We start from the raw sequence: 41054 nt of genomic DNA on the forward strand, positions 1-41054 counted from the left end.
CGGTGATCCTGTCCAGTCGGATTCGAAAGATCGCTCTGGGTCTTGCCGTGGCAGAAGCGTTGTCGGACTGGTACAACCATCGTGAGCTAGGTGGTCTGGATCCGGTTCGGTACGCGTTCTTCAAGCGCATCGACGATGTCGCCTACGGTGCCGGACTGTGGTCCGGAGCAGTGCACGCGCGAAGCGTGAAGGCATTGACGCCACGAATGGACACATGAGCACAGCCCGTGCCGTGGACGTGATCGTCGTCGGTGGCGGGTCATGCGGATCGGTTGTGGCGGCGCGGCTGAGCGAGGACCCGTCGTGTTCGGTGATGTTGCTCGAGGCGGGATCGGGGTTCGGTTCCCTCGGCGACGTACCGCAGGACATTCTGGATGCACGCATTCTGCCCATCGGGCCGCAGAGCGCCTGGGTCGATACCTACCGTGCCGAGTTGACGCCGTCGCTGACGCGGACCGTGGCGCGGGGCCGCGTACTCGGAGGGTCGGGGGCCGTGAACGGTGGCTACTTCATCCGAGCGCGCCCCTCGGACTTCGACGCGTGGCCGAAGTCGTGGTCCTTCGACGACGTCCTCCCGTACTACTGCAAGCTCGAGAACGACATGGACTTCTCCGGGAGCTTCCACGGCGACGCGGGGCCGATGCCCGTCTCGCGTGTCACCGAGGACTCGATGTCTCTTCTCAGCGAGATGTTCGTCGACGCGGCCCGTCGCGCCGGATTCGCGGACGACCCGGACAAGAATGCACCCGACCCCGCTGGTGGCATCGGGCCGGTGCCACGCAACATCTTTCGCGGCGTTCGTACCAATGCTGCTGTTGCATATCTACTTCCGGCATCGAGTCGGGCCAACTTGACGGTCGTCGATAGTGCGCGTGTCCTCGCCGTGACGTTCGACGGGATGAGAGCGAACGGAGTCACCGTCGCGACGGCTCGGTCTGTCGAGCATCTGCGGGCAGACCGAGTGATCCTGTGCGCGGGGGCGGTGCGTACACCGCAGTTGCTGATGTTGTCCGGTGTCGGACCGGCGAGAGGCATTGTCGAGAAAGGTATTTCGGTGAAACTCGACCATCCTCGTGTGGGTCGAGGGTTCAGTGACCATCCGGAAGTCGGTGTGTACTACGAAGTTTCGGACTCGGCTATCGGTCGATCACCGATCGAGGCCGTCCTTCACGTCGACGATCTGGAAATACGTCCGTATTCGGTACCGTTCGACCGGATGATTCCAGGGCTCGCAATCGGCGACCCGATGATAGGCGTCGGATTGATGCGCCCGGAGAGTCGAGGCGACATCACTCTACGGACCGATGATCCCGCCGATACACCCCTCGTTCGCTATCGTTATCTGGAGACCGAATCGGATCGATCGGCGTTGTCCGCCGGCCTCGACATGGTCGGCGAGATGATGGGTGGCGTTGCGCCGTTGGCAACCGTCGTCGGCGATCCGTTGCTCGGGCGGCTCGGGACCTCGCTTCATCTGTCGGGTAGCTGCGCGATGGGCGACGACGGCTCGGTGCTCGACGATTCGTGCCGGGTCCGGGGGATCGACGGACTGTACGTTCTCGACACCTCGGCATTTCCTGTCGTACCGACGAGAGGGCCACACGCGACGGCGATCATGCTCGCCGAACGCGGAGCGGACCTCGTTCGAGGCACGGTGGCGTAGGTTCATGGTCCGTGGGCCGTTCACGGGTCGCACAGCGGTGCGAACCGACGTCCGACAATCTCCTCGCAATTCCGTGATCAAGCAGTCCGGAAAGTCGTTGAAGGAGAAGCGCGCGGACAAGAAGACGGAGGCGTCCGCCGACTCGAGCATAGACATTTCCGCGACAAGCAAGAAGCGCTGACCGAGTGCGGGTCCTTCGGCCTCGGCGGACAACCGTCGGGGATGAAGGGGCTGTATTCTGCGTGTGTGAGCTGCGTTACAGTAGGGTGACCGCGCCAGAAGAGGTAGCAAACTGATGACTGGAAACATCCGGGGGCAGGGCAACCCGTGGGTCGCTGTTCGCCCTGGTGAGGACCTCGATGTCCTTGCTCGACGGATGACGACCGCGCATCGGTCGTTCGTCGAGGACAGGTCTCCATCCGACAGTGTCCGCTCCGTGGTCCTCGATTCGTGGCTGCGTAGCAGAACACAAGGCGTCGATCCGGACGGCCGCGACGACTCGGTAGTCCTCTCTGGCGCCGAACTCGATCGATACCGCGACGGCCATCCGATGTCGATCATCAGGCCGGTCATCCGCAAGTTGCTCGTCGAGGATGCAGCCGACACCGGTCTGCTCGTCGCGATTTCCGACGCCGAAGGCCGCCTCTTGTGGGTCGAGGGCGATTCCGCAGCGAAGGACCGTGCCAGTTCGATGAGTTTTGCGGAGGGCGTCGACTGGAGCGAGGAGAGCAAAGGGACCAATGCTCCCGGAACCGCTCTCGCCGTCGATCACTGTGTGCAGATATTCGCTGCGGAGCACTTCAGCAGATCCGTCCACGAATGGAGCTGCTCTGCTGCACCTGTCCACCATCCGACCAGTGGTCGCATCCTGGGCGCCATCGATATCACGGGCGGACCGCGGGTGGCGGTTCCCGAGGTGCTCTCGCTCATTCGTGCCACTGTCGCAGCGGCGGAATCGGAGCTGCGCGTACATCTGATGAATTCACCGAAGTCGCTGGGGGACACCGCCCCTCGCTTGGAGGTGCTCGGGTCGGGTAAGCCGGGGGTGGTGCGGAGTTCCGGTCGCGTGTCGTTGTCGCAGCGTCACGCGGAGATACTCCTTCTTCTTGCCGACCACCCCGAGGGTCTGAGTTCGGATCACCTCGCGGTGTTGCTCGACGAGCACGAGCTGGACTCGGTCACCATTCGTGCGGAGATGTCACGGCTGCGGAAGGCTTTCGGTTCGGCCGGTCTCGCGTCACGTCCCTATCGCCTGGTGGGGGAGCTGAACTCCGATGTCGGTGATATCCGCCGCGCTCTGGACCGCGGTGACGTGGAAGCAGCGCTCCGGATCTACACCGGTCCGGTGCTGCCGGGATCCTCGGCGCCCGGCATCGAGGAGATTCGCGAGGAACTCCGCTCGCGCGTTCAGGCGGCACTGCTACGAGCGGGTGACCCCGTCCTGCTCGCGCAGTGGACGTCGTCGATTCACGGAAGGACCGACGTCATCGCCTGGGAAGCCTATCGGGCCACCCTCAGCTCCGATTCCGCTCTGTACGACCAGGTCAGCGCGCGTTTGAGTCATCTCGACCGTCAGCTGGGCGTCTAGTCTTCCCTGGCCTCGGGCAGACCGGTCGTAGTTGCACGCAGTGCAGCAACCTAGTTGCAACGTTGCAGACTCTAGTGTTCTGAATCACATCAGTTCTGTGATCAGAAGGAGTCCTAGATGTCTGTTTACGCCCGTCCCGGTACCGAGAATTCGGTCATGTCGTTTCAGCCGCGCTACGAGAACTGGATCGGCGGCGAATGGGTACCACCGGTCAAGGGTCAGTACTTCGAGAACCCGACTCCCGTCACCGGTGAGAACTTCTGCGAGGTAGCTCGCTCCACGTCGGAGGACATCGAGCTCGCGCTCGACGCTGCACACGCCGCCGCACCTGCGTGGGGCAAGACTTCCGCCGCAGAGCGCGCCGTGATCCTCAACAAGATCGCCGATCGCATCGCCGAGAACCTCGAGTCGATCGCGCTCGCCGAGTCCTGGGACAACGGCAAGCCGATTCGCGAGACTCTCAACGCCGATATCCCGTTGGCGGTCGATCACTTCCGCTACTTCGCCGGATGCATCCGTGCGCAGGAAGGCTCGCTCTCCGAAATCGACTCCGACACAGTTGCGTACCACTTCCACGAGCCCCTCGGCGTTGTCGGCCAGATCATTCCGTGGAACTTTCCGATCCTCATGGCGGTGTGGAAGCTCGCTCCCGCGCTGGCAGCAGGAAACGCCGTCGTCCTCAAGCCGGCCGAGCAGACGCCGGCGTCGATTCTGCACCTGATCTCGATCATCGGCGATCTGCTTCCCGCCGGGGTCCTCAACGTCGTCAACGGGTTCGGTACCGAGGCGGGCAAGCCCCTCGCATCCAGCCCGCGTATCGCCAAGATCGCGTTCACCGGCGAGACCACTACCGGGCGACTGATCATGCAGTACGCATCGCAGAACCTGATTCCGGTCACGCTCGAGCTCGGCGGCAAGAGCCCGAACGTCTTCTTCTCCGATGTTCTTTCGGCCAACGACGACTACCAGGACAAAGCCCTCGAAGGCTTCACGATGTTCGCCCTCAATCAGGGTGAAGTGTGCACCTGCCCGTCGCGTTCGCTCATCCAGGCAGACATCTACGACGAGTTCCTCGCACTCGCCGCGATCCGCACCAAGGCTGTTCGACAGGGCGATCCGCTCGATACCGACACCATGATCGGTGCACAGGCATCGAACGATCAGCTCGAGAAGATCCTGTCCTACATCGAGATCGGCAAGGGTGAGGGTGCTCAGGTCGTCACCGGTGGTGAGCGTGCTCAGCTCGGCGGAGACCTCAACGGCGGCTACTACGTTCAGCCGACGATCTTCACCGGCAAGAACGACATGCGTATCTTCCAGGAGGAGATCTTCGGGCCGGTCGTCTCGGTGACGTCTTTCAAGGACTACGACGAGGCCATCTCCATCGCCAACGACACCCTGTACGGACTCGGTGCAGGCGTGTGGTCGCGGGACGGCGGCGTCGCGTACCGCGCGGGTCGAGACATCAAGGCCGGTCGAGTGTGGACCAACACGTACCACCAGTACCCGGCGCACGCTGCCTTCGGCGGCTACAAGCAGTCGGGCATCGGCCGCGAGAATCACAAGATGATGCTGGATCACTACCAGCAGACGAAGAACCTTCTGGTCAGTTACGCACAGAAGGCCCAGGGCTTCTTCTGATGCCTGACGGGTCGGGTCCAGCTTCGGCTGCGCCCGCGCGTCTTCGAGCCACCGCCGGGGCGATGGAGCTTCTCCGTCGCCTCGGCGGTATCCACGGCGCACTGATGATGCATCAGTCCGGCGGATGCTGTGACGGCTCGTCGCCGATGTGTTATCCCGCAGGCGAATTCATCGTCGGTGACCGGGACGTTCTTCTCGGATTGCTCGATCTTCGTCTCGGCGTCGACGACATCCCGGACGATCTCCCCGACGGTGACGACGCTGTTCCGGTGTGGATTTCGGGTTCGCAGTTCGAGGCGTGGAAGCACACGCAGATGGTCCTCGACGTCGTGCCCGGGCGTGGATCCGGCTTCTCCCTCGAGACACCTGAGGGCCTTCGGTTCCTCAGTCGGGGGCGCGCGTTCACCCCGGAGGAGAACGACGCGCTGAAAGGCACGGCGCCGCTGGTCGGCGTCGACTGGGAAGAGGGGCGCCGGCCACCGGTTCCGCACGATGTTCTCGTCGTCGCGGAAGCGGAGGATGCGTGTCCCGTTCCGGGACTGCTTCAGGGGTAGGCGCTCCGCCCCAGTGGCGCGGTCAAGTGCATTGGAGTGCACTCAACCGCGCCACTGCGCCGGAGGCGCATCGGTAGCACCAACTGGTAGCTCCGTAATTCTCTCGTCATATGTCGATCACTCCGCGCTTACACCGCGGGCATATCTTGATTCGATTCGCTTCCCCCGGCGATAACGAGCTCACTGCTTCGAGAGAGGCCGCACATGTCCGTCAGCAAACCAACAGGCGCCCATCACGACGGGACCGAGTCCCACGTCGAAGGAAGCGATTATCTGGCGAAGCGTCAGTTGAAGAAGGGAACCGCGGGTTGGGTCCTCCTCGCCGGGCTCGGCGTCAGCTATGTCATCTCGGGTGACTACTCGGGCTGGAACTTCGGATTGGAACAGGGCGGCTTCGGCGGCCTGCTGATCGCCGGCATCATCATCGCCGGCATGTATCTGGCGATGGTGCTCGGCATGGCCGAGATGTCCTCGGCACTGCCCGCGGCGGGCGGTGGCTACACGTTCGCGCGTCGCGCGCTCGGACCGTGGGGTGGTTTTGCAACCGGGACAGCGATTCTCATCGAGTACGCAATCGCGCCTGCAGCTATCGCGACCTTCATCGGTGCGTACGTCGAGTCTCTCGGGCTGTTCGGAATCACCGACGGGTGGTGGGTCTATCTCGCCGTGTATGCCATCTTCATCGGGATCCATCTCGGCGGAGCGGGTGAAGCTCTCAAGATCATGTTCGTCATCACCGGGATCGCACTTGTCGGCCTGGTGATCTTCGCGGTGTCGGCGGTGGGCCAATTCGATTCGGCCAACCTGACCGACATCGCTCCGACCGATGCCGCCGGTGCGTCGAGCTTCCTGCCGTTCGGATACATCGGAATCTGGGCAGCCGTCCCGTTCGCGATCTGGTTCTTTCTGGCCATCGAAGGTGTGCCGCTGGCTGCCGAAGAAGCGAAGGATCCGACCAAGAACGTGCCGCGAGGAATCATCGCGGCCATGGCTGTTCTCCTCGTTACCGGCGCAGGCGTGCTCTTCCTCGTGACCGGAGCCGGCGGTGCGGACGCGATGCAGGCGTCGGGCAATCCGCTCGTCGAGGCGCTCGGTGACAGCTCGGCCGCGAAGGTCGTCAACTACATCGGGCTCGCAGGACTGGTCGCGAGCTTCTTCTCGATCATGTACGCGTACTCGAGGCAGCTGTTCGCGCTGTCCCGTGCCGGCTATCTACCGAATTCGCTGTCGGTGACCAACTCTCGCAAGGCTCCGACCCTCGCACTGATCGTCCCAGGCGTCATCGGGTTCCTGCTTTCGCTCACCGGTCAGGGCGCGATGCTGCTGAACATGGCCGTGTTCGGCGCTGCGCTGAGTTACGTTCTGATGATGATCAGCCACATCGTGCTGCGTCGCAAGGAACCGCACATGGAGCGTCCGTACCGCACCCCAGGCGGCATTGCCACCACCGGATTCGCCCTCGTCATCGCGGCTCTCGCAGTGGTCGCGACCTTCCTCGTGGACAGCACCGCTGCGCTGTGGTGCCTCGCGGTGTTCGCGGCGTTCATGGTGTACTTCGGCCTCTACAGTCGTCATCATCTCGTCGCGAATTCACCGGACGAAGAATTCGCCGCACTCGCGGAAGCAGAAGCCGAACTCGAATGAGCATCTATACGCAGTCGGTGTCCGGCACGACCTATCAGTTCGACGGCCTCGTCGAACTGATGGCGAAGGCAACGCCCTTGCGCTCCGGCGACGAACTGGCCGGCTGCGCGGCGCAGTCCGATGCAGAACGAGCCGCAGCACAATGGGCACTGTCGGAGGTGTCTCTCGATGTGTTCCTGCATGATCTGCTCGTTCCGTACGAGACCGACGAGGTCACCCGGCTCATCATCGACTCACACGATCGGTCCGCGTTCGGCGCCATCTCGCATCTGACCGTCGGCGGGCTGCGGGATTGGCTGCTCGACGCCGCAGCGTCGCCGGATTCGGCGTCGATTCTGCGGTCCGTGGCAGCGGGGTTGACACCCGAGATGGTCGCAGCTGTCAGCAAGATCATGCGCAATCAAGATCTGATCTCGGTTGCGCGGGCTGCCGAGGTGACGTCCGCCTTCCGAACGACCGTCGGGATGCCGGGGACACTCAGCACACGGCTGCAGCCGAACCATCCGACCGACGACCCACGTGGAATCGCGGCCGCAACGCTCGACGGCCTTCTACTCGGGTCCGGCGACGCGGTCATCGGAATCAATCCCGCTACCGATTCTCCGCATGCCACATCGGATCTGCTCTACCTGCTCGACGACATCCGGCAGCGATTCGAGATCCCGACGCAGTCGTGCGTGCTCTCGCACGTGACGACGACGATGGAGCTGATCGGCAAGGGAGTCCCGGTCGATCTCGTCTTCCAATCCGTTGCCGGCACCGAGGGTGCGAATTCCGGTTTCGGAGTGCATGTTTCCCTGCTTCGCGAGGCCAATGAAGCAGGACGTTCGCTGCATCGAGGAACCGTCGGAGACAACGTCATGTATCTCGAGACGGGGCAGGGATCGGCGCTGAGTGCAGGCGCGCATCTGGGCACGGACGGCAAACCCGTCGACCAGCAGACGTTGGAGACTCGTGCGTATGCGGTGTGCCGCGATCTCGAGCCGTTGTTGGTCAACACGGTCGTCGGGTTCATCGGCCCGGAGTATCTGTACGACGGTAAACAGATCATTCGTGCAGGCCTCGAAGATCACTTCTGCGGAAAGCTTCTCGGACTGCCGATGGGCGTCGACGTCTGCTACACCAACCATGCCGAAGCCGACCAGGACGACATGGACACCCTTCTCACGCTCTTGGGAGCGGCAGGGGTTGCCTTCGTCATCGCAGTACCCGGCGCCGACGATGTGATGCTCGGGTACCAGAGCCTGAGCTTCCACGACGTTCTGTACGTGCGGCAGGTATTGGGATTGAAGCCGGCACCCGAGTTCGCTGCGTGGCTCGATCGTCTCGGGATGGTCGATTCCACCGGAAGAATCCTCGACATCGACGCTGTGGGCTCCCCTCTTCGAGCGTTGACCGGTGCGCGATGAGTGAACTCGAACCAGAACGTGCGGACAGCGCACTGTGGGATGAGCTCCGGCTGAGCACTCAGGCTCGGATCGGGCTCGGGCGCACCGGTGACTCGCTGCCGACCCGTCGGGTGCTGGAATTCAGGTCCGCGCACGCGGCAGCACGAGACGCGGTCCACATGCCGCTCGAGGTCGACAAGTTCGCGGTGGACGTGGAGAAGGTGGGCGTCGGAGCGCCCGTTGTCGTGACATCGAAGGCGACGTCGAGGGCCGAGTATCTGCGGAGGCCGGATCTGGGACGCTCGCCGGACGACCTGTCGTCGATCGACAAGGGCGACTTCGATGTCGGCTTCGTCCTGAGTGACGGTTTGTCTCCGAGGGCGCTGATGGATCACGGCTCGTCGATGCTGGAAGCGCTCGTGAAGGAACTGTCGGACACGTATTCGATTGCGCCACCGGTGATTGCGACAGAGGCGCGAGTCGCGCTCGGTGACCATATCGCCGAGGCGATGGGCGTGCGTACCGTTGTCGTGCTGATCGGGGAGCGACCCGGTCTTTCGGTGGCGGACAGCCTCGGGATCTATCTCACGCACCTACCCGCGCCCGGAAAGTCCGATGCCGATCGGAACTGCATCTCGAACATCCATCCTCCGGAAGGCCTTGGATATCAGCAGTCGGCGAAGATCGTGGCGAGCTTGATCTCCGGAGCGCGCAAGCTGGGTAGATCCGGTGTCGCTCTCAAAGACACCTCGCGTGCCGAAGCCCTCGAGTCCTCGGAGGCGTTGACCATCGAGTAGCACCCCTGTCCGGGGGTAGATGGCCGTGACTCAGGTCACTATCCTGGCTCGTATGGAGAGTCTCAGTTTTTCGTCGGGAAGTTCGTCGACACCGCTTCTCGAGGACACTATCGGTGCAAATCTCGACCGGACCGCCGCTGAGCACGCTGGACGCGACGCACTGATCGACGTGCCGTCGGGGCGACGGTGGACCTACTCGGAATTTCTCGCGGACGTCGAATTGTTGGCGGCCGGCCTTCTCGTGAAAGGGGTAGGGCGGGGCGACCGCGTCGGGATGTGGGCCCCGAACTGTCCCGAATGGGTTCTGGCCCAGTACGCGACGGCGAAGATCGGTGCGATTCTGGTCAACATCAATCCGGCGTACCGGACGCACGAGTTGCGTTTCGTGCTGAAGCAAGCCGGTGTGTCGGTGCTGCTGTCGGCCCAGGAATTCAAGGGTTCGGATTACACCGCGATGATCGACGAAGCGCGCGCCGAGGCACCCGACCTTCGCGAAGTCGTGTACATCGGCAGCTTCGGCTGGGAACTGATGACCGACAGAGGGCACCGCGCGCTCACCGAAGAACCGTCCATGGTGGCAGACGCGCAATCGACGTTGACCGCACACGATCCGATCAATATTCAGTACACCTCCGGGACAACAGGTTTCCCCAAGGGTGCCACGCTGAGTCACCGGAACATCCTGAACAACGGCTATTTCGTCGGCGAGTTGTGCCATTACACCGCAGCCGATCGTGTGTGCATTCCGGTGCCGTTCTATCACTGCTTCGGCATGGTGATGGGCAATCTAGCGTGCACCAGCCACGGTGCTGCGATCGTCATTGCCGGCCAGGCATTCGACGCGGCGGCGACGCTGACAGCCGTCCAGCAGGAACGATGCACCTCGCTGTACGGGGTGCCGACGATGTTCATCGCCGAACTTGCACTGGCCGAGTTCGATTCGTTCGATCTGAGCAGTTTGCGTACCGGAATCATGGCCGGCTCGCCGTGCCCGACCGAGGTGATGAAGCAGGTCATCGAGCGGATGGGAATGTCCGAGGTCTCGATCTGCTACGGGATGACCGAGACGTCGCCGGTGTCGCTGCAGACTCGGAGCGACGACACCATCGATCAGCGAGTGTCGACGGTGGGTGCGGTCGGACCGCATCTCGAGGTGAAGATCGTCGATCCGGTCGACGGCAGGACACTGCCTCGCGGAGAGTCCGGGGAACTGTGCACCCGTGGGTATTCGGTCATGCTCGGTTACTGGGAACAGCCCGAGAAGACTGCGGAGGCGATCGACACCGAGGGGTGGATGCATACCGGCGACATCGGCGTCATGGATGACCTCGGCTACGTGTCCATCACCGGACGGATCAAGGATATGGTCATCCGCGGGGGCGAGAACGTGTATCCGCGCGAGATCGAAGAGTTCCTGTACACCCATCCGGACATCCTCGACGCCCAGGTTGTCGGCGTCCCCGACGCCAAGTACGGGGAGGAACTGATGGTTTGGATACGGATGAGGGACGGCGCGGTGCCGCTCGACGCCGAGGCCGTCAAGGCGTTCTCCGCAGGCAAGCTGGCGCACTACAAGATCCCGCGATACGTCCACGTCGTCGACGAATTCCCCATGACGGTCACCGGGAAGGTGCGCAAGGTGGAAATGCGCGAACGGTCGCTCGACCTGATCTGACTCTCACAACCGCTTCGGCGGTCTACAACCGTCATTCGTGTTGTGAACGCGGATTCAGTGTGTGAGAGCGCGAGCCTTCGCTCGCTCGAATCGCATGTATACGTCATGGAAGCTCCACAAGTCCTTCCACGTCCACCGGAATACTTCGTACCCCTCGTCACGGAGGGCGTCTTCCCTTTCCTTCTCGCGCGCAAGTGTCTCCGCCCTCCCGCCGTATTTGGCCATTCCATCGAATTCGCCGATGATCCGAAATTGTGGCCAGAAGAAGTCGACCCGGAAATTCAGACCCGGCACCCGATATTGCAGCGACGGGGCAGGCATGTCGTGGTCGATCATCCGGAGACGGCTGAGTGTCTCGCCTGCGCTTTCGCTGAGACCGTTCATTCGTGCAACTGCCCGACGGGCCGCGGCGATGTTGTGCAGTCTGGAGCTCTGCTCGAGAATCTCCGTCAGCTCGTCCGTCGTGATCGCATACTTGCGGAGCGTAGAATCGCCGATCACCACCGCGTGATCCATATCGACGATGCGGGCGGTGTCGATGACCGTGCGAGCAGGGGAGGTGACCGGTACCGAATCGATATCTACGACGGTCGCGGTGGTGAGTGCTGCGGTGTGTACGTGAACGCTCGACGTCTTTCGGCCGCCGGTCGACCGATCGACAGTGAGGTGGACTCGGTCGAGTTCGGTGTTCCACATCGTGAGGCCGTGCATCACGGCCGCCGAGATGTGACTGACGGCATGATCGGTTCGGCCTCGGACCGCGGCGAGCGCCCTGAGTCGGTGAACAGCGGTCGGCGTCAAGCCGTCGTACCCACGTGCGGGGTAGTAGATGCCTGTGGCAATCTTTCTGATCTCGCCTGCTTCGACCAGTCGGCGAAATTCGGCGTCGGTGTATCCAGCTGCCGACGCTGCTGCGCGCGTGAGGAATCCGTCCGGATCGGGGTGCATGCGACGATCGTGCAGCCGACCTAGTCGCGCTACCACCACCCGACCCGGGATTGTGGATGAACCAGGCAGCTGTGGATGGATTCTGGTTCGTTCGTACCACTCGATACTTGTCGGTTCCTTCTACAACGTTCCTGTTCGTTTACAACGTCGATCCGCGTTGTACACGCACATCTCGGTTGTGACGAGCGGGCTCGAGGAATACTCTCCCCATGACCGAGCCACAGTGGACACCGTCGTCGGAGGACATCGAGAACGCTCGCATCACCGAGTTCACGAAGCGGGTCGAGAAGACCTACGACGTGTCGTTGGAGGGCTACGACGCACTGTGGACCTGGTCGACCGACAACCTCGAGCAGTTCTGGCAGGCGGTGTGGGACTACTTCGACATCATCTCGAGCGAGGATCCGACCGCAGTGCTCGGGAGCGCCGAGATGCCGGGAGCACAGTGGTTTCCCGGGGCGATGCTCAATTACGTCGAACAGGTCAAGCGACAGGTGGATCGCGGTGGGATCGCGATCCAGTACGTGGCCGAGGATGGCACCGAGCGAGCGTTGAGTTGGGACGAACTGGCGCGACAGGTCGGCGCCCTCGCCGTGACGCTGACCTCCGTCGGAGTGGGCATGGGCGATCGGGTCGTCGGTTACCTCCCCAATATTCCGGAGACCGTGGTGGCGTTTCTCGCGACGGCAACCATCGGTGCGATCTGGTCCGCATGCGGGCAGGACTACTCTGCATCTGCTGCCCTCGACCGATTGGGTCAACTGGACCCCAAGGTGCTCGTCACTGCCGACGGATACTCCTACGGCGGCAAATATCATGACAGGACAGCCGATGTGACGTCGCTGCATGCCGGCCTCGCGACGGTGGAGTCGGTGATCCAGGTGGGCGAGCACGTCACCGAGGGATCGATGAGCTGGACAGACGCAACTGCCGGTGTGCACGAATGGGTGTCGACGCCGGTGCCGTTCGATCATCCGCTGTGGGTGGTCTTCTCCTCGGGTACGACGGGCCTGCCGAAGGGGATCGTGCACGGGCATGGTGGAGTACTGCTGGAACATCTGAAGTCGGTTGCCCTGCAGTCCGACATCGGTCCCGAGGACACATTCTTCTGGTACACCAGCCCGAGCTGGATGATGTGGAACTTCCAAGTCGCAGGCCTTCTCGTCGGCGCCACCATCGTGTGTTTCGCCGGCAGTCCTGGATTTCCGGCACCCGACGCGTTGTGGTCGATCGCGGCGCGCGAGCGGGTCACGTTCCTCGGGACGAGCCCCGGCTACGTGTTGGCCTGCATCAAAGCTGGTGTGCACCCGTCGGGTGAGCACGACCTGAGTGCACTTCGCGCTGTGGGCATCACCGGTTCCTCGCTGCCCGCGTCATCGTCGATCTGGTTGGCGGACAACGTCGGTGCACATGTTCCGGTGTTCTCGATCTCGGGCGGTACCGATGTCGTGTCTGCGTTCATCGGTGGCGTCCGAACCGTACCGGTGTGGCCGGGTGAGCTGTCGGCACCGTACCTCGGCGTCGCACTCGATTCGTTCGACGAACGCGGTGAGTCCGTTCGCGGTGACGTCGGCGAATTGGTGATCACGAAACCGATGCCGTCGATGCCGATTCGATTCTGGAACGATGTCGACGGAAGCCGCTACCGCGGTGCCTATTTCGACAGTTTCCCTGGAGTGTGGCGACATGGGGACTGGATCACCCGAACCGAACACGGGAGTGTCGTTGTACACGGCAGGTCGGATTCCACGCTGAACCGCAACGGAATCAGGATGGGAAGCGCCGACATCTACCAAGCAGTCGAGTCGTTGCCCGAGATCGTCGAATCACTGGTGTTGGGCGTCGAATCCGAGAACGGCGGCTACTGGATGCCACTGTTCGTGGTGCTGGCCGACGGCACCGAGCTCGACGACGAGCTACGCCGGAAGATCAAGGACGTCATCACCGAGCACGCGTCTGCCCGGCACGTCCCCGACGAGATCATCGCGGCGCCTGGAATCCCGCATACCAGAACGGGAAAGAAGCTCGAAGTCCCGCTCAAGAAGATCTTTCAGGGCCGTGCCCAGACAGGCGCATTCGACCGAACCTCGGTCGACTCTCCGGAACTGGTGGATTGGTTCGTCGCACGGGGGCGCGATCACGATCGGTGACGCGTCCACTTTGCCAGAAACTGCTTCTCGTCGGGGGTGATGCGGCGCAGCCGCTCCGAGCCGATATCCACCATCGCCATCTGAGTAGTAGCTAGCACTGCAGGCGGGGAATCGGCCGGTGCGTCGGATGGACGCACTTCGTAACCGATGGTGAAGTCGACGGACCGCACCTGCTCGAACCACAGGGCGATGTCGAGCGGACTGTCGGAATGGCGCAGCGGCTTCTTGTACGAGATGTTCACATTCGCGATCAATGCGCTCTTGATCAGCGACTCGTTGGCTTCCCCTGCACTGAGTAGCCATTCGATGCGAGCTTCCTCCAACAGGGTGACCATTCGGGCGTGATTGATATGGGCGAAGGCGTCCATGTCCGACCAGCGGACGGTGATGGTGGCGTGGTAGGCCTGCTCGACGTGTGTCACCGCCATACGTTCTCATGCCCACGGTGATCTAGAGTCCGGGTGTGTTGATCAGAAACGTGGTCCTGGCTCCGGGCGGCGACGCCGTCGACGTGCAGACGGTGCGCGGCGAGATCGCCGAGGTCGGATCGGCCCAGTCGACGGCACGTCCGATCGAGGGAGACGTTCTCGACGGTGAGGGTGCTGCGCTGCTTCCGTCGTTCGTCGACAACCACCTGCACCTGACGCAGTGGGCGGCGTCCTTGACGCGGATCGACGTCTCCGGTGCGGATTCCGCAGTGGACCTCGTAGACATACTCGCGCGGTCGAACGAACGGCATGGTCACGGAATTCTCCGCGCCCAGGGTTTCCGGGACGCCCTGTGGTCCGATGCACCACACAAAGACGTACTGCAGAACGCGCTGCCCGGGCGACCTGTTGCCGTCACGAGCATGGACTTGCACACGCTGTGGCTCAGTCCCGCACTTCTGGCAGATCTCGGCATGGATCATCCGACCGGTGTGCTCCGGGACCACGAGTGCATGGAAGGGCTCAACGCCCTCGAAAAACTGACGAACATCGACCACAGCGATCGCGACACCCTCGCCGCAACCGCCGAGCTGGCGCGCCGCGGAATTACCGCAGTCACCGACTTCGAGTACGCGGACAACCGGGCAGTGTGGGGCCGACGCATCGAGCATGCAGCCCCGGCGGTCGACATCCATTTCGCAGTGTGGCGGGAGTGGCTGGAACACGAACTCGTGCTCGGCGCACGCACCGGTGACGCGATCGCCGAGCACGTCGCACTCGGACCGCTGAAGGTCATGTTCGACGGCTCGCTCAACACGAGGACCGCGTGTTGCCACGATCCGTATCCCGGTGGCAGCTCGACCGGTGTGTTGCTCGAGACGCCGGAGGACCTCGTCGCGCTCATGGAGAGAGCGCAGACGGGTGGAATTCTGCCGGCAATCCACGCGATCGGAGACAGGGCCAACTCGCTGGCACTCGATGCATTCGAGCGGGTCGGCGGCGGCGGCCGGATCGAACATGCGCAGCAGCTCGTCCCCGCCGATGTGCCACGCTTCACCGCGCTGGGGGTAAGCGCCTCGGTGCAGCCCCAGCATGCGGTCAGCGATCGCGACGTCGCGGACGAACTCTGGGACGGTCGTGGATCGATCGCGTACCCCTACCGGTCGTTGCACCGAGCGGGTGCCCGGCTGCTCTTCGGGTCCGATGCGCCGGTCAGCCCGCCCTCGCCCCTCGACTCGATCGCCGACGCCGTATGGCGGACGGACGACGAGCGGCCGCCGTGGCAGTCGGACGAGGCGTTGCCGCTCGATGTCGCGATCGCCGCCGCGTGCGGCGGAAGGGCCTCCATCGAGCTCGGGATGTCGGCAGATGTGGTGCTCCTTGCCGAGCACCCGGCAGGTCTGAGCAACCATGACCTTCGCGCGCTTCCGGTACTGGCCACGGTACGGGCGGGAGCCATCACGTTCGGCGGGCCACCGACGTGACCGAGTTGCCGGCGTGGCAGGTGTACGGGGAAGCCGACCTACCTCTTCCGCTCAGTGCTGCGTTGGCCGCGTTCGTCGAGCAGGGCTACCACGGGACGTCGGTGCGCGAGATCGCCGGGCGGGCCGGCCTGTCGGTACCGGGGCTCTATCATCACTATCCGTCGAAGCAGGCCATGCTCGTCGGCTTGATGTCGGCCGCGATGGACGAGCTCCTAGCGCGGTCCCGGCAGGCGGAGGCCGCGGCCGGGACGTCGCCGCAGGCACGTTTCGACGCCGTCGTTCGATCGCTGCTGCTGTTCCATATGCACCGACGAGATCAAGCGTTCCTGGGATCGACCGAAATTCGCAGCCTGGAGCCTGCCAATCGGGCCGACTATGTCGGCCGACGAGACGAACAACAACGCATGCTCGACGCGATCGTGGCGGCGGGAATCGAGTCCGGTGACTTCGATCTCCGGCACGCCGGGGATGCGTCGCGAGCGGTGACGTCGATGTGTGTCGGGGTCGCAGGGTGGTATCGACCGGACGGACCGTTGAAGCCCGCCGAACTCGTGGAGATCTACCTCGGTATCGCTCGGCGAATTGTCGGAGCCGAAGGGTAAGTTCGCGACCATGGCATCCTTGAGCGATTCGGACGTTCGTGAGTTTCTTGACCACGGGACCAGGACGGGCAAGCTCGGCTACGTCGCCCGGGACGGCCGTCCACTCGTCGCCCCGGTGTGGTTCGTCGTAGAGGACGAGACGATCGTGTTCAACACGGGGGCGGACACCGCGAAGGGCAAGGCCATCGCCCGTGATCCGAGGGTTGTGCTGACTGTCGACCTGGAAGAACCGCCGTACGCATTCGTGCAGGTTCAGGGGGTCGCGGACACGTCTCAGGAGCCGGCAGACCTGCTGCGGACAGCCACCGCAATCGGCGCACGGTACATGGGGGTCGACCGAGCGGAGGAATTCGGTCGACGCAACGGAGTTCCGGGCGAGCTGGTCGTACGTATCAGGCCCACGAAGATCGTCGCGTCGCTGAACATGACGGCTTGATCCGGTGTGCTGGTCGAGCGCCGACGCCCCCGGGCTTTGGTCAACGCCCCTCGGTGACCTGTAGATTGGACCGGTGCTGATACTGGACGTGGAACGGGGGTGCTCGGCCCAGTCTCGCAGTCCTAGGTCGGCGGTTGACGGCGCCGCGACGTTGCCCGGATGCATCGTGCACATCAGCTGTCTCACCAGGGCCCACGATCGGCGCCTGTAACGATCGAGCCCCCCGACGGGGATGTACCGATGGGTAACTTTGTCCACGCGCGGGGCGGCGAGTCGTTCTGATTGCAAAAAACTATTACATTTGTGTGTTCGGTGCTCGAAGAGCTTCGGTGAAATCGATGTTCGGCGAGGGCGCGTGATTGTGGGAAAGAGAGGATTCGATTGGACCCGCTAGGTTGGGAAGAATCAGCCGAAGGTGCATCTGAAGGCCACGGACTGCCCGAATCGTCCTTTCCGCTCTCTCCCGCACAGCTCGGCATGTGGTTCGCTCAACACGTCGACCCATCGGTACCGGCCAACATTGCCCAGTACGTCGAACTCCGCGGTGATCTCGACCGTGATCTACTCCAGCGGGTCTCGTCGGAGGCCGCGCTCGAAATGCAGTCCGGATTCGTTCGGATCGTCGAGGTGGATGCAGAGCCGAGGCAGTACGTCGACCCGTCCCTCGACGATGCCCTCGGGTACCGCGATCTTCGCGGTGAGGCGGACCCCCGCGCAGTAGCACTCGCGTGGATGCGCGCTGACTACAGTGCGCCGATCGACATCCTGCGTGACCGCCTGATCTCCGCCACAGTCCTTCAACTCGAGGACGATCTGTACTTCTGGTACGAGCGGGTCCATCACGTCGTTCTCGATGGATTCGGCGCGGTGACGTTCATGAACCGTGCAGCCGAGCTGTACACCGCCGCGGTCGAGGGCACGGAGCCCAAGAAGAACATGTCGTCCGACCTGCGCAAGGTCTACGACATCGATGTGTCCTACCGTGACTCGACGCGGTTCGTCACCGACCGCGACTACTGGGCACAGCGGATCGCCGGCATCGATTCGGTGACGAGCCTCGCCGGACGTAGCGCCGCGCCTGCGGCGGTCAGCCAGATCGACTCCACATCTCTGTCTCCTGCCGCTGTGTCCGGTATCGATGCGCTCACCGACGCCACGGACACGACGCTGGCCAGCGTCGTCATCGCCGCATTCGCGGCGTACATGGCGCAGATGACCGGTCGCGAGGACGTCGTCCTGAGCTTGCCGGTGACCGCTCGCACGACCGCGGTGCTTCGGCGCTCGGGTGGAATGGTCTCCAACGTCGTTCCGCTACGACTCGACGTGTCGGCGGAGACCACGGTCGAACAGCTACTCGCACGTATCGGGACCGAGGTCACCGGTGCGCTGCGGCACCAGCGTTATCGCCATGAGGACATCCGACGTGACGCTGGCGGAGCAAGCGGCCAGGCGTCGTTCTTCGGGCCCTGGGTCAACATCATGCTGTTCTTCGGCGAGGTGCGACTCGGCTCGATGGTCGGGGGCATCAACATCCTCTCGACGGGCCTGATCGAGGATTTCGGTCTCAACCTCTATCAGAGTGTCGCGGGCAGCAAGACTCACATCGATTTCGAATCGAACCCGAACCTGTACTCGTCCGAGGAATCGGAGCGGAATCACAACAGATTCGTCGACTTCTTCGATCGGTTCGTCGAGTCGACTCCCGACACTCGCGTGTGGGATCTCGCCCTTGTCACCGAAGACGAACAGAGGCAGGTTCTCCGGTCCTGGAACGACACGGCGCGGGAGCTCGTACCGGCCACGTTGCTGTCCGAATTCCATGCGCGAGTGGACACCGACCCGTCCGCGACGGCGCTGGTGTTCGAGAACCGTTCGCTGTCCTACGGTGAACTCGGCGCGCGAGTCGGTGGCCTTGCCCGAATCCTCATCGACAAAGGCGTCGGGCCCGAGACTCTCGTAGGTTTGTCGATTCGACGGTCGCTGGATCTGGTCGTCGCGATGTACGCAATCGTCGAGGCCGGCGGTGCCTGGGTTCCGATCGATCCAGATCACCCCGCGGATCGCACGGCCTACATCCTCGAATCCGCGCAGCCGCTGTGCGTGCTGACCGTCTCACGCGATGCGGTCGAACTTCCCGCGGGCACAGACGTCGTCGAGGTCGACCTGGTCGACTTCGGGAAGCTGAGGGGGTCACGCGTCGAGGACCGAGAAAGACTGTCCCCGTTGCGGATGGACAACACGGCGTACGTGATCTATACCTCGGGCTCGACCGGCCGCCCCAAGGGCGTGGCGGTCTCGCACGCGGCAATCGACAATCAGCTGCAGTGGATGACCGCCGAATACGGTCTGGAGTCCTCGGACGTCTACCTGCAGAAGACCGCGACGACGTTCGACGTGTCGTTGTGGGGCTTCTTTCTCCCGCTTCGAGTCGGCGCCACGATGGTGCTCGCGACTCCGGACGGCCATCGTGACTCGATCTATGTCGCGGACAAGATCGCCGAGTACGGCGTCACCGTCACCGACTTCGTGCCGTCGATGTTGTCCGTCTTCGTGGCCAACGCGCCTGCCGGGACATGTGGTTCTCTTCGGCACGTGTTCGTCATCGGTGAGGCGCTGCCGGCGGAAACAGCCGCAGCGTTCCGTGATCTCTCCCGTGCAGGTCTACACAACCTGTACGGTCCGACCGAGGCTGCCGTGTCGGTCACGTACTACGAGAGTGGAATTGCGGATCTCAAGACCGTTCCGATCGGCGTACCGGAGTGGAACACCCGAACGTTCGTCCTGGACGGGAGACTGCGCCCGACGCCGATCGGCGAGGCAGGCGAGCTCTACCTCGCCGGTGTTCAATTGGCGCGCGGTTACGTCGGGCGTCCCGATCTGAGCTCGGATCGCTTCGTTGCCAACCCATTCGGGTCGGCGGGGGAGCGAATGTACCGCACAGGCGACCTCGTCAAGTGGCGCGCCGACGGCACGATCGATTACATCGGCCGTACTGATTTCCAGGTCAAGTTCCGCGGCCAGCGCATCGAACTCGGCGAGATCGAGACGGTTCTTCTTGCGCACGAGTCGATTTCCCAGGCCGTTGCACTCGTCATTCCCACCGCGACCGGTGAACAATTGGTCGCCTACGTCGTGCCGGCGCCGGGTACCGCGATCGACGCTGCGCAGGCGGTGGAGTTCGCCGGACGGTCACTGCCTTCGTACATGGTCCCGGCCTCGATCATGGTGCTGGACGCACTTCCGCTCAACACGAGCGGCAAGCTCGACCGCAAGGCCCTGCCCGAGCCGGTGTTCACCAGTGTCAAGACGTACCGAGCGCCACAGAGCCATGCCGAATACGTGGTCGCGGGCGTGTTCGAGGACGTCTTGGGTGCTACCCACGTCGGTCTCGACGAGGACTTCTTCGAGCTCGGCGGAAACTCGCTGATTGCAACACAACTCGTTACCCGTGTCGGGTCGGCGCTCGGTATCCGACTGGGCGTACGCGAGTTGTTCGAGGCGCCGACCGTCGGCGCTCTCGCTGCTCGTGCGGAATCGGCGTCGGTCGTCGGCAACGACGCCCCCGTGCTCGAGGCGCGTGATCGGCCCGACCGGATTCCGCTCTCGCCCGCTCAGCAGCGGATGTGGTTTCTCAACCGGTTCGATCCGTCGACCGCGGTGTACAACCTACCGTTCACTGTTCGTCTGACCGGCAAGCTGAATGTCGAGGCGCTGTCGGCCGCATTCGCCGACGTCGTGCGCAGGCACGAATCGCTTCGCACCATCTATCCCGAGGTCGACGGCTCGCCGGAGCAGGTCGTACTCGACCCTGCCCGCGTTCCCACGGACATAGTGCCCACGCGGATCGCTCGCGAGAACTTGTCCCGGCATCTCGGTGAGCTCGTGGGCAAGGGCTTCGATGTCACCGTCGACGCGCCGTTCCGTACCGCGATTTTCGAGATCTCGCCGACCGAGCACGAGTTCGCGATGGTGCTCCACCACATCGCCGCCGACGGTGCGTCGTTCGGTCCACTCGCCCGCGATGTGCTCGTCGCGTATTCCTCACGCGCGGACGGTCGTGAGCCGGACTGGTCGCCGCTGAGCGTGCAATACGCCGACTACGCGCTGTGGCAGCGAGCGGTACTCGGACCGGAATCGGACCCGACATCGCTGTCCGCGCGCGAAATCCGGTACTGGAGCGCCACACTCGAAGATCTACCCGATCAGCTGACGCTGCCGTTCAGTCGTCCGCGTCCTACAGTCTCGTCCAACTCCGGGGCCAAGCTGCGCGTCGAGCTGCCCGCGGAGCTGCACTCGTCGCTTGCCGGACTTGCACGTGCGAACAGTGCCTCGCTGTTCATGGTGATGCAGTCCGCGTACGCGATCCTGCTCGCGAGGCTCAGTGGCACCACCGACATCGCCATCGGTGCGCCCGTCGCCGGGCGCGGGGAGCCTGCACTCGACGACCTCGTCGGAATGTTCGTCAACACTCTCGTCCTCCGTACCGAGGTCGATCCCGGGGACTCGTTCGAAACCCTGGTCGGTCATGTTCGGGATACAGACTTGTCCGCATTCGCACACGCGGGCGTCCCGTTCGAGCGGTTGGTGGAAGTCCTCAATCCGGCGCGCTCGACGTCACGTCATCCGCTGTTCCAGGTCGCGCTCTCGCTCGAATCGGCAATGTCTCGCGAACTCGACGTGGGCGGATTGCGTGCGGTAGCAGACGAATTCGACGTCCCGATCGCCAAGTTCGACCTACAGCTGTGGTTGACCGAGCACCACGACGACAACGGCAGGCCCGCCGGTATCGTGGCGGTCTTCGAGTACGCCACCGATCTGTTCGACGCCGAACTCGTCGCCAGTTTCGCAACGAGATTCACGGCGATCCTGAACTCGGTCACCGCTGATCCTCGACTGCCGGTCGGGGACGTGCAGATCATCGAGGCGGATGAGTATCGGTCCGTTGCATCGGAATGGAACGTTTCGGGTGTCGACGTCTCCGAACCCACGACCCTGGTGAACCTCTTCGGCGACGCGGCACGCGCCCACCCGTCGAACGTTGCGGTGACGTTCGGCGACAGCTCGCTGACCTACGCAGAATTGGACTCTCGGACCAATCGACTTGCGCGTCTGTTGATCTCGCACGGGGTGGGGCCGGAGACGCTGGTCGCCGTTGCACTGCCTCGTTCGATCGAGTTGGTCGTCGCGCTTCTCGCTGTCGTCAAAGCCGGCGGGGGATACCTTCCACTCGATCCGAACTATCCCGTCGATCGCATGGAATTCATGCTCGAGGACGCTCGCCCGATCAGCATTCTGTACTCGGGCGCAGCTGGCGTCGAATTGCCGGCGGACGTCGAAAAGCTTTGTGGTGCAAGATCGCTCGATCTCGATGGGGTGGATCTCGAGGCGTACTCCGGCGTGCCGATCGCCGACGCCGACCGGCGTGGTCCCCTCGGACCCGACAATGTCGCCTACGTTATCTACACCTCGGGCTCGACCGGCCGACCCAAGGGCGTTCTGGTCTCGCACCGCAACGTGGTGCGGCTGTTCGCGAACACCACCGAGGTGTATCGATTCGGTGCGGACGACGTGTGGACGATGTTCCACTCCTACGCGTTCGACTTCTCGGTCTGGGAGCTGTGGGGTCCACTGCTGTACGGCGGACGACTCGTGGTGGTGGACTACTTCACCTCGCGTACGCCCGAGGCGTTCCACCAATTGTTGGTCGACGAGCAGGTCACTGTTCTCAACCAAACGCCGTCGGCGTTCTATCAGCTGTCCGAGGCGGATCGGACCGCCGTGCACGCCGCCAGCGTCGACCCCGGGTCCAATGGTGAGGTCTCACATCTCGACGGTGAGATCGGACAGTCCGACGCTCTTGCCTTGAGATATGTGATCTTCGGGGGCGAGGCGCTCGAACCGCGCCGCCTCGCGGGGTGGTTCGACCGGCATGGCGATGCGCAGCCTCAGCTGGTCAATATGTACGGCATCACCGAGACGACCGTGCACGTGTCGTATCAATACTTGACGGAGGCCGCTCTCGCCGCGACTTCGGCTTCGGTCGTGGGTAAGCCGATTGCAGGTCTTCGCGTGTACGTCCTCGATGCGCGCCTGCATCCCGTGCCTATCGGTGTCCCGGGCGAGCTCTATGTCGCCGGTGGCCAGCTTGCACGGGGTTACCTCGGCAGGCAGGACTTGACGTCGGTTCGATTCGTTGCCGATCCGTTCGGTTCGGGCGACGGGCACTCGTTGCTCTACCGCACCGGTGACGTCGCACAGTGGAACGCGGCCGGTGAGTTGGAGTACTTGGGACGCTCGGACGACCAGGTGAAGATTCGTGGGTTCCGAATCGAGCTCGGGGAGATCGAAGCCGTTGTCACCGCCCAGGACTCGGTCACTCAGGCCGCCGTCATCGTCCGCGAGGACATGCCGGGCACGGCTCGGCTGGTGGCCTACGTCGTGGGTGAGAACTCGAACGGCGGTGCCACGAACGGCAGTGTCACGAAGGGCGGTGTCACGAAGGGCGGTGCCTCGGTCGATGTGGATGCGCTGCGCGCCAACGTGGCCGAGCAGTTGCCGGAGTACATGGTGCCATCGGCATTCGTGGTTCTGGACTCCATCCCGCTGACTGTCAACGGAAAGCTCGATCGTCGGGCGCTGCCTGCACCGGTGTTCGAGGTACGCGAGTTCCGTGCGCCGACGACTCCGATCGAGGAGATCGTCGCCGAAGTGTTCGCCGAGGTGCTCGGGGTCGAGCGGGTCGGTCTCGACGACGATTTCTTCGAGCTGGGCGGCAACTCGCTGATCGCAACCCAGGTCGTTTCTCGGCTGGGCGTGGCGCTGGATGCCAGCGTTCCCGTGCGCATGCTCTTCGAGGCATCCACCGTCGCGCTCCTGGCAGTGCGGGTGGAACAAGCAGCAGGCGAGGGCGGTCGCACCGCGCTCGTCGCCGCTGCACGGCCCGAGCACATCCCCTTGTCCCTTGCGCAGCAACGGATGTGGTTCCTCAACCGGTTCGACCGCGATTCGACGGCGTACAACATCCCGTTCGCGCTGCGACTGACCGGCGAGTTGGATGTGGCGGCGCTGCAGGTTGCCATCATGGACGTCATCGACCGCCACGAGTCGTTGCGGACCGTCTACCCGGACACCGCCGAGGGTCCACGACAGTGCATTCTCGACGCCGCCCAGACCGTTCCGAATCTGACTCCGATTCTGACGTCGGCTGCGGACATCCAGCGGCAGGTATTCGCGCTGGCCTCCACCACGTTCGACGTGACCGTGAACGTTCCCATCCAGGCCCGGTTGTTCGAGATAGGACCACGTGAACACGTGGTTGCGATGGTTGTTCACCACATCTCGGCGGACGGTTGGTCGATGGGCCCGCTCGCCCGCGACATCATGATCGCCTACGCGGCTCGGACGGAGTGGGAGCATCCCAACTGGTTGCCACTGGCCGTCCAGTACGCCGACTACAGCCTGTGGCAGCGTTCTGTTCTCGGCTCGGAGGACGAGTCGGCCTCGCTCATTTCGAGCCAGGTCGAGTACTGGGCCGACATCCTCGCTGGACTCCCGGATCAACTCGACCTGCCGACCGACCGACCGCGGCCGAGCCGTCAGTCGTACAAGGGTTCGTCCATCCGGTTCGAGATCCCAGCGGAGATCCACCGTGAGCTGTCGGTCCTGGCGCACGCGCACAACGCGTCCCTCTTCATGGTCGTCCACGGTGCTCTTGCCGTCCTCCTTGCCAGGCTGTCCGGGACGGACGACATCGCCATCGGAACGCCGGTGGCAGGTCGCGGCGATGCCGCACTCGACGATTTGGTCGGGATGTTCGTCAACACTCTGGTGCTGCGCACCGACATCGATGCGTCGAGATCGTTCTCGGAGCAGATCGGTCGAGCGCGGGAAGTGGCGCTCGGTGCGTTCGGTCATGCGGATCTGCCGTTCGAACGCCTCGTCGAGGTACTCAATCCGGCACGTTCCCAGGCTCGCCACCCACTGTTCCAGGTAATGCTGTCGTTCGAGAATCTCACCCGGACACACGTCGAACTTCCCGGTCTTTCGGTCGACAGTGTCGCGCTCGACGCCGAGGTCGCCAAGTTCGACCTGCAGCTCAACGTCACCGAGTCGATCGGTGTCGACGGGCGTGGGCAAGGAATGTCCGCCGAATTGACTTATGCGATAGACCTTTTCGATTCGGAGACCGTCCGTAGCTTCGCATCTCGATTCGTTCGGGTGCTCGAAGCGGTCGTCAGGGATTCTTCGGTCGCGGTGGGCGATATCGATCTGCTCGACATCGGCGAGCGCGAGCGCGTCGTGTCGACGTGGAACCGTACGCAGCACGATCTCGCCCCGGGTCGCACGCTGGTCGACCTCTTCGATCGTCAGGTCTCGGCCACTCCCGACGCGAAGGCAGTGGTCTACGAAGGCGAGAGATTCACGTACTCGGATTTCGATACCCGAGTCAACCGTCTTGCACGGCATCTGATCTCGATCGGGGTCGGTCCGGACATGCTGGTGGGTCTCGCGATCGGCCGCAGCCTGGAACTGCTGGTCGGAATGTACGCCATCGTCAAAGCAGGCGCCGGGTACGTGCCGATCGATCCGACACAGCCGGCCGAGCGCAACGAGTACATCGTGTCGACCGCGTCGCCGGTCTGCGTGTTGTCCACCACGCGTGATCATCTCGAACTCGCCGACATCGAGGTCATCGACATCGATGTGCTGAATGTGGACGAGTACTCGAGCGCGCCCGTCGTCGACAGTGACCGAGTGTCTCCGCTGCGTGAATGGAACACGGCGTACGTGATCTTCACGTCCGGTTCGACCGGACGACCCAAGGGTGTCGCGGTCGCGCATTCGGCCATCGTCAACCGGCTGCTGTGGATGCAGAACGAGTATCCGATCGGCGCCGACGACGTAGTGCTGCAAAAGACTCCGTCGACGTTCGACGTGTCGGTCTGGGAGTTCTTCTGGGCTCTGCAGACCGGGGCGTCCGTAGTCGTCGCAGTGCCCGACGGCCACCGCGACGCCGTCTACCTACTCGAACTCGTCCAGCGCGAACGTGTGTCGGTCGCGCACTTCGTGCCGTCGATGTTGGCGGTATTCGTCCCGGAGGTCGAGGTCCGCCGCGCAGCCGGAAGTTCGTTGCGTCTCGTCTTCGCATCGGGGGAAGCACTGGCCCCGACGACGGCACAGGCGCTGCGTCGAGCACTGCCGAGGGTCTCCCTGCACAACCTGTACGGCCCCACCGAAGCCGCCGTCGATGTCACCTACCACCGGGTGAGCGACGTCGACACCGTGGTGATGCCGATCGGCGCGCCTGTGTGGAACACGTCGGTGTTCGTGCTCGACGCTCGTCTGTCGCCAGTGCCGGTCGGTGTTGCAGGTGAGCTGTATCTCGCGGGTGCTCAACTGGCCCGCGGATACATTGGACGGCCCGACCTGTCTGCCGACCGATTCGTCGCAGACCCGTTCGCGCAGAACGGAAGTCGGATGTATCGCACCGGCGACGTCGTGCGGTGGAATCGTGCGGGCGAACTCGAATACCTCGGCCGGAGCGATTCACAGGTCAAACTCAGAGGTTTGCGAATCGAGCTCGGCGAGATCGAGACGGTTCTGCTCGAGAATGCGCAGATCCAGCAGGCAGCTGTGCTGGTGCGCGGCGAGCAGTTGGTCGCCTATGTGGTCGTCGCGCCCGAGACCGATCTACGACCCGTGCGGGCCGCGTTGGCACAGCGACTGGCCGAGTACATGGTGCCGTCGGTGTTCGTGCCGATGACGGAGTTTCCGCTGGGCGCGACCGGCAAGTTGGACCGCCGCGCGCTGCCCGATCCGGTACACGTCCAACGCGAGTACCGCGAACCCGTCACGCAGACGGAGCAGACGGTCGCCCGCGTGTTCGCCGAGGTTCTCGACGCCACCGAGGTCGGGCTCGACGACGACTTCTTCGAGCTCGGCGGAAACTCGTTGATTGCAACGCGGGTCGTGACGCGACTGGGTGCGGCCCTCGATGCGGAAATCGGCGTGCGTTCGCTCTTCGAGAATCCGTCGGTCGCCGCACTGGCTCAGGCGCTTGCCGAGAGGGCGGGCGCCGGCCGACGTAAGCCGTTGGTTCCGCAGGTGCGCCCCGAGTTGGTTCCCCTGTCGCTTGCCCAGCAGCGAATGTGGTTCCTCAACAGGTTCGATACGGCCTCCGGGGTCAACAACATTCCTGTTGCCGTTCGACTGTCCGGTCTGCTCGACCGGCAAGCACTCAACGTGGCCGTTGCCGACGTGCTGGATCGGCACGAGTCCCTGCGAACTGTCTTCCCCGAGGTCGACGGCTCGGGGCACCAGTTGGTGCTGCCGACGAGTCAGGTCATCCCGGATCTCGCGCCGATCGAGATCTCCGGAGGAGACATCTTCTCGGTTCTGGAAGAGGTTGCGACGACGGGCTTCGACGTCACCGTCGAACTGCCCCTTCGCGCGCGCTTGTTCGAGATCAGCCCGACCGAGCACATTTTGGTACTCGTCGTCCATCACATCTCCACGGACGGCTATTCGATGGGCCCGCTGACTCGAGATGTGATGACCGCGTATGTCGCGCGATCCGAAGGGGTGCAACCAAACTGGTTGCCGCTGCCGGTTCAGTACGCCGACTACAGCCTGTGGCAGCGTGACATGCTCGGGCACGAAGACGACCCGGACTCCCTGCTGGCTCGTCAACAGGACTACTGGAAGACAACTCTCGCCGGGATACCTGCGCACTTGGACCTGCCGGTGGATCACCCGAGACCTGCCGTCGCAACCAATCGCGGCGCCGGAGTGACTTTCGATGTCGACCAGGACACTGTGAACGTCTTGACCGACGTCGCGCATCGCCACAGCTCGTCGTTGTTCATGGTGATGCACTCGGCCTTCGCGGTCCTGCTGGCCCGCATGTCGGGAACCGACGACATCGTGATCGGTACCCCGGTAGCCGGGCGCGGTGAGTCGGCGCTCGACGATCTGATCGGCATGTTCGTCAACACGCTCGTTCTTCGGACCCCGGTCGACGGGCGCGCGCGTTTCGAAGATGTGCTCGCGCGCACTCGCACGACTGACCTCGCGGCCTTCGCCAACGCCGATGTTCCGTTCGAGCGGCTCGTCGAGGTGCTCAACCCAGCTCGCTCGCAGGCTCGCCACCCACTGTTCCAGGTGATGCTGTCGTTCCAGAACATGGAGCGAACCAATCTGGAGCTGCCAGGACTGTCGGTTTCGATGGTCGATTTCGCAACCAAGGGGTCGAAGTTCGACCTTCAGTTGACGATGAGTCAGAAGGTCGACGAGCACGGGGTCGGCGCTGGGTTGTCCTGTCTCTTCACCTACGCGACCGATCTTTTCGAGGAGCCCACCGTCGAGGCGCTCGCGGACAGGTTCCAGCGCATCGTGCAGGCGGTCGGTTCCGATCCGGCAATTATCGTCGGCGACATCGATTTTCACGATCCCGACGAGTACGAGCGACTGGTACGGTCGGTCAACGACACCGACCACGACCTCGACGACAGGCACACCTTGGTGTCGCTCTTCGACGCTCAGGTTGCACGCACGCCGGACGCGCCTGCGCTGGTTCTCGCATCGGAGACCGAAGAACCGTCCTCTGTTCTGAGTTACGCGGAATTCGACGCACGAGCCAACTCCTTGGCTCGGTGCTTGATAGACAGGGGAGTCGGGCCGGAGTCCACGGTCGCGCTGGTCGCACGACGCTCGTTCGAGCTGTTGATCGGCATGTATGCGATCGTCAAGACCGGGGCAGCGTACGTCCCCATCGATCCCGACCAGCCTTCCGCACGCAACGAACACGTGCTGTCGACCGCACAACCGTCCATCGTCCTCGCCACTGCCGACATCGCCGAGTCGTTGGTGTCGGATGCCCCGATCTGCGTGTTCGACCGGCTGGATCTGAGCGATGTACCGTCGACGCCGATCACGGATGCGGACAGGACTTCGCCGCTGCGACCGGATAACCCGGCTTACCTCATCTTCACCTCGGGCTCGACCGGCAAGCCGAAGGGCGTCTCGGTCAGCCACCGCGCGATCGTGAATCAAATGCTGTGGCGACAGGATGTCTACCCACTGTCCGACGCCGACGTGTTGATTCAGAAGACACCGGCGACCTTCGACGTGTCGGTGTGGGAGTTCTTCTGGGGGTTGGAGAACGGTGCCTCACTGGTCATCGCGCCCCATGACGCGCACCGTGATCCGAGCCGGATCACCCGCATCATCGAGCGGGAACAGGTGACGCTGGCGCACTTCGTTCCCTCTGTGCTGTCGGTGTACGTCACCGACGTCGACACCGAAGCGTGCCGTTCGCTACGGCTGCTGTTCGTCGGCGGCGAGGCGCTGACGCCGTCTACGGTGAACCGAGTACGGCGTGTGTTCCCCGGAGCTGAGCTGCACGACCTGTACGGACCCGCCGAGACGGCCGTGGATGTCACCTATCACGCTGTCACGGAGGCTGATTCCGCGCACGTGCCCATCGGTGTGCCGCTGTGGAACACCCAGGTGTACGTGTTGGACAAGCGGATGCACCCGGTGCCCGCGGGCGTCCTGGGAGAGTTGTACGTCGGTGGTGTTCAGCTCGCTCGGGGTTACGCGAACCGAACGGACTTGACGGCCGAACGATTCGTGGCGAATCCATTCGGAGAGAAGGGGACTCGTCTCTACCGTACCGGTGACCTCGTGCGGTGGAACCCTGCCGGTGAGCTGGAGTACGTCGGACGCAGCGACTTTCAGGTCAAGCTTCGTGGTCAGCGCGTCGAACTCGGTGAGATCGAGTCCAGTCTTCGCACCGCAGGCGAGAACGTCGACCATTCGGTCGTCGTTGTTCACTCCGACGCGCGAGCAGGCGATCGGCTCGTTGCCTATGTCGTACCGACGCCAGGCCGATCCATCGATTCTGCTGCGCTGCGTTCGGCACTGAAGGCGTCGTTGCCGTCGTACATGGTCCCGTCCGCGTTCGTGACGCTGGACTTCCTGCCGCTCAATGCCAGTGGCAAGCTCGACCGCCACGCCCTGCCGGTACCCAGCATCGACGTCGCGCAGTTCCGTTCGCCCGTCACGCCGATCGAGGAGATCGTCGCGCAGGTGTTCGCGGACGTTCTCGGCACCGAGAGGGTCGGTCTCGACGACGATTTCTTCGAGCTGGGCGGAAACTCGCTCGTCGCAATGCAGCTGGTGTCGAGGCTCGGTGCCGCGCTCGAGACGAGCGTCGGTGTTCGCGAGCTGTTCGAGAATTCGGCTGTCGGTGCGCTGGCCGCCAGTGTCGAACGGAAGGCCGGAACAGGTGGTCGTGCCAAGCTCGGGCCGCAGGTCCGTCCGGCGCGGATCCCGCTGTCCCTTGCGCAGCAACGGATGTGGTTCCTCAACCGGTTCGACACCGAGTCGGCCGTCAACAACATCCCTGCGGCAATCAGGCTCACCGGCGCCCTCGATGTGGATGCGCTCACGGCAGCGGTGAGCGATCTGCTGAGCCGTCACGAGTCGCTCCGTACGGTCTACCCCGACGACGACGGATCCGGATATCAGAAGATCCTGGCCGTCGGTGATGTCGCGCTCGATCTGGCACCGGTGCTCGTCCACGCGGACGAACTGCCGGCGAAGATGTACGAGCTGGCCGCCACCGGCTTCGACGTCACACTGCAGGTCCCGTTCCGAGCCCGTCTCTTCCGTGTCTCGGCGGATGAGCACGTACTGATGTTCGTGGCACACCACATCGCCGCGGACGGATTCTCGATGTCTCCGCTGGCGCGGGACGTGATGACCGCATACGTGTCCCGCACGGAAGGACAAGAACCCGGTTGGCCGATGCTCGACGTCCAGTACGCGGACTTCGCCATCTGGCAGCGAGAGGTACTCGGGTCCGAATCCGATCCGGGATCGCTGCTCGCGCAGCAGGAGTCGTACTGGCGCGATGTCCTCGCGGAATTGCCGGACGAGGTGACATTGCCGTCCGATCGGCCGCGTGGCGAGGTTGCCTCGGGTCGAGGCGACGTAGTGTCCTTCGAGGTGACCGCTGCCGTTCACCGACAGTTGTCGACGCTGGCGCGTGAGAACAATGCGTCCTTGTTCATGGTCGTCCACAGCGCGGTCGCGGTACTGCTCGCCCGCATGGCGGCGACCGAGGACGTTGTCGTCGGCACACCGATCGCAGGTCGCGGAGATGCCGCACTCGACGACGTGATCGGCATGTTCGTCAACACGTTGGTCCTGCGCACCGATGTGGACGCTTCGGCAAAGTTCAGCGAACTGCTCGCGACATCGCGTGATGTGGATCTGGCTGCGTTCGCGCACTCCGACATTCCGTTCGAGCGACTGGTCGAGGTGCTCAATCCCGAGCGCTCACAGGCCCGCCACCCGCTGGTCCAGGTGCTGCTCGCGTTTCAGAACATCCGTCGGACCGAGTTCGAACTACCCGGCCTGACCGTGGCACCGGTGGACGTCGACGCTGCGACCGCCCGCGCGGATCTGCAGCTGACGGTCACCGAAGCGGTCGCAGTCGACGGGGCGCTCGATGGCCTGCAGGTGTTCTGGACCTACGCCACCGATCTCTACGACCGACGCACCGTCGAAGAGTTCGGAGCGCGATTGCTGCGCGTTCTCGACGCGGTCGTCGACGATGCGGACGTGGTGATCGGCGAGATCGATCTACTCGGTTCCGAGGAACGAACATTGGTGACGTCGACCTGGGCAGGCGTCGACGGGGTTGCCGCAGACGCGACCCTCGCCGAACTGTTCGGGCGTCGGGTCGAGCGTTCGCCGGAGTCGACAGCGGTGGTGTTCGGTGCCGAACGATTGAGCTACCGGGAACTCGACGAGCGCTCCAATCGTCTTGCACGTCATATGATGTCGACGGGCGTCGGCCCGGAGTCCCTGGTCGCTGTGGCATTGCCGCGATCGGTGGATCTGGTCGTCACATTGTTGGCCGTGATCAAGTCCGGCGGCGGTTACGTACCGGTGGATCCGACGAACCCTGCCGATCGCATCGCGTACGTACTCGAGGACTCTGCGCCCACTGCACTGGTGACCTGGTCGGGCCGCGAGTTCACCGCGCCCCACGAACTCGACAGCGTCGACGTCGACCTCATCGACCTGTCGGGGCACGAGTCGTCGCCGATCGACGACGCCGAGCGGAGTCGTCCGCTGCGTCCGTCCGACGTTGCGTACGTCATCTACACGTCGGGTTCGACCGGCCGCCCCAAGGGCGTCATGGTTCCGCACGTCGCAGTGGCGCGTCTCATGGCCAACACCGACGGGCTGTTCGAGTTCGACAGCAACGACGTATGGACGCTGTTCCACTCGTACGCATTCGATTTCTCGGTGTGGGAGCTATGGGGCCCACTGCTTCACGGTGGCACGCTCGTCGTCGTGGACTACTTCACCTCGCGATCGCCGGAATCGTTCCGCGAGTTGTTGATTCGTGAGAATGTGACAGTCCTCAACCAGACGCCGTCGGCGTTCTACCAACTGGCGGAGGTGGACCGAGTCGCACCCGCCGACGGACAGAATCTGCAGCTTCGGTACGTGATCTTCGGCGGTGAGGCACTCGAACTGCGGCGGTTGTCGGACTGGTTCGCTCGGCGCGGCGATCGTTCTCCGGAACTGGTCAACATGTACGGGATCACCGAGACCACCGTGCACGTGTCGCACCGCCGAATCGACGAAGAACTGGTGTCGAGCGCTACGGGTTCCGTCGTGGGCGGCGCGATCCCGGGACTTCGTGTCTACGTGCTGGACGAACGACTCCAGCCGGTTCCAGTCGGTGTGTCCGGCGAAATGTACGTTGCGGGCGGCACGTTGGCCCGCGGATACCTCGGTCGAACGGACTTGACAGCAACTCGCTTCGTTGCCAACCCGTTCTCGGGAACCCAGGCGCACTCCGGCGGTTCGCTGATGTATCGGACCGGAGACGTCGCGCGTCGAACCATCGACGGAGATCTCGAGTTCGTCGGCCGCGCCGATGATCAGGTCAAGATCCGAGGCTTCCGAATCGAGCTCGGCGAGATCGAGTCCGCAGTACTCGCCGACGACTCGGTGGGACAGGTGGCTGTCGTGGTCCGCTCCGATCGACACGACACGCTCCAGTTGGTCGCCTACGTCGTTCCCGTGTCCGGGGGGACCATCGACGCTGCGGACCTACGGTCCTCGGTCGCGGCAGCGCTGCCGGAATACATGATTCCGTCGGCCTTCGTGGTCGTGCCCGAAATTCCATTGACCGTCAACGGCAAGCTCGATCGTCGCGCGTTGCCGGAACCGGTGTTCGAGGTGCGCGAGTTCCGTGCGCCGGCCACTCCGATCGAAGAGATCGTGGCGGAGATCTTCGCCGATCTGCTCGACGTCGAACGCATCGGTGCCGACGACGACTTCTTCGAGCTCGGCGGTAATTCACTGATCGCGACCAGAGTGGTGGCCCGCATCGGCGCTGCGGTCGGCGCCTCGGTGCCGGTCCGTGCCCTGTTCGAGGCCCGTACCGTAGCGAAACTCGCCGTCGAGGTCGAGCGGGCCGACGGAGAAGCCCGGGTCGCGTTGGTTGCTCGAGCGCGGCCGATCGAGATCCCACTGTCGTTGTCGCAGCGTCGAATGTGGTTCCTCAACCGGTTCGATCCCACGTCCACGGCGTACCTCGTCCCGTTCGCACTTCGGCTCTCCGGCGACCTGGACGTCGCCGCCCTCGGTGCGGCCGTCGCAGATCTCGTCGCACGCCACGAGTCGATGCGAACCGTGTACCCGGAGACCGAGAACGGACCGGTGCAGCACATACTGCGCCCGTCGCAGGCACTCCCCGAACTGTCGGTCACGGAGGTGGCTTCGGAAGCCGTCCCCGAGAAGATCGCATCGCTCGCCTCGACACAGTTCGACGTTACGACCGAGGTACCGATTCGAATCGAGCTCTACCGGACCGGTGCGGACGAACACGTGCTCGCGATGGTCGCGCACCACATCAGCGTCGACGGGGTGTCGGTCGCTCCGCTGGCTCGCGACCTGATGACGGCGTACGCCGCTCGGACCACGGGCGCCGAGCCGGGATGGGCTCCGTTGCCGGTGCAGTACGCCGACTTCAGCCTCTGGCAGCGCGACATGCTCGGCTCCGAAGACGACGCGGACTCGACGGCGTCTCGGCAGCTCGGGTATTGGACCGAAGCACTGGCAGACGTCCCGGACGAGCTGACACTTCCGTCCGATCGCACGCGGCCGGCCACCCAGTCGTTCGTAGGTGGCAGTGTCGAATTCGAGATCGACGCAGAACTGCACGGACGGCTTCGCGATCTGGCGCGGTCGCGGGGCGGCACCTTGTTCATGGCGGTGCACGCGGCGTTCGCAGGACTGCTTGCCAGGCTCTCCGGTACCGCGGACATCGCGGTCGGCACGCCCATTGCGGGCCGCGGCGACCGCGCTCTGGACGATCTGATCGGAATGTTCGTCAACACTCTGGTGCTGCGTACACAGGTGGACGGCGCCTTGCCGTTCACCGAACTCGTCGATCGCGCGCGTGAGGTCGACCTGGGCGCGTTCGCCAACGCGGACGTTCCGTTCGAGCGGTTGGTCGAGGTTCTCAACCCCGTGCGTTCGACTGCTCGGCATCCGCTGTTCCAGGTCGGGTTCTCGTTCCAGAATCAGGGGATCACGGACCTGGCACTCCCGGGTCTCGACATTGCTGCGATGGAGATCGAGTCCGGCGTTGCACAGTTCGATCTGCACCTGATCGTGGTCGATCGTTACGACGACAACGGGACACCCGCGGGCATGTCGGCCGAGTTCACCTACGCCACAGACCTGTTCGACCACGCGACGGTCGAGAAGATCGCACACCGTTTCGTCCACTTCCTCGACACCGTCGTGGAACGGCCCGAAACGCCGGTCGGCGACGTCGAGCTGCTCAGCAGCGCCGAGAGGGCCCTTCTCGTCGAATCTGCGAACGCGACGGATCATCCCGTCGACCGTGACGCCACTTTGGTTTCGCTGTTCGACGAGCAGGTCGCGAGCCTCCCCGACTCGATTGCTCTGGTCGAGGGCGATCGACGATGGACCTACCGCGAATTCGATGCGCGCGTCAACGCAGTGGCGCGCTACCTGATCGGCCGCGGAGTCGGACCGGAAACACGGACGGCATTGGCGATTCGCCGCAGCGCGGATCTGGTCGTCGCGATGTTCGCTGTCGCGAAGACCGGTGGCGCGTACGTGCCTGTGGACCCGGACCAGCCGCTCGAGCGGATCGAGTACATTCTCGACGCCGCCGAGCCGATATTGCTGCTGTCCACCGAGCGCGACCGAGAAGCGTTCTCCGACCGGTCGCCCGCGGACACTCCCGTGGTGAACATCGACAGCCTCGACGCGTCGTCGTACGCGAGCTCAACGATCACCGACTCGGAGCGAACTGCGCCACTGCGCACCGACAACTGTGCCTACGTGATCTTCACCTCGGGATCGACGGGCCGACCCAAGGGCGTCGCCGTGAGCCATGCGGCAATCGTCAATCAGTTGACGTGGAAGCGTGCCGAGTTCGATCTCGGAGCTGCCGATTCGGTTCTGCTCAAGACTGCAGCGACGTTCGACCTGTCGGTGTGGGAGTTCTGGTCCGCTCCGACTTCGGGCGCGACGCTCGTCATAGCCGGGCCCGACGACCATCGTGATCCGGCGCGACTTGCCGACATCATTCGGCGCGAGTCGATCACGACGCTCCACGTTGTGCCGTCGATGCTGACCGCCTTGATGGTGGACGGAGACAACACTGTTCCGTCGTCGTTGGCGCGAGTACTGGCCATCGGCGAGGCGCTTCCGGGTGATACCGCTCGACGATTCGTCGAGAACAACGACGCCGAATTGTTCAACCTGTACGGCCCCACCGAAGCTGCGGTATCGGTGACGTCGCATCGAGTGACCTCCGACGAAAGTGCGAGCGTTCCGATCGGTCGACCGGAGTGGAACACCCAGGTGTACGTACTCGATTCCCGCCTGCATCCCGTCCCGGCAGGCACCACCGGTGAGCTCTACCTTGCCGGCGGACAGTTGGCTCGCGGCTACCTGGGCCGCCCGGACCTGACCGCCGAACGATTCGTCGCAGATCCGTTCGATCCGAACGGTGGAAGGCTGTACCGCTCGGGCGACCTTGCGTACTGGAACGCGGACGACGAGCTGGTCTTCTCGGGTCGTTCCGATTTCCAGGTCAAGATCAGGGGCTTCCGGATCGAGCTCGGTGAGATCGAAGCAGCGATGCGAGCGCTGGACTTGCTCGCCGACGCGGTGGTGATCTCGTACTCGGATCCGCACACCGGTGATCGATTGGTGGGCTACTTGGTTCCCTCCGCGTCGGCGACCGTCGACATCGAGGATGTGCGAACGGCGTTGAGCTCGTCGTTGCCGTCGTACATGGTCCCGTCCGACTTCGTCGTCCTGGCGGCGTTGCCGCTCAACGCCAACGGCAAACTCGATCGAGTCGCGCTCCCCGCTCCAGTGTTCGAGGCTTCGGAGTTCCGTGCCCCGACCAATCCGATCGAGGAGATCGTGGCCCGCGTGTACTGCGAGCTGCTCGGTGTAGCTCGGGTGGGACTGGACGACGACTTCTTCGCGCTTGGTGGTAACTCGCTGGTGGCAACGCAGCTCGTCGCACGCCTCGGTGTTGCATTGGACGCGTCGATCTCGGTTCGTTCGGTGTTCGAGGCGCCGAAGGTCGGCGCGCTTGCGGCTCGGGTGGAGTCGTACGTCGGACAGGGTGCACGCATTCCACTCGTCGCACGGACGCGTCCGGAATCCGTTCCGCTGTCTTTGGCGCAGCAGCGCATGTGGACCCTCAACCAGGTGGATCCAGGCTCGGATGCCTACAACATTCCGGTGGCCATTCGACTCACCGGCGCCTTGGACGTCGCCGCTCTGCGAGCCGCAGTGGGTGACCTCTTCCGCAGGCACGAGATCCTGCGCACTCGGTACCCGGACACCGCGCACGGGCCCATCCAATCCGTCGTCTCGATGTCGGAGGCACTTCCCGCGCTCGAACTACGCGAGATCTCGGCCACCGACGTGCCTGCCGCCGTAGGTGAGGTCGTCACCGCTGGCTTCGATGTCGCGAACGCAGTTCCGGTACGCGCCGAGCTGTTTTCCATCACCGAGGCCACCGGATCGGAGTTCGTGCTCGTCTTCGTCGCCCATCACATCAGCGCCGACGGATTCTCCATGCGTCCGTTGATCAGAGATGTGATGACCGCGTACGTCGCACGCACAGCAGGTGACGCGCCGCAGTGGACGGAACTACCCGTGCAGTACGCGGATTACTCGCTGTGGCAGCGTGAGGTACTCGGATCCGAGGGCGACGCCGACAGTGTGCTGTCCAGTCAGATCGCGTACTGGTCCGATGCACTGGCAGGCACTCCCGAACGACTGGCGCTGCCGACCGACTTCCCGCGACCGGCCCGGGCGTCCATGCGTGGTGGGCGCATCGAGTTCGGTGTCGCGCCCGACATCGCGGCGAGGGTGCAGAAGACTGCTCGCGAGCACAATGCGACGGTCTTCATGGTGGTGCACAGCGCACTGGCGGTTCTGCTGTCGAAGCTGAGCGGCGAACAGGACATCACCGTCGGTACCCCGGTCGCCGGTCGAGGCGATGCCGCACTCGACGACCTCGTCGGCATGTTCGTCAACACGCTGGTACTTCGGACCTCGGTCACGCCGAGCACGACCTTCGCGGATCTGTTGACTCAGGTCCGGGAGAAGGACCTCGCTGCGTTCGGCAACGCCGATGTGCCGTTCGAACGGGTTGTGGAGGTGGTCGGACACAAGCGCTCGGCCGCGTACAGCCCGCTGTTCCAGGTCATGCTCACCTTCCAGAACCTCGCGACCGGCACCTTCGCGCTGCCGGATCTGGAGGTCTCCGCGTTGGAGAGCGGTCTGGAGCAGGCCAAGGTCGACCTGCAGTTGACAGCGACGGAACGCTTCGACGACTCGGGCGATCTCATCGGAATCGACGCCGTGTTCAACTACGCCACGGCATTGTTCGAGCCTGCGACGATCGAACTGTTCGCGCAGCGGTTCGTCCGTCTTCTCGATCTGCTGACGTCGGATCCGGGCAGCATCATCCGCGGCGTCGACATGCGTTCGGAGGCCGAGCGTGCACAGCCCGCGCCGAAGCCGAAGACGATCGACGACCTGCCCGAATTGGTGTCGGCGGCAGCCGTCGTTGCCGCGTCGACCGTCGCGGTCTCGTTCGGCGACAAGAGCGTGACGTTCGGCGAGCTCGACGAGAAGCTGTCGGCCGTGTCCGCGTCGACCGGTGGCGCGCTCAAGCCCGAGGCAGTGCTGTCGGTTGCACTGACCGGCCTGTTGCCGGGCATCTTGCCTGCCCTCGGTGCCGACGGCTTCGCCGCGACCGTTGCCTCATTGATCGAGGAAGCACAGGCCCTGGTGGCCGAGCCGGGAGGAGCCGGTGCCTCCATGCAGTGACCTACATACGCTCGATCGTGAACGTGGAGTCGAAGCCGGTTCGAGTCGCAGCGTTTCGTAGTGTGTCTCGTGTACGCGATGCATTTCGGCGCGTAGCGCGGCGGTAAGTAGGAGGAACACTGAAGATGTCGAATGGCCGGCCGAACACTCGGAGCCAGGGCGCTGCTGGCGGCGTAACCGTGGACGAACTTCCGGGCGTGATCGCCGCAGTGGTCGATGCTGCGCCTGATCGCATCGCGTTGACCCATGGCGAGACGGCTGTGAGCTACACGGCTCTGCACGCCGAACTGGCCGCACTCGAAGCAGCCATGGGAGGTGCACTCGGAACCGAGGCTCTCGTCACCGTCGTGCTGTCGAACGTTGTTCCGGGCGCGCTCGAATCGGTTGGGCTCGCAGGCATCGTCGACACGATAGTCGCCGACGCGTCCGAGGTGTTGGGAGATCTCACCCCAGCAGGCCCACCGACGCTCGTGTCCCGTTTCGAGGAACAGGTCGCCCGTACCCCGGACGCGATCGCCCTCGAGTTCGACGGACGATCGCTGACGTATGCAGAATTCGACGCGCGTGCCAATCGGCTCGCCCGACACCTCGTGTCGATGGGGATCGGCCCCGAGTCTCTCGTCGGGCTCGGTATTCGACGGTCACTCGACCTTCTCGTCGGCATGTACGCGATCGTGAAGTCCGGCGCGGCATACGTTCCTCTCGATCCCGATCACCCGGCAGACCGCCTCGCCTACGTACTCGACGTCGCACAGCCCGCAGCGGTACTCGGACTGTCCACGCAGCCACTCGATCTTCCCGCCGAGGTCGAGGTGCTGTCGATCGACCTGCTCGACCTGGGCGATCTGGAGGCGACGCCACTCACCGACGACGACCGTGTCCGGACACTTACCGACGACGCACTGGCTTACGTCATCTTCACCTCCGGGTCTACCGGACGCCCCAAGGGAGTGGCGGTAACCCACCGCGCGATCGTCAGCAACGTGCAGTGGCGTCAGGACGAGTACACCCTGACCCCGGACGACGTGGTGTTGCAGAAGACCCCGTTCACGTTCGACGTGTCGGTGTGGGAGTTCTTCTGGCCGTTGCAGATCGGGGCGCGCCTCGTCGTCGCGGCACACGACGGCCATCGTGATCCCGCGTATCTCGCCCGGGTCATGACAGAACGCAACGTGACGGTTGCGCACTTCGTCCCGTCGATGCTCGCGGTGTTCGTCGCCGAACCGTCGATCCGTGAAATCCGAACTCTGCGCTACGTGTTCGCGTCCGGTGAGGCTCTGCCTGCCCAGACCACGACACGATTCCATGCCGTCAGCTCCGCCGAACTGCACAACCTGTACGGCCCGACCGAAGCCGCTGTCGACGTCACCTACTACGAGACCGCTGCGGTGGAGTCGGGATCGGTGCCGATCGGCCGGGCCGTGGTCGACACGCGGCTGTACGTGTTGGACGACGGCCTACGTCCGGTGACTTCGGGCGCCGAGGGAGAGCTCTATCTTGCGGGCGTGCAGCTGGCGCGCGGGTACGTGGCTCGACCGGACCTCACCGCGGATCGCTTCGTGGCGGATCCGTTCGAGGCAGGACAGCGCATGTACCGGACCGGCGACCTCGTGCGGTGGGTTCCGCGCGCAGACGTCGAGATGTTGGAATACGTGGGACGCACCGACTTTCAGGTGAAGCTTCGCGGTCTGCGCATCGAACTCGGTGAGATCGAGACGGCAATTCTCGAACACGAATCGGTCTCGCAGGCGGTAGCTCTCGTTCACGCGGACGCGACGCTCGGCGACGTTCTCGTCGCATACGTGGTACCTGCGGCGGGTGCGGACATCGAGCAGAAGAGTCTCGCCGAGGTCGTGGCGTCTCGGCTACCCGAGTACATGGTCCCCGCGTTGTTCGTCGCGGTCGCGGAGTTCCCCCTCGGTTCGAGCGGCAAGCTCGACCGAAAAGCGCTGCCGGCACCCGATTTCTCGTCACTGGCGAACGAATACCGAGAACCGTCCACCGAGACCGAGCTGGCGCTGGCATCCGTGTTCGGTGAGGTGCTCGGTTCCGAGACAATCGGCGCCGACGACGACTTCTTCGCGATCGGCGGTAACTCGCTGATCGCCACCCGGGTCATCTCTCGCATCAATGCGCGTTTCGACATCCGCACCGACGTCCGTGACTTCTTCGACGCGCCGACTGTTGCCGGACTTGCAGTACTCGTCGACAAGGCAGTCGCGCAGGGCGAGGGAGGCGCGGCGCCACTGGTGCCGCAGGAGCGGCCGGAGATCATTCCGTTGTCGCTTGCGCAGCAGCGTATGTGGTTCTTGAACAGGTTCGACACTGCGTCTGCGGTGAACAACATTCCGGTGGCGATCAGGCTGACGGGGCAGCTCGATGTGTCGGCGCTCAATCTTGCTGTTCGCGATGTTCTCGTCCGGCACGAGTCCGTGCGAACGATCTATCCCGAAATCGACGGCGTCGGATCGCAATTGGTCCTCGACGCCGACGCGGTCGCCCCGACGTTGTCGGCCGAGCCGGTATCGGAAGCCGACGTGCTCGGCCGTGTCGTCGAATTCGTTTCTGTCGGTTTCGATGTGACTGCGGAGGTGCCGTTTCGGGCTGGTTTGTTCGAGGTGGTG

17 protein-coding genes (1 of these 17 running past the window's edge) are annotated in these 41054 nt (G+C 63.9%); 15 read left to right on the forward strand and 2 right to left on the reverse strand.

Features of this window, described 5'->3' with window-relative positions:
* From mftF to ACODSO_RS18370, 9 genes are all read left to right on the forward strand, one after another.
* Positions 1-218, forward strand: the final stretch of a protein-coding gene (mftF, locus tag ACODSO_RS18330; protein WP_489038221.1) for a mycofactocin biosynthesis glycosyltransferase MftF. Its footprint begins 1180 nt before the window's first position; only the last 218 of its 1398 coding nucleotides appear in the window; its start codon lies off the left edge, out of view; it ends in the stop codon at positions 216-218.
* Positions 215-1663, forward strand: a complete 1449-nt coding sequence (gene mftG / locus ACODSO_RS18335) for a mycofactocin dehydrogenase MftG (protein ID WP_489038204.1) — start codon at positions 215-217, stop codon at positions 1661-1663. Before mftF ends, mftG begins: the two co-directional genes overlap by 4 nt.
* 295 nt (positions 1664-1958) lie before the next feature.
* Entirely contained in the window at positions 1959-3251 is a 1293-nt protein-coding gene (locus tag ACODSO_RS18340) for a sigma-54-dependent transcriptional regulator family protein (RefSeq protein ID WP_489038205.1), read from the forward strand.
* A 117-nt stretch (positions 3252-3368) separates the two neighbouring features.
* A complete protein-coding gene (adh, locus tag ACODSO_RS18345; RefSeq protein WP_489038206.1) occupies positions 3369-4892 on the forward strand; it encodes an aldehyde dehydrogenase in 1524 nt (507 codons plus the stop codon).
* A gap of 62 nt (positions 4893-4954) precedes the next feature.
* Complete coding sequence (locus tag ACODSO_RS18350; RefSeq protein ID WP_489038222.1) at positions 4955-5446, forward strand: DUF779 domain-containing protein; 492 nt, start codon at positions 4955-4957, stop codon at positions 5444-5446.
* A 204-nt stretch (positions 5447-5650) separates the two neighbouring features.
* Positions 5651-7090, forward strand: a complete 1440-nt coding sequence (eat, locus tag ACODSO_RS18355; RefSeq protein ID WP_489038207.1) for an ethanolamine permease — start codon at positions 5651-5653, stop codon at positions 7088-7090.
* Positions 7087-8499: an ethanolamine ammonia-lyase subunit EutB gene (locus ACODSO_RS18360; RefSeq protein ID WP_489038208.1), complete on the forward strand. Its 1413-nt coding sequence runs from the start codon at positions 7087-7089 to the stop codon at positions 8497-8499. The genes eat and ACODSO_RS18360 overlap by 4 nt, the downstream gene beginning before the upstream one ends.
* Positions 8496-9275, forward strand: a complete 780-nt coding sequence (gene eutC, locus ACODSO_RS18365) for an ethanolamine ammonia-lyase subunit EutC (RefSeq protein ID WP_489038209.1) — start codon at positions 8496-8498, stop codon at positions 9273-9275. Before ACODSO_RS18360 ends, eutC begins: the two co-directional genes overlap by 4 nt.
* Positions 9276-9327: 52 nt before the next feature.
* Positions 9328-10950, forward strand: coding sequence for an AMP-binding protein (locus ACODSO_RS18370; protein ID WP_489038210.1), 1623 nt, complete (start codon positions 9328-9330; stop codon positions 10948-10950).
* A gap of 54 nt (positions 10951-11004) precedes the next feature.
* Here the strand turns inward: ACODSO_RS18370 and ACODSO_RS18375 are convergent, their stop codons facing one another.
* A complete protein-coding gene (locus ACODSO_RS18375) occupies positions 11005-11898 on the reverse strand; it encodes a hypothetical protein (RefSeq protein WP_489038211.1) in 894 nt (297 codons plus the stop codon).
* A 209-nt stretch (positions 11899-12107) separates the two neighbouring features.
* Between ACODSO_RS18375 and ACODSO_RS18380 the strand changes: the two genes are divergently transcribed.
* A complete protein-coding gene (locus ACODSO_RS18380) occupies positions 12108-14048 on the forward strand; it encodes an acetoacetate--CoA ligase (protein ID WP_489038212.1) in 1941 nt (646 codons plus the stop codon).
* Here ACODSO_RS18380 and ACODSO_RS18385 read toward each other — a convergent pair.
* A complete protein-coding gene (locus tag ACODSO_RS18385; RefSeq protein ID WP_489038213.1) occupies positions 14036-14476 on the reverse strand; it encodes an acyl-CoA thioesterase in 441 nt (146 codons plus the stop codon). The two genes, ACODSO_RS18380 and ACODSO_RS18385, sit on opposite strands and share 13 nt — an antisense overlap.
* Before the next feature lie 35 nt (positions 14477-14511).
* On the opposite strand from ACODSO_RS18385, the gene ACODSO_RS18390 reads away from it, so the two are divergent.
* The 5 genes from ACODSO_RS18390 to ACODSO_RS18410 form a co-directional block, all read left to right on the forward strand.
* Positions 14512-15960: an amidohydrolase gene (locus tag ACODSO_RS18390; RefSeq protein WP_489038214.1), complete on the forward strand. Its 1449-nt coding sequence runs from the start codon at positions 14512-14514 to the stop codon at positions 15958-15960.
* On the forward strand, positions 15957-16562 hold the full coding sequence (locus ACODSO_RS18395; RefSeq protein WP_489038215.1) for a TetR/AcrR family transcriptional regulator: 606 nt from the start codon (positions 15957-15959) through the stop codon (positions 16560-16562). The genes ACODSO_RS18390 and ACODSO_RS18395 overlap by 4 nt, the downstream gene beginning before the upstream one ends.
* Before the next feature lie 10 nt (positions 16563-16572).
* A complete protein-coding gene (locus ACODSO_RS18400) occupies positions 16573-16998 on the forward strand; it encodes a PPOX class F420-dependent oxidoreductase (RefSeq protein ID WP_068373280.1) in 426 nt (141 codons plus the stop codon).
* Between the two features lie 381 nt (positions 16999-17379).
* Positions 17380-38430: a non-ribosomal peptide synthase/polyketide synthase gene (locus tag ACODSO_RS18405; RefSeq protein ID WP_489038216.1), complete on the forward strand. Its 21051-nt coding sequence runs from the start codon at positions 17380-17382 to the stop codon at positions 38428-38430.
* A gap of 125 nt (positions 38431-38555) precedes the next feature.
* A partial coding sequence (locus ACODSO_RS18410) for an amino acid adenylation domain-containing protein (protein ID WP_489038217.1) occupies positions 38556-41054 on the forward strand: 2499 nt, incomplete at its 3' end.

The organism is Rhodococcus sp. FG69, assembly GCF_057808915.1.

Bases quoted from the DNA above. Each gene is read 5' to 3' on its own strand.
- mftG (WP_489038204.1), top strand. From the start codon at position 215: ATGAGCACAGCCCGTGCCGTGGACGTGATCGTCGTCGGTGGCGGGTCA.
- ACODSO_RS18340 (WP_489038205.1), top strand. From the start codon at position 1,959: ATGACTGGAAACATCCGGGGGCAGGGCAACCCGTGGGTCGCTGTTCGC.
- adh (WP_489038206.1), top strand. From the start codon at position 3,369: ATGTCTGTTTACGCCCGTCCCGGTACCGAGAATTCGGTCATGTCGTTT.
- ACODSO_RS18350 (WP_489038222.1), top strand. From the start codon at position 4,955: ATGGAGCTTCTCCGTCGCCTCGGCGGTATCCACGGCGCACTGATGATG.
- eat (WP_489038207.1), top strand. From the start codon at position 5,651: ATGTCCGTCAGCAAACCAACAGGCGCCCATCACGACGGGACCGAGTCC.
- ACODSO_RS18360 (WP_489038208.1), top strand. From the start codon at position 7,087: ATGAGCATCTATACGCAGTCGGTGTCCGGCACGACCTATCAGTTCGAC.
- eutC (WP_489038209.1), top strand. From the start codon at position 8,496: ATGAGTGAACTCGAACCAGAACGTGCGGACAGCGCACTGTGGGATGAG.
- ACODSO_RS18370 (WP_489038210.1), top strand. From the start codon at position 9,328: ATGGAGAGTCTCAGTTTTTCGTCGGGAAGTTCGTCGACACCGCTTCTC.
- ACODSO_RS18375 (WP_489038211.1), bottom strand. From the start codon at position 11,898: ATGCACCCCGATCCGGACGGATTCCTCACGCGCGCAGCAGCGTCGGCA.
- ACODSO_RS18380 (WP_489038212.1), top strand. From the start codon at position 12,108: ATGACCGAGCCACAGTGGACACCGTCGTCGGAGGACATCGAGAACGCT.
- ACODSO_RS18385 (WP_489038213.1), bottom strand. From the start codon at position 14,476: ATGGCGGTGACACACGTCGAGCAGGCCTACCACGCCACCATCACCGTC.
- ACODSO_RS18400 (WP_068373280.1), top strand. From the start codon at position 16,573: ATGGCATCCTTGAGCGATTCGGACGTTCGTGAGTTTCTTGACCACGGG.